Source organism: Fimbriimonadaceae bacterium (assembly GCA_023957775.1).
GTDB lineage: Bacteria > Armatimonadota > Fimbriimonadia > Fimbriimonadales > Fimbriimonadaceae > JAMLGR01.
Window position 1 is genome coordinate 57,672 of the sequence record JAMLGR010000014.1, and the last position, 56,511, is coordinate 114,182.

At 66.4% G+C, this 56,511-nt stretch carries 58 protein-coding genes (2 of these 58 running past the window's edge); 41 read left to right on the forward strand and 17 right to left on the reverse strand.

Features of this window, described 5'->3' with window-relative positions:
* The 3 genes in view from M9921_12105 to M9921_12115 are tightly spaced (each overlapping or abutting the next) and all read left to right on the forward strand, a layout consistent with a single transcriptional unit that may run on beyond the window.
* A protein-coding gene (locus M9921_12105) for a prepilin-type N-terminal cleavage/methylation domain-containing protein (GenBank protein ID MCO5297589.1) crosses the window boundary here: on the forward strand, positions 1-600 show its 3' portion. The gene continues 81 nt to the left of window position 1, outside the view; 600 of the gene's 681 nt are visible here — the last part of the coding sequence; its start codon lies beyond the left edge, outside the window; the stop codon is at positions 598-600.
* The gene (locus tag M9921_12110) at positions 597-1,748 is read left to right on the forward strand and encodes an amidohydrolase family protein (protein ID MCO5297590.1); all 1,152 of its coding nucleotides are present in this window, start codon (positions 597-599) and stop codon (positions 1,746-1,748) included. The genes M9921_12105 and M9921_12110 overlap by 4 nt, the downstream gene beginning before the upstream one ends.
* Positions 1,745-2,053, forward strand: a complete 309-nt coding sequence (locus tag M9921_12115) for an MGMT family protein (protein ID MCO5297591.1) — start codon at positions 1,745-1,747, stop codon at positions 2,051-2,053. Before M9921_12110 ends, M9921_12115 begins: the two co-directional genes overlap by 4 nt.
* A gap of 313 nt (positions 2,054-2,366) precedes the next feature.
* On the opposite strand, the gene M9921_12120 is transcribed toward M9921_12115, so the two are convergent.
* Positions 2,367-3,944: a gamma-glutamyltransferase family protein gene (locus M9921_12120; protein ID MCO5297592.1), complete on the reverse strand. Its 1,578-nt coding sequence runs from the start codon at positions 3,942-3,944 to the stop codon at positions 2,367-2,369.
* Positions 3,945-4,079: 135 nt separating this feature from the next.
* Between M9921_12120 and groES the strand changes: the two genes are divergently transcribed.
* The 21 genes from groES to M9921_12225 all read left to right on the forward strand — a co-directional run bounded on the left by groES (position 4,080) and on the right by M9921_12225 (position 25,833).
* Positions 4,080-4,415 carry a co-chaperone GroES gene (groES, locus tag M9921_12125; protein MCO5297593.1) on the forward strand — a complete coding sequence of 112 codons (336 nt, stop codon included), beginning with the start codon at positions 4,080-4,082 and terminating at the stop codon, positions 4,413-4,415.
* Between the two features lie 13 nt (positions 4,416-4,428).
* The gene (gene groL, locus M9921_12130) at positions 4,429-6,042 is read left to right on the forward strand and encodes a chaperonin GroEL (protein ID MCO5297594.1); all 1,614 of its coding nucleotides are present in this window, start codon (positions 4,429-4,431) and stop codon (positions 6,040-6,042) included.
* Between the two features lie 170 nt (positions 6,043-6,212).
* The gene (locus M9921_12135; GenBank protein ID MCO5297595.1) at positions 6,213-6,497 is read left to right on the forward strand and encodes a YtxH domain-containing protein; all 285 of its coding nucleotides are present in this window, start codon (positions 6,213-6,215) and stop codon (positions 6,495-6,497) included.
* A gap of 81 nt (positions 6,498-6,578) precedes the next feature.
* Positions 6,579-7,145 carry a hypothetical protein gene (locus M9921_12140; protein MCO5297596.1) on the forward strand — a complete coding sequence of 189 codons (567 nt, stop codon included), beginning with the start codon at positions 6,579-6,581 and terminating at the stop codon, positions 7,143-7,145.
* A 501-nt stretch (positions 7,146-7,646) separates the two neighbouring features.
* Entirely contained in the window at positions 7,647-8,138 is a 492-nt protein-coding gene (locus M9921_12145; GenBank protein ID MCO5297597.1) for a hypothetical protein, read from the forward strand.
* Positions 8,135-9,148, forward strand: a complete 1,014-nt coding sequence (gene rsmH / locus M9921_12150) for a 16S rRNA (cytosine(1402)-N(4))-methyltransferase RsmH (protein MCO5297598.1) — start codon at positions 8,135-8,137, stop codon at positions 9,146-9,148. The genes M9921_12145 and rsmH overlap by 4 nt, the downstream gene beginning before the upstream one ends.
* On the forward strand, positions 9,148-9,501 hold the full coding sequence (locus M9921_12155) for a hypothetical protein (protein MCO5297599.1): 354 nt from the start codon (positions 9,148-9,150) through the stop codon (positions 9,499-9,501). Before rsmH ends, M9921_12155 begins: the two co-directional genes overlap by 1 nt.
* A gap of 39 nt (positions 9,502-9,540) precedes the next feature.
* Positions 9,541-11,247, forward strand: coding sequence for a penicillin-binding protein 2 (locus M9921_12160; GenBank protein ID MCO5297600.1), 1,707 nt, complete (start codon positions 9,541-9,543; stop codon positions 11,245-11,247).
* On the forward strand, positions 11,244-12,725 hold the full coding sequence (locus M9921_12165; GenBank protein ID MCO5297601.1) for a UDP-N-acetylmuramoyl-L-alanyl-D-glutamate--2,6-diaminopimelate ligase: 1,482 nt from the start codon (positions 11,244-11,246) through the stop codon (positions 12,723-12,725). Before M9921_12160 ends, M9921_12165 begins: the two co-directional genes overlap by 4 nt.
* Positions 12,722-14,077 carry a UDP-N-acetylmuramoyl-tripeptide--D-alanyl-D-alanine ligase gene (gene murF / locus M9921_12170; protein MCO5297602.1) on the forward strand — a complete coding sequence of 452 codons (1,356 nt, stop codon included), beginning with the start codon at positions 12,722-12,724 and terminating at the stop codon, positions 14,075-14,077. The genes M9921_12165 and murF overlap by 4 nt, the downstream gene beginning before the upstream one ends.
* Entirely contained in the window at positions 14,074-15,033 is a 960-nt protein-coding gene (locus tag M9921_12175; protein ID MCO5297603.1) for a hypothetical protein, read from the forward strand. Before murF ends, M9921_12175 begins: the two co-directional genes overlap by 4 nt.
* On the forward strand, positions 15,030-16,367 hold the full coding sequence (gene murD / locus M9921_12180; protein ID MCO5297604.1) for a UDP-N-acetylmuramoyl-L-alanine--D-glutamate ligase: 1,338 nt from the start codon (positions 15,030-15,032) through the stop codon (positions 16,365-16,367). Before M9921_12175 ends, murD begins: the two co-directional genes overlap by 4 nt.
* Complete coding sequence (locus M9921_12185) at positions 16,364-17,584, forward strand: FtsW/RodA/SpoVE family cell cycle protein (GenBank protein MCO5297605.1); 1,221 nt, start codon at positions 16,364-16,366, stop codon at positions 17,582-17,584. Before murD ends, M9921_12185 begins: the two co-directional genes overlap by 4 nt.
* A complete protein-coding gene (gene murG, locus M9921_12190; GenBank protein ID MCO5297606.1) occupies positions 17,529-18,608 on the forward strand; it encodes an undecaprenyldiphospho-muramoylpentapeptide beta-N-acetylglucosaminyltransferase in 1,080 nt (359 codons plus the stop codon). The genes M9921_12185 and murG overlap by 56 nt, the downstream gene beginning before the upstream one ends.
* Positions 18,605-20,857, forward strand: coding sequence for a D-alanine--D-alanine ligase (locus M9921_12195; protein MCO5297607.1), 2,253 nt, complete (start codon positions 18,605-18,607; stop codon positions 20,855-20,857). The genes murG and M9921_12195 overlap by 4 nt, the downstream gene beginning before the upstream one ends.
* Positions 20,858-20,885: 28 nt before the next feature.
* Positions 20,886-21,578, forward strand: coding sequence for a hypothetical protein (locus tag M9921_12200; protein MCO5297608.1), 693 nt, complete (start codon positions 20,886-20,888; stop codon positions 21,576-21,578).
* On the forward strand, positions 21,575-22,330 hold the full coding sequence (locus M9921_12205) for a DUF881 domain-containing protein (protein ID MCO5297609.1): 756 nt from the start codon (positions 21,575-21,577) through the stop codon (positions 22,328-22,330). Before M9921_12200 ends, M9921_12205 begins: the two co-directional genes overlap by 4 nt.
* Complete coding sequence (locus M9921_12210; protein ID MCO5297610.1) at positions 22,327-22,713, forward strand: small basic family protein; 387 nt, start codon at positions 22,327-22,329, stop codon at positions 22,711-22,713. The genes M9921_12205 and M9921_12210 overlap by 4 nt, the downstream gene beginning before the upstream one ends.
* Positions 22,714-22,727: 14 nt before the next feature.
* Positions 22,728-23,960: a cell division protein FtsA gene (ftsA, locus tag M9921_12215; GenBank protein ID MCO5297611.1), complete on the forward strand. Its 1,233-nt coding sequence runs from the start codon at positions 22,728-22,730 to the stop codon at positions 23,958-23,960.
* 27 nt (positions 23,961-23,987) lie between these two features.
* Positions 23,988-25,235 (forward strand): cell division protein FtsZ, encoded by a 1,248-nt coding sequence (ftsZ, locus tag M9921_12220; protein ID MCO5297612.1) that lies wholly within the window; start codon positions 23,988-23,990, stop codon positions 25,233-25,235.
* A 79-nt stretch (positions 25,236-25,314) separates the two neighbouring features.
* Complete coding sequence (locus M9921_12225; protein ID MCO5297613.1) at positions 25,315-25,833, forward strand: phosphatase PAP2 family protein; 519 nt, start codon at positions 25,315-25,317, stop codon at positions 25,831-25,833.
* A 181-nt stretch (positions 25,834-26,014) separates the two neighbouring features.
* On the opposite strand, the gene M9921_12230 is transcribed toward M9921_12225, so the two are convergent.
* From M9921_12230 to M9921_12240, 3 genes are all read right to left on the reverse strand, one after another.
* Positions 26,015-27,019 (reverse strand): acetyl-CoA carboxylase carboxyltransferase subunit alpha, encoded by a 1,005-nt coding sequence (locus M9921_12230; GenBank protein ID MCO5297614.1) that lies wholly within the window; start codon positions 27,017-27,019, stop codon positions 26,015-26,017.
* Positions 27,009-27,791 carry an acetyl-CoA carboxylase, carboxyltransferase subunit beta gene (gene accD / locus M9921_12235; GenBank protein MCO5297615.1) on the reverse strand — a complete coding sequence of 261 codons (783 nt, stop codon included), beginning with the start codon at positions 27,789-27,791 and terminating at the stop codon, positions 27,009-27,011. Before accD ends, M9921_12230 begins: the two co-directional genes overlap by 11 nt.
* Positions 27,792-27,978: 187 nt before the next feature.
* Entirely contained in the window at positions 27,979-28,206 is a 228-nt protein-coding gene (locus M9921_12240) for a hypothetical protein (protein ID MCO5297616.1), read from the reverse strand.
* On the opposite strand from M9921_12240, the gene M9921_12245 reads away from it, so the two are divergent.
* A complete protein-coding gene (locus tag M9921_12245) occupies positions 28,205-28,531 on the forward strand; it encodes a DivIVA domain-containing protein (protein MCO5297617.1) in 327 nt (108 codons plus the stop codon). The two genes, M9921_12240 and M9921_12245, sit on opposite strands and share 2 nt — an antisense overlap.
* A 106-nt stretch (positions 28,532-28,637) precedes the next feature.
* Positions 28,638-28,784 (forward strand): hypothetical protein, encoded by a 147-nt coding sequence (locus M9921_12250; GenBank protein ID MCO5297618.1) that lies wholly within the window; start codon positions 28,638-28,640, stop codon positions 28,782-28,784.
* Between the two features lie 140 nt (positions 28,785-28,924).
* Here M9921_12250 and M9921_12255 read toward each other — a convergent pair whose 3' ends face one another.
* From M9921_12255 to M9921_12285, 7 genes are all read right to left on the reverse strand, one after another.
* Positions 28,925-29,734: a MinD/ParA family protein gene (locus tag M9921_12255; GenBank protein MCO5297619.1), complete on the reverse strand. Its 810-nt coding sequence runs from the start codon at positions 29,732-29,734 to the stop codon at positions 28,925-28,927.
* The gene (locus M9921_12260) at positions 29,735-31,057 is read right to left on the reverse strand and encodes a hypothetical protein (protein ID MCO5297620.1); all 1,323 of its coding nucleotides are present in this window, start codon (positions 31,055-31,057) and stop codon (positions 29,735-29,737) included. It abuts the gene before it with no gap.
* A gap of 83 nt (positions 31,058-31,140) precedes the next feature.
* Entirely contained in the window at positions 31,141-32,604 is a 1,464-nt protein-coding gene (locus tag M9921_12265; protein MCO5297621.1) for a proteasome accessory factor PafA2 family protein, read from the reverse strand.
* 9 nt (positions 32,605-32,613) lie between these two features.
* The gene (ispH, locus tag M9921_12270; protein MCO5297622.1) at positions 32,614-33,558 is read right to left on the reverse strand and encodes a 4-hydroxy-3-methylbut-2-enyl diphosphate reductase; all 945 of its coding nucleotides are present in this window, start codon (positions 33,556-33,558) and stop codon (positions 32,614-32,616) included.
* 5 nt (positions 33,559-33,563) lie between these two features.
* Positions 33,564-33,989 carry a hypothetical protein gene (locus M9921_12275; GenBank protein MCO5297623.1) on the reverse strand — a complete coding sequence of 142 codons (426 nt, stop codon included), beginning with the start codon at positions 33,987-33,989 and terminating at the stop codon, positions 33,564-33,566.
* A 30-nt stretch (positions 33,990-34,019) separates the two neighbouring features.
* Positions 34,020-34,967 (reverse strand): glycosyltransferase family 9 protein, encoded by a 948-nt coding sequence (locus tag M9921_12280; GenBank protein ID MCO5297624.1) that lies wholly within the window; start codon positions 34,965-34,967, stop codon positions 34,020-34,022.
* Positions 34,954-35,961, reverse strand: a complete 1,008-nt coding sequence (locus M9921_12285; GenBank protein MCO5297625.1) for a glycosyltransferase family 9 protein — start codon at positions 35,959-35,961, stop codon at positions 34,954-34,956. Before M9921_12285 ends, M9921_12280 begins: the two co-directional genes overlap by 14 nt.
* Before the next feature lie 34 nt (positions 35,962-35,995).
* Here M9921_12285 and M9921_12290 point away from each other — a divergent pair, with 34 nt between their 5' ends.
* Genes M9921_12290 through M9921_12300 form a run of 3 tightly spaced genes read left to right on the forward strand, consistent with a single transcriptional unit; the run spans position 35,996 to position 38,898 of the window.
* On the forward strand, positions 35,996-37,159 hold the full coding sequence (locus M9921_12290; GenBank protein MCO5297626.1) for an MFS transporter: 1,164 nt from the start codon (positions 35,996-35,998) through the stop codon (positions 37,157-37,159).
* 12 nt (positions 37,160-37,171) lie between these two features.
* Positions 37,172-38,065 (forward strand): hypothetical protein, encoded by an 894-nt coding sequence (locus tag M9921_12295; GenBank protein MCO5297627.1) that lies wholly within the window; start codon positions 37,172-37,174, stop codon positions 38,063-38,065.
* Complete coding sequence (locus M9921_12300) at positions 38,062-38,898, forward strand: N-acetylmuramic acid 6-phosphate etherase (protein ID MCO5297628.1); 837 nt, start codon at positions 38,062-38,064, stop codon at positions 38,896-38,898. The genes M9921_12295 and M9921_12300 overlap by 4 nt, the downstream gene beginning before the upstream one ends.
* Before the next feature lie 137 nt (positions 38,899-39,035).
* Here the strand turns inward: M9921_12300 and M9921_12305 are convergent, their stop codons facing one another.
* The gene (locus M9921_12305) at positions 39,036-39,923 is read right to left on the reverse strand and encodes a PEP-CTERM sorting domain-containing protein (GenBank protein ID MCO5297629.1); all 888 of its coding nucleotides are present in this window, start codon (positions 39,921-39,923) and stop codon (positions 39,036-39,038) included.
* Between the two features lie 559 nt (positions 39,924-40,482).
* Between M9921_12305 and M9921_12310 the strand changes: the two genes are divergently transcribed.
* The 3 genes from M9921_12310 to M9921_12320 are packed head-to-tail and all read left to right on the forward strand — an operon-like array spanning position 40,483 to position 43,530.
* Positions 40,483-41,772, forward strand: a complete 1,290-nt coding sequence (locus M9921_12310) for a homoserine dehydrogenase (GenBank protein MCO5297630.1) — start codon at positions 40,483-40,485, stop codon at positions 41,770-41,772.
* On the forward strand, positions 41,769-42,935 hold the full coding sequence (locus M9921_12315; GenBank protein MCO5297631.1) for a PLP-dependent aspartate aminotransferase family protein: 1,167 nt from the start codon (positions 41,769-41,771) through the stop codon (positions 42,933-42,935). The genes M9921_12310 and M9921_12315 overlap by 4 nt, the downstream gene beginning before the upstream one ends.
* Before the next feature lie 16 nt (positions 42,936-42,951).
* Entirely contained in the window at positions 42,952-43,530 is a 579-nt protein-coding gene (locus tag M9921_12320; protein MCO5297632.1) for an N-acetylmuramoyl-L-alanine amidase, read from the forward strand.
* Between the two features lie 7 nt (positions 43,531-43,537).
* Here M9921_12320 and M9921_12325 read toward each other — a convergent pair whose 3' ends face one another.
* The gene (locus tag M9921_12325) at positions 43,538-44,710 is read right to left on the reverse strand and encodes a PLP-dependent aspartate aminotransferase family protein (protein ID MCO5297633.1); all 1,173 of its coding nucleotides are present in this window, start codon (positions 44,708-44,710) and stop codon (positions 43,538-43,540) included.
* 94 nt (positions 44,711-44,804) lie between these two features.
* Between M9921_12325 and rpoZ the strand changes: the two genes are divergently transcribed.
* From rpoZ to M9921_12345, 4 genes are read left to right on the forward strand one after another with little or no spacing between them, the layout of a single operon-like run.
* Entirely contained in the window at positions 44,805-45,305 is a 501-nt protein-coding gene (gene rpoZ, locus M9921_12330) for a DNA-directed RNA polymerase subunit omega (GenBank protein MCO5297634.1), read from the forward strand.
* 6 nt (positions 45,306-45,311) lie between these two features.
* Positions 45,312-46,415, forward strand: coding sequence for a J domain-containing protein (locus tag M9921_12335; protein ID MCO5297635.1), 1,104 nt, complete (start codon positions 45,312-45,314; stop codon positions 46,413-46,415).
* On the forward strand, positions 46,415-47,275 hold the full coding sequence (gene prmA, locus M9921_12340; protein ID MCO5297636.1) for a 50S ribosomal protein L11 methyltransferase: 861 nt from the start codon (positions 46,415-46,417) through the stop codon (positions 47,273-47,275). Before M9921_12335 ends, prmA begins: the two co-directional genes overlap by 1 nt.
* A gap of 52 nt (positions 47,276-47,327) precedes the next feature.
* On the forward strand, positions 47,328-48,008 hold the full coding sequence (locus tag M9921_12345; GenBank protein MCO5297637.1) for a 16S rRNA (uracil(1498)-N(3))-methyltransferase: 681 nt from the start codon (positions 47,328-47,330) through the stop codon (positions 48,006-48,008).
* 99 nt (positions 48,009-48,107) lie between these two features.
* Here M9921_12345 and M9921_12350 read toward each other — a convergent pair whose 3' ends face one another.
* Positions 48,108-49,271, reverse strand: coding sequence for a Gfo/Idh/MocA family oxidoreductase (locus tag M9921_12350; GenBank protein ID MCO5297638.1), 1,164 nt, complete (start codon positions 49,269-49,271; stop codon positions 48,108-48,110).
* 83 nt (positions 49,272-49,354) lie between these two features.
* Entirely contained in the window at positions 49,355-50,107 is a 753-nt protein-coding gene (locus M9921_12355; protein ID MCO5297639.1) for a PEP-CTERM sorting domain-containing protein, read from the reverse strand.
* Between the two features lie 108 nt (positions 50,108-50,215).
* On the opposite strand from M9921_12355, the gene dusB reads away from it, so the two are divergent.
* A complete protein-coding gene (gene dusB, locus M9921_12360; protein MCO5297640.1) occupies positions 50,216-51,331 on the forward strand; it encodes a tRNA dihydrouridine synthase DusB in 1,116 nt (371 codons plus the stop codon).
* Here the strand turns inward: dusB and M9921_12365 are convergent.
* Positions 51,272-52,156, reverse strand: coding sequence for a glycosyltransferase (locus M9921_12365; protein ID MCO5297641.1), 885 nt, complete (start codon positions 52,154-52,156; stop codon positions 51,272-51,274). The genes dusB and M9921_12365 overlap by 60 nt on opposite strands.
* 40 nt (positions 52,157-52,196) lie before the next feature.
* Between M9921_12365 and M9921_12370 the strand changes: the two genes are divergently transcribed.
* The 4 genes from M9921_12370 to M9921_12385 all read left to right on the forward strand — a co-directional run bounded on the left by M9921_12370 (position 52,197) and on the right by M9921_12385 (position 56,404).
* The gene (locus M9921_12370; protein ID MCO5297642.1) at positions 52,197-53,120 is read left to right on the forward strand and encodes a proline dehydrogenase family protein; all 924 of its coding nucleotides are present in this window, start codon (positions 52,197-52,199) and stop codon (positions 53,118-53,120) included.
* Positions 53,121-53,143: 23 nt separating this feature from the next.
* Complete coding sequence (gene dapA, locus M9921_12375; GenBank protein ID MCO5297643.1) at positions 53,144-54,043, forward strand: 4-hydroxy-tetrahydrodipicolinate synthase; 900 nt, start codon at positions 53,144-53,146, stop codon at positions 54,041-54,043.
* Positions 54,044-54,103: 60 nt separating this feature from the next.
* On the forward strand, positions 54,104-55,528 hold the full coding sequence (locus M9921_12380) for a hypothetical protein (protein MCO5297644.1): 1,425 nt from the start codon (positions 54,104-54,106) through the stop codon (positions 55,526-55,528).
* A 174-nt stretch (positions 55,529-55,702) separates the two neighbouring features.
* Positions 55,703-56,404: a PEP-CTERM sorting domain-containing protein gene (locus M9921_12385; protein ID MCO5297645.1), complete on the forward strand. Its 702-nt coding sequence runs from the start codon at positions 55,703-55,705 to the stop codon at positions 56,402-56,404.
* Between the two features lie 79 nt (positions 56,405-56,483).
* Here M9921_12385 and M9921_12390 read toward each other — a convergent pair whose 3' ends face one another.
* Positions 56,484-56,511, reverse strand: the 3' portion of a protein-coding gene (locus M9921_12390; protein ID MCO5297646.1) for a hypothetical protein. It continues 998 nt past the right edge of the window; the window shows 28 of its 1,026 coding nt (coding positions 999-1,026); its start codon lies off the right edge, out of view; its stop codon occupies positions 56,484-56,486.

A 56,511-nucleotide genomic window follows, 5' to 3' on the forward strand; every position in this document is an offset into this window, starting at 1 on the left:
CTGTTTCCCGTCTTTGCCCGCGCCAAGGCCGCGGCCAAGCAGGCGACCTGCATCTCCAACCTCAAGCAGATCGGTTCGTCGATCCTGCTCTACATGGCCGACTACGACGACGTGTTTCCACACGCTCTCGACGCTTCGGACAAGTACGCGCCCGACATTTGGGCGCACGAGCCGGAGTTTTACGCGCGCATTCCGTACATGCCCTTGCTCAGCGAAGCCCTGCAGCCCTATCTGAAGAACCAAGGCGTGTTCCACTGCCCTTCCGATACGGGAACCCAGGTGCTGGACAACCACTTCGGCGAGCGTTTCGAATCCGCGCCTTCGATGTTCGCGACCTTCGGCTCCAGCTACTTCTTCCGCACGGAGATCGCTTTCCGCGCCTTCACCCAGACCCGGTTCCAGCTCCCCGCCGACGTGAACGTCCTGTTCGACGGGGCCGGCCACTGGCACGGTTCGGCTCGAGCGATCACGATGGAGGACGATTTCGGCACCATGTTCGAGCTGCTGGGCAAATACCGCTACAACACGCTCTTTGGGGATATGCACGCCAAGTCGCTGACACGCGACGGACTGGACCGCGCCTGGAACGTCGCCCTGTGATCGTTCGACCGTACGGCGTGGTGATCGACGGGGATCTCGAGCTGGGTTTGGAGCTCGAGGTCGAGGAGGGGCGGATCGTCGCGTTGCGCCCCCACACCGGGATTCCCGAACCCTACGTCGTCTCGCCGGCGTTCGTCAACGCCCACTCGCATTTCGAGTACCTCGGGCTGGAGGGCCGGGTGACCGGGGACGACTACTGGTCTTGGATCCGCGAACTCACCCGGATGAAGGCGGATCAGAACCCGGACGACGTGCGGGCGGATGCCCTCCGCGCCGGCGCGCTGAACCGGGCGACGGGCGTGGCCTGGGTGGCCGAGCATTCGGACCGGCCGGGCTCGGGCGAGGCGATGGCCGCGACGGGACTCGACGGGGTGATCTTCCAAGAGGTGATCACGCTTCGGGAGTACGCCGACCCCGGCCAGAAGCTCGAGCAGGTGTTGGAGCGGGCCGCGCGGAATCGCGAAGCGTTCGGGGGGCCCGTCTATGCGAACCCCCACGCGCACCACACCGTGGCGCCGGAGCCGCTGCGCGCCTTGGGCGGGAGTGGCCATCCCTTGAGTATCCACGTGGCCGAAACCGAGCACGAATCGCAGTTCACGCGCTACGGGGAAGGCCCGATCGCGGATTTCTACCGCCTCGCGAACCTGCCGGTCCGGCCGAGTGGGATGAGCGTGGTCGGGACGTTGGCGCTGCTGGGTTGCGTGCGGAAGGGCGTCCAGTTCGTCCACTGCTGCGCGATCGAGGACGGAGATCTGGAGCTGATGGCCGAGGGCGGCGTGACGGTGGCGCACTGTCCCCGGTCGAATCGGCGCCTCGAGTGTCCCGCGGCGCCGGTCCGGGAGATGCTCGACGCGGGCATTCCGGTGGGGTTGGGCTTGGACTCGGCGGCGAGCAGCGGCCCGATCGACATGTTCGCGGAGATGCGCGAGGCGTTGGCGACGTCGCACGCGCGGGGACGTCCGGTGAGCCCGCAGGAGGTTTGGCGCATGGCCACCGAGAGGGGGCGCGAGAGCGTTCCGGTACCGGGCGAGCCGTGGCGCATCGAACCCTGTTCGGCAGTGCCCCTGATCGCGATCCAGGTTCCGGGTGCGTCGAGCGTCGCCGACCTCATCGCCCACGGGGCGCCGGAGCAGGTGGCTTGGCTGTGACCCTCGACGCGCTCTGGGCGATCGTGCGCTCGATTCCAGAGGGGAAGTGCGCCTCGTACGGGGAGGTGGGTGCCGCCCTCTTCGAACCTGCGACGGGATTCCAGGTGGGAAGGTGGATGGCCCGCTGCCCGGACGACGTGCCGTGGTGGCGTGTCGTCTCGAAGCAGGGCCGGTTTCCCATCACCCGCCGACACCCTTCGCTTGGCTTCCAGCAGAGGGAACTGCTCGAACGGGAAGGGGTGACGTTTGCGGGAGACGCCGTCGACATGGCCGCGTCCGGCTGGATCCCCCCGCCGCAACGTTAGCTGGGGGGCTGCACGATGCCGATGGGAGTCCGGCGATTCAGAGACAGTCGCAAACTGCAGTGAAGGGCTCCGGGTGCCACGCCCGCTGGACGGGCGTGCGGGGGCTTTCAGCTACAACCTTGAACTCACGCCCGTCCAGCGGGCGTGGCACCCAGGGTTTTGCGACAGTCCCTTCATCGACGCTTTCGGTGCGTCCGGCCAGGCCGCCGTGCATGCGGGGCGCCAAACGGCCCGGTTCGCCGATGAATCCGCGCACTCCCAGAGCCTCGGCGTTCCAACTTGTGCTTGAACCGGGGGGGGGGCGTCACTCGCGTCAGAACCCTTGGGCGCAACCGTCCTTGCGGGAGTCGCTGGCCGCACAGTAGGCGTCGTCGAGCCGCATGATCGCCTGGGCGCCGCCGAAGAGACCGGGCGGCTGGTGGCGCACGACGCGGTGGCCGCGCGCCTCGAGCTCCCGGGCGGTTGATTCGGGAAATCCGGCTTCAAGCCATAGGTCGGAGCCCGCGACCTGCCACCGCGCCGCATCGGATGCCTCCTGCGGGTCTTGACCCGCCCCAAGGATCCGCTCGACCATCTGCACGTGGCCTTGCGCCTGCATCGGCCCGCCCATCACTCCGAAGGCGAGCAGCGGCTGTCCGTTCCGCGTGGCAAACCCCGGAATGATCGTGTGGAAGGGGCGCTTGGACGGTGCCGGCTCGTTCGGGTGTCCGGGTTCGAGGCGGAATCCACAGGCTCGGTTCTGCATCGCGATCCCCGTCCCCGGGACCACGACTCCCGATCCGAACCCCTGGTAGTTCGATTGGATGAACGAGACCATCATCCCCTCGTCGTCGGCCGCACAGAGAAGGACCGTTCCCGGGTCGGCCGGCAGCGTCGGCCGCGGGTCGGCCGCGTTCGTGGGGTCGATGGAGGCGGCCCAGGCGGCGAGCGCCCTCTCCTCGAGCATCGCGGCGGGGTCGATGCGCATCGATTGGGGATCGGCCAGGTGCTCGGCGATCAGGGCGAGGCCCACCTTGGTGGCTTCGATCTGCAGGTGGACCCAGTCGGCGGAGTCCCGTGCGGCGGCGCCGCCGAGACGATCGAGGATGCCCAGGGCGACCAGGGCGGCGAGACCCTGCCCGTTGGGCGGAATCTCGTGGACCTCGCAGCCACGGTACTCCACGGACAGGGGGGCGACCCACACCGAGCGATGGTTCGCGAGATCCTCGAGGGACCAGGCGGTCCCGTGCGATCGGGCGTCCTCGACGATCCGGTTCGCCATTTCGCCGCGGTAGAAGGCCTCGCCCTCCGTTTCCGCGATGAGCGCCAGGGTTTCCGCGTGGTCGGGCAATCGAACGATCTCCCCTGCTTGGGGAGGGCGCCCCTCGGGCAGGAACGTGTCCCGCCAGGGCCCGAACTCGCCAAACACGGCGGCGGACCGCGCCCAGCCCGCGGCGATGACCGGGGACACGGGAAATCCGTCTTCCGCGTAACGAATCGCCGCGTCGAAGAGTTCGGAGAACGGCATCCGCCCGAACCGTGCCGAGAGGTCGACCCATGTGGCCACCGCGCCCGGAACCGTCACCGAATCCCAACCGCGCGCGGGCATCTCCGTCAGGCCGTCGACGCGCGAGGGGTCCCACTGCGCCGGCAACCGTCCGCTGCCGTTGAGGCCCTGGAGTGTGCCGCCGCTCCAAACCAACGCAAACGCGTCGGAACCGATGCCATTTCCGGTCGGCTCCACGACCGTGAGCGCGATGGCCGTCGCCAACGCGGCATCGACCGCATTTCCGCCGCGTCGCAACGCCTCCACGCCCGCCGCCGCCGCCAGGGGCTGGCTCGTCGCGACGACGTTGCGTGCGTAAAGGGGCATCCGTCGAGCCGGGGCGGTCTCGGGGGCAGGGTGAACCATATCGGAACGCTACCCGCACGGAACGCTCCAAGGGTTGCGATTTAGCACTCTCGGCGGTAAACTGCCAATCGTGAGCGAAGGGCTCGACCGAGGCCCCGCTCAAACGAGTTCACACAAGGAGACAGCGAACACGAGATGAAGCTCAAGCCATTGCACGACCGCATCGTCGTCGAAGCCGCGGCCAAAGAGGAAGTGACGGCCGGCGGCATCATTCTTCCCGACGCCGCCCAGGAGAAGCCGCAGCGCGGCAAGGTGTTGGCGGTGGGTCCCGGCAAGCGTCTGGACAGCGGCCAACTGGCCCCCGTCGACGTGAAAGTCGGCGAGACCGTGTTGTACGGCAAGTACAGCGGCACCGAGGTGACCGTCGGCGGAGAGGAGTACGTGATCCTGCGCGCCGAGGACATCCTCGCCATCGTCGAAGGCGCCAAGAGCAGCAAGGGCGACAAGGTCGCCGTCAGCGCCAAGCGCTAAACCAGGAGTAACCATGCCAGCCAAAGATTTGAAATATTCGGACGAAGCGCGCAAGCTGCTCGAAGCCGGCGTCGACAAGCTCGCGAACGTCGTCAAGGTCACCCTCGGGCCTCGCGGCCGCAACGTGGTGCTCGAGAAGAAGTTCGGGAGCCCCACGGTGATCAACGACGGAGTGACCATCGCCAAGGAGATCGAGGTCGAGAACCGCTTCGAGAACATGGGCGCCCAGCTGATCCGAGAGGTCAGCAGCAAGACCAACGACACCGCCGGCGACGGGACGACCACCGCCACGGTGCTCGCGCAGGCGATCTTCAAAGAGGGGATCCGCAACGTGGCCGCCGGTTCGAACGCGACCCAGATCAAGCAGGGCATCGAGATGGCCGTCGAGGCCGTCGTCGGGGCGCTCGACAAGTCCAGCACGAAGGTCAAGGGCAAGGCCGCGATCCAGCAGGTCGCGACCGTCAGTGCCAATGACGAGGAGATCGGGGCGCTGGTCGCCGAGATCATCGACCTCGTGGGCAAGGACGGCGTCGTGACGGTCGAGGAGTCCAAGGGCACCGAGACCACGCACGAGATCGTCGAGGGTCTCCAGTTCGACAAGGGGTACATGAGCCCCTACTTCGTGACCGACCCCACCCGCATGGAGACGGTGTTCGAGGAGCCGCTGATCCTCTTCTACGAGAAGAAGATCTCGAACGTGCAGGACCTCATCCCGATGCTCGAGAAGGTGCTTCGCCTCGGCCGTCCGTTCGTGATCGTCGCCGAGGATGTGGAGAACGAGTGCCTGGCCACCCTGGTGCTGAACCGCATTCGGGGCAACCTCCCGATCGCCGCGGTGAAGGCCCCCGGCTTCGGAGATCGCCGCAAGGCGATGCTCGAGGACATGGCGATCCTGACCAAGGGCCAGTTCATCAGCGACGAGCTCGGCATCAAGCTGGAGACCGTCACCCCCGAGATGCTCGGCTCGTGCTCGCGCATGGTGATCACCAAAGAGAACACCACGCTCGTGGGCGGCAAGGGCGACAAGAAGGCCATCGCGGGACGCATCTCGCAGATCGAGCGCCAGATCGAGAACACCGACAGCTCCTACGACAAGGAGAAGCTGCAGGAGCGGCGCGCCAAGCTCACCGGCGGCGTGGCCGTGCTGAAGGTCGGCGCCGCGACCGAGACAGCGCTCAAGGAGAAGAAGGCGCGGATCGAGGACGCGTTGGCGGCCACCCGGGCTGCGCTCGAGGAGGGCATCGTCGCCGGAGGCGGCGTGGCGCTCATCCAGGCGGGGAAGGCCCTCGACGGGCTGAAGCTCGAGGGCGATCAGCAGATCGGCGTGCGGATTGTTCGCAAAGCGCTCGAGTCGCCCCTGCGCACGATCGCGGAGAACTGCGGCGTCGAGGGTTCGGTCGTCGTGGACAATGTCCTGAACGGGGCCAAAGGGTTCGGCTTCAACGCCGCGACGCTCAAGTACGAGGATCTGGCGAAGGCCGGCGTCGTCGACCCCACGAAGGTCGTCCGCACCGCGCTCCAGAACGCCGCCTCGATCTCGGGCCTGCTCATGACGACCGAAGCCATGGTCGCCGAGTTGCCGGAGAAGGAAGACGAGGGTCACGGACACGACCACCACCACCACTAAGGTGGACTCGGGGCGCGCCGCCGGCACTCGTCGGCGGCGCGCCCCTTTTGCTTGGGGGACGTTCGCTTGCGGCCCTTCCCGGCGTAGAAGAAGAGTAGGCGGCGCGCACAACGGGCTGGATTGCCTGTTCGATTGGCGCCCAGAACCGGAACCCAGTTGGAGGGACAACGATGAAAGAACCTAATGGAAAGAAACGCGGCGGTGGACTTGGATTCATCGCGGGCCTCGCGACCGGCGTCGCCGCAGTGTTGCTCTACGCCGCGGGCAAGGAACGCAAGCTGGGCGACAAGGTCGCCGACGGCATCGACAGCTTTGAGACCAAGGCGAAGGAAGCCAAGGACAAGGCCGCGCACAAGGCCGCGGAGTTGCGCGACGCGGCCAAAGAGAAGCTCCAGGCAGGCAAAGAGAAGCTCTCCGAGGCCGTGCACAAGGGAACGAACGGATCCGACGCGTAACCAGGATTTGGGGCCGGTCGCGGGCTCGCGCCGCCGGCCCCTCGGAATCGTCTCATCGAGTACGCTTCGAAGAGGTGTGAGATGAACGAGAACGAGAACGCGACGGGGGACCAGGCCCCGAAGGTCGAAGCGGGCCAGGCGAGCCCTCCCGGCACCGCTCCCCGAGATTGGGGAAGAATCGCGATCATCGTGGGCTTTGCCCTGTTGCTGGTCATGCTTCTGTGGCAGACCGTGGCCGTTTCGCGCGTCGAGTCGTCGAAGCAGGAGGCGCTGAAGAAGGCGGAGCAGGCGCGCCTGGTCGCCCTCGACGAGGCCCAGAAGGAATCCGGGTTGAGAGCTGCGCGCGCCTTGGCAGCCGGGCTCCACCAACTGTTTTTGCTGCGGTCCCAGTATCCCGACCTCACGGACCGGACGTTTCAAGCCGTGTGCGGGGAGCTTGCCGAGACCGGCGGCTACGATCTGGTGGTCATCACCGACAGCAATCGCCGGATTCTTGGCTCCAGCGACCTGACCCGCGTCGGGACCACCTACGCGGCTCCCCTCGGATCCCAGGCGGCCGCCGAGAAGGTGGACCAGCAATGGGAAGTACGCGCGCCCGTGCTGAGCGAAGACGCCACGCTCGGCGGGGTGGTGTTGCGGCTCCGCTGAGGCGTCGCGGGGGCCGGACAAGTCCGGCTGGACTCAGGGCGACGAGCGAGCTCGCGCACTCCCATGTAACGAACGGGCTTGCGCACTCCCATGTGTGCCGCGGGGGCCGGACAAGTCCGGCTGGACTCAGGGCGACGAGCGAGCTCGCGCACTCCCATGTAACGAGCGAGCTCGCGCACTCCCATGTAACGAGCGAGCTTGCGCACTCCCATGTTGGTGCGCTCCTTTGTGAACCCCGACAAAGGGGTGGATTCTTGCGTGGGAACCGGTAGACGAGGGTGTACTAGCTGGTAGAAATGCGGTGAAGAATTCCAAAAAAGCCCTCTGATTTCTTGGATTCCCATAGTTTTCCCATTAATATGGATGTCGGGTGGAGGGTTTGAGCCAGGAAGGCAGACGGCTCGCCATCCCAGGGTAGGGCGGGGGCCTTTCCCAAAATTCGGCGGACGACAGGAGCACGGAGCCCACGTCGTCCGCCACTTCACTTGCTGGTGCTCTCTCGTGGTCGAAATCGACGTCATGCCGCCCTCGGACTTCAAGCCGTTGCTCGGAACGGACGAAGCCACTGTGGATGACAAGGGGCGCCTCCTGGTCGGCAAGAAGAAGCGTGAGCGCTTGGGCGACGACTTCGCGATCGCGATCGGGCCCACGGGCTGTCTCTGCGCCTATCCGAGGTGGCACTGGGACCACATGGTCCGCGAGATGTTGCGGCAGGATCCCATGAACCTTGGGCGCGAGCGGTTCACACGCCTCTGGCTCTCCACGGCGGACGACGATCTCAAGTTCGACTCGCAAGGACGGTTCGTGATCCCGGCGGACCTCCGCAAACTCGGGGAGATCAAGGACAAGGTCGTTCTCTTAGGCGCGGGCGACCGGATGGAGATCTGGGCGCTCGCCGAGTACGAGAAGTTCATGCAGAACCAGGACGCTTACATGCGCGAGCGCCGAGAGGCCTTCGAGCGCGCTTACTTCGCGCTGACGGACCGGTTATGAAGAGGGTGCTCGAAGCGAAGACGATTTTGAGGGCCATGCGCATCCAGCGGATGGTGGCGGTGCGGTCGGCGATGGCGAGGACGATGATGCGGCACGAGTCGGTGATGGTCGGCGAGGTGATGGGGGCGTTGAATCTGCGGCCCGGTTCCGTGGCGGTCGACGGCACCCTCGGACTGGGCGGGCACGCCGCGCAGATGCTCAAGGCCGTCGCCCCCGGCGGCGCTGTGATCGGCCTCGATTGGGACGCCTCGATGCTGGCCGAGGCGCGCGCGCGCCTCGGCGAGCCCGCAGGCGTCCGGCTGCATCTCGTGCATGCGAGTTTCGAGCAGATCTCCTCGGTGCTCGGCGAGCTGGGGCTGAAGGCGGACGGCATCCTGTTGGATCTGGGCCTCAACAGCGCCCAGGTGGACGATGCGGCGCGCGGTCTCAGCTTCCATGGCTTGGGGCCGCTCGACATGCGGATGGACGTCACGCGCGGCGAACCTGCCTCCGCGCTTCTCAACCGGGCCGCACCCGGCGAGATCGAGCGCGTGCTGAGCGAATTTGGAGACGAGCGCTGGGCGCGGGCCATCGCAAAGGCCGTCGTGGAACGACGGCGCGGCGCCTCGCTCAAGACGACCCAAGACCTTGTGGATTGCGTGCTCGCCGCCATTCCGCCGCGTGCGCGCGAGAAGCGCATCCACCCGGCCACGCGGACGTTTCAAGCCGTGCGCATCTGGGTGAACGGCGAGCTCGACCTGTTGGAGGGCGCCCTGCGCGGCGCGGCGCGCTCGCTCGCGCCAAACGGGGTGCTCGTCGTGCTCTCGTACCACTCCGGCGAAGACCGGATCGTCAAGCAGACGTTCCGCTCGCTTGCGGCAGACGAGGGGTTCGAAGACCTCTCGCGCAAGCCCCTCGTTCCGACGCCCGAAGAGGTTCGGGCCAACCCTCGCGCGCGCAGCGCCAAGATGCGCGTGCTTCGACAACCGCGGCCTCTCGGGGCCGCCAAGACCCAAGGAAGGGAATCTTAATGAGTGCAGTACCAGCCATTCGCAGTCCGTGGAGGACACGGACCGAGCGTCGACCCGCGCTTCGGGTCGTCTCGGGAACACGGGCGCTTCCGCGCCTGTCCGACGCCGCGATCCTCTTTGTGATCGTGGGAGGGATGGCGTTCTTCTCGAGCAGCCTTCTGGGCCACGTGATGGTCGAGAAGGCGCGCCGCGAGGGCATCTCTGCACGGGCCCGCGCCTTGGACGCGCGCAAGGCGGAAACCCTGTTGCGTTCCCGGATCGACGGTCTAACCTCTCTGGCCGCTGTCGAGGGTTGGGCGCACGCGCACGGATTTGTGGCTCCGGACGGCATCGCCGGCACGTCTGAACCGTGAGGCACCATGGCAGACAAAGGTGGAAGGCGATTTCATTGGGTGAAGCTGTCGATGGGCGGCCTCTTCGTCCTGACCGCGCTGAGCCAAGCGCGGGTCCAGCTTTTTGAGCGCGGCGAGATTCTCGACCGGGCGGCGGCGACCAAGCGGTTCGTCCTCGAGCGGCCGGAACCGGCCAGGCGGGGAGCCCTGCTCACATCGGACGGAAAGCCCCTCGCGGTGGACGACGACCGGTACGAACTCAGCCTCTCCTTCTCAAGCGTGCCGCAGAGCGACGCGTTCTTTGTCGATTTGGCGGCCGCGAGCGGCATCCCCGCAAGCGAGTTCTCCCAAGTGGCCGCATCGGGTTTGAAACGTCGCGCGTGGAAGCAGCGGATGAGCGCGGCCCAGGCGAAAGCCGTGCAGGCCGTGAAGACGCGCTGGCGGGCCGACGGAGTCTCCCTCGATTACACGGGCGAGCGCGCGTACCCCCTTTCCGAAGCCGCTTCAGGCGTTGTGGGCCGGACCCGCGGACGGACAGCCGAAGGCGGGCTCGAGCGCGGCTTCGACGAGGCCCTTCGGGGAACCGACGGGCGGACGATCGGGATGGTCGATCGCACCGGCGCGTTCCTCCCGATGCGCATCGATCCGCGAAGCAAGGCCAAGGAAGACGGGCTGCCGGTGGTGACGACGCTGGACAGCGTGCTTCAACAGGAAGCCGCCGCCTCGATCAAGAGGGCGGTGGAGACCAACCACGCGGACCAAGGTGTGGCCATCGTCTACGACCCCCGGAATGGCGACCTGCTCGCCATGGCGAACTGGCCGACGTTCAACCCCGACGAACCCGAGGGAGCAACCCAGGTTCCGGAAGGGACCGATTACAACCCGAACTACATGGGCCGCCTGGAACCAGGTTCCACCTTCAAGGTGTTGACGCTGGCCAAAGCGCTCGACCTCGGCGTCGTCACTCCCAACAGCGTCATCAACTGCACCGGCGAGAAGGTTGTGTGGGGCAAGATGAGTGTCCACTGCGACATCCACCATGGGTCGCGCGCGCACGGCCCGCTGCGGCCGGTCGACGCGATCGCCAAGAGCTGCAACGTGTGCGCGGCGACTTGGGCCCAGGCGATCGGGCGGGACACGTTCATCGAATTCATGCGCCAGTGCGGGTTGCTCGACAAACCGGGTTTGGGCGTCCCGGGAGAGGTTCCCGGCGACTTCGTGCGCGACGAGTACGCGACCGGCTTGCAGTTGGCCCACTTTGGATTCGGCCAGTCCGTCACTGTGACACCCGTGGCGCTGGCCAGCGCCTTTGGAGCCTTGGCAAACGGGGGCGTTCGGATGAAGCCGCGCCTCGTGAGGAAGATCGGCAAAAACGAGGAGCCGCCGGTGGACGCTGGGCAGCTCTTCAAACCCGCCACCGCCGAGCGGATGCTGGAGTACATGGAGACCGTGATCCAGTCGGATCAGGGAACGGGCAAGGGCCTTCGGATTCCCGGCTATCGGCTCGGCGGGAAAACCGGCACCGCCGAGCGCCAGGGCCAGGGCCGCGGCGGCTACGTGTCCAACTTTGTGGGGTTCGTGCCCGCTCCCGCGCCGCGGGCCGTTATCTTGGTGATGGTGGACCACCCGAAGGGGGGAAGCTACTACGGCGCGACGGTTGCCGGGCCGGTCTTCGACGATTTGGCACGAGCGGTGATCCGCCGATACGCGATCCCGCCGAGCCCGCCCAAGCAAGATCCAACTCTGGAAGGCCCGCCGCTTCGATGATCGCGTTCGCCCAGTTGTTTCGCTGCGCCGGGGTCAAACCGGCGGCGATCTCGGGCGACGCGACGATCGAATCGCTGGTGGCCGATTCGCGGGTTGCAGGTTCAGGCGCATTGTTCGTCTGCATGCCCAGCGCCAACACGGACAGCCACCAGTTCCTGGCCCCGGCGCAGATGAAGGGCGCTGTTGCGGCCTTGGCCCACACCGAGGCGGGCTTTCAAGCCGCTGTCGCGGCCGGTATGGCAGCCGCGTGGGTGCCGGCAGGTTCGTTCCAAGACGCGTTGTGGAGGATCGTGCGCGCGTTCCACGGCTCGCCGACCCGCGGCCTCCGGCTGGTGGGGGTCACCGGCACCAACGGGAAGACGACCACCGCGTGGATCGTCCGAGACGCGCTCAACGCGCTCGGCCGCTCGTGCGCCTATCTGGGCACCTTGGGCTTGACCACGCCGGCGGGGGCCCGAACGCTCGAGAACACGACCCCCTTTTCGGTGGAGTTGAACGACCTGATCCTCGAGGTGGTCCGCGGGGGGGCAGACACCCTCGCCATGGAGGTCAGCAGCCACGCCCTGGAGGAGCGGCGCGCCGACGGTTTGGAGTTCGACGTTGCGACGTTCACGAACCTCACGCAGGACCACCTCGACTACCACGGCTCGATGGAGGCGTACGCGGCGTCCAAGCGCCGGCTCTTCTTCGACCTGCCGACGCAGACGACCAAGCCGTTTCGCGCGGCGATCAACACGGACGATCCGGTGGGAGCGCGGTGGGCTTCGTCCCTCGATTCGTGCGTCTCGTACGGCTTTGCCTCGGGAGATCTCCGAGGCGCGGGGCTCGAAGTCCGGGTCGACGGCCTGTCGCTGGGGCTGGATTACCGGGGCCAGACCGCGATGCTGCAAACGCGGCTCGCCGGCCACTTCAACCTCTCAAACTGCCTGGCCGCCGCCGCGACGCTGGCGGCCCTCGGCTACACCCTGGAGGAGTGCGTCCACGGCCTGGCGCAGGCGACTCCGGTTCCCGGCCGGTTCGAGTCGATTCCGAACGATCGAGGGGTCGGCGTGATCGTGGACTACGCGCACACGCCCGACGCCCTGGAGAAGCTCCTCGACTCCGCTCGCCGGTTGACGGAGGGGCGGCTCATCGCCGTGTTCGGGTGCGGGGGCGATCGCGACCGCAAAAAGCGACCGCTGATGGCGCGCGCGGTGAGCGAACGGGCCGACGTGAGCGTGCTCACGAGCGACAATCCGCGGACCGAGGACCCGCAACAGATCCTCGCCGACGTGCGCGCGGGCCTCGTCCCAGGTGCGGAATCGCTCGAGATCGTGGATCGCCCCGAGGCGATCGCGCGCGCCGTCGGGATGGCCCGTGCCGGCGATGTCGTGGTCATCGCTGGAAAGGGCCACGAGGACTACCAGATCTTGGGTCGGACCAAGCACCCGATGGACGATCGGAAGCTGGCGCGCGAGGCCCTGGGGGTCGGCTCGTGAATCCGATCGGGGCCGAGCGGTTTGCGACGATCGTCCATGGTCGGGCCGTGGGCTTCGAGCGCGGGGTGGCCTTTTACTCGTTCGCGCTGGACAGCCGGGAAGCCCGCCCCGGCTGCTTGTTCATCGCGGTTCGCGGCGAGCGTGTGGACGGACACGACTTCGCCGCCTCCGCTTTCGCGGCCGGAGCCGCGGGCGCGCTCGTGGAGCGGGCGGTGGAGGGCCCCCACATCTTGGTCGACGACGTGGAGGAAGCGCTTGCGGCCCTCGGCGCGCACTTCCGAAGCCAGTTCCACGGGCCGGTGGTGGGCGTGACGGGAAGCGCGGGCAAGACCACGACAAAGGAGTTTCTCGCCGCCGCGCTGGCTCCCCTTGGGCCCGTGCTGCGGACCGAGGGGAACCGGAACACCCAGCTCACGGCGCCGCTCGTGTGGGCCGAGCTGCTTCCAACCCACCGAGCCGCGGTCATCGAGATGGCCATGCGCGGTCCGGGGCAAATTCGCCACCTGTGCGCCTTCAGCCGGCCGACCATCGGTGTGATCACAAACATCGGCACGGCCCACCTGGAGCAGTTGGGATCGCGTGCGGCGATCGCGGACGCCAAAGGAGAGCTGGTGGAGTCCCTTTCCGAGCACGGCACCGCCGTGCTTTGGCACGAGGACGAGTTCCTTGAGGTCCTGCGCGGCAAGGCATCGGGAGACGTGGTCACCTTTGGTACGGGGGAGGGGGCCACGTGCCGGGTCACCGGCTACGAAGCGCTCGGCACCACTCGCTGCGCGATGCACGGCGTGTTGGACGGCACCCCCTTCGCGTGCGAACTTCCCACCGTGGGGCGGCACCAGGCCCTCAACGCCGCCGCCGCGCTTCTGGCTGCGAACGTGGCGGGAGTCAAGGTGTGGGAGGCCGCCGAATCGCTGGCTCAAGCCAAGTTGCCCGGCATGCGAATGGAACCCGTGATGCTGGGCGGCGCCACGTTGATGGTGGACGCGTACAACGCGAATCCCGCAGGGATGCGGGCGGCGATCTCGACCTTGGCCGACTTGCCGTGCGAAGGACGGCGTCTCGCCGTGATCGGGGAGATGAAGGAGTTGGGCGAGGGTTCGGAGGCGGCGCACCGCGAACTGGGTGTCTGGTTGGCCGATGGCGGCGTGGCTTCGGCGGTGTTCGTCGGCGAGGGAGCGCGATGGGCCATGGAGGCGTTCCTCGATGCCGGCGGGTCCGCGGTCTTCGCCGAGTCGCTGGACGACGTGGCCGAGTTCCTGCAGGCGCTGCTTCCCGGCGATCTGGTCTTGGTAAAGGGCAGCCGCGCGCTCGAGTTGGAGAAGGCGGTCGCGGCCGCAGGGGGCCACGCGTGAAGGAGTCGATCGCCACGTTTGGCAATGGGTTCCTTCTGGCCTGCGCCGCGGGAGCGGTGCTGGCGGTGCCGGTGCTCCGCATGCTGACGGCCCTCAAATCGAAGCAGACGGTGAGCGAGTTCGCGCCGGAGACGCACCAGGTCAAGCAGGGAACGCCGACGATGGGCGGCATCCTCTGCGTGTTGGCGCTCGTGTTGTCGTTGCTGGTCGTGGGAGAGGGACCCACTCCCTCTTGGGTCGGATTGTGGGTGCTCGGCTTCGCGCTCGTCGGTTTTGCCGACGATTTTGTCGTCCCGCGCCTCATGCCGGGCAAGCGGGGCCTTGGTTGGAAGCAGAAGTTTGGCGCCCAGGCCCTGCTGGCCCTGCTGGCGCTGCCGGTCTTGGGATGGGAGTGGAGCGCGGCCAACGCGGCGCTCGCGGTGCTGGTCGTCCTCTTCTTCTGCAACGCGTACAACTTCTCGGACGGCCTCGATGGACTATCCGGCTCGCTCGGGGTCGTCTTGGCGCTCGGGCTTGGTGCGATCGCGGCCTTGGCGGGCGCATCGGGATGGGTTGCGTTGTGCGGGGCTCTAGCCGGTTGTCTCGTGCCGTTCTTGTTCCTCAACGCACCCCCTGCGAAGGTGTTCATGGGCGATGTCGGCTCGCTGCCGATCGGGGCCGCCTTCGGGATCGCGGTCTGCGGCCTCTTGCTTCCCCACGGCGCCTTCGAATGGGAGGGGTGGGCCGTTCCCGGCGTGGCGCTCCTCTCGTTCGTGATGATCGCGGAGTTGGTGCCGGTTCCGTTACAGGTCCTTTCGGTCAAGCTCACAGGCCGACGCCTGTTCCTCATGACGCCGATCCACCACGCGTTCGAAAAGCGCGGGTGGCCCGAAACGCGCGTGGTGTTCGCGTTTGTTCTGGTGCAGCTCGTCGTGGCGGTGGCGGGAGTGGCGATTTCGGCGAGGTTGTGTCCATGAGCCGGGCTCTCGTGCTGGGATTGGGGCGCTCCGGGGTCGCATCGGCGCGCGCGCTCCTCGCGTTGGGTTTGGAACCGTTGGTCGTGGACCACGCGCCTGCGCTGACGGCGGCGAACCGAACGGCGGCGGACGCCCTCGATGCGCTGGGCGTCGAGTGGCGAATCGATTGGAAGGGCACGGCACCGGATCTCGGGGCGACGGTGTTGGTCACGTCGCCCGGTGTCGATCGCCGGAGTCCGACTCTCTTGGGGGCCGTCGCGGCGGGGATCGAGGTGATCGGCGAGATCGAGTTGGCCTTTCGCGTCGCCAAGGCGCCGATCGTGGCGATCACGGGCACGAACGGCAAGAGCACGACCACCGTCATGACGTGGCTCGGGCTGAAGGGCGCGGGATTCGACGCCGTGCTCTGTGGGAACATCTACGGGTCCGGGTATCCCGAGGTGCCGCTTGCGGAAGCGGCGCTCGACGCTTCCCCGGACGCGGTTTTGGTGGCCGAAGTCAGCAGTTTCCAGCTCGAGTGGGTGCGCGGTTTCCGGCCGCGTGCGGCGGCGATCACCAACATCACGCCCGACCACCTCAATCGTTACAACGGATTCGAGGAGTACGCCCAGACCAAGCTGCGCATCTTCGAGGCACAGGGCCCGGAGGATCACGCGGTCGTCCCGTACGGAGACCCGTTGGTTCCCCCGCCCAGCGGGCCGCCCGTGCACACGTTCGGCAATCCTGCAGCCGACGCGAAGGTCGAGGACGGCTGGCTGGTCGCGGAGTCGTGGCACGTGCCCCTGGAGTCACTGCCGTTCCGCGAACCGCACAACCTGGCCAACGCCCAGGTCGCCCTTCTATTGGGCCGGTCGATCGCCGGCGAGGGGGCGTGCGCGGGTTTTGCGAAGGGACTCAGCGCCTTTCAGGGCCTGGGGCATCGGCTTCAAGCGGTGGGCGAGCGCGAGGGCGTCCAGTTCGTCAACAACTCGATGTGCACCAATCCGGCGGCTGTGGTCGCGTCGAGCCGCGCCTTGGGAGACGTTCGGCAGCATCTCCTGGTCGGCGGAGAGACGAAGGGATTGGACTTCCGCCCGCTTGCCGCGCTCCTTGCGGGGGGCCGTGTTCGTCTCTATCTCTTTGGAAAGGGCGCGCCGGCCATCCGCGAGACGATCGGGGACGACGCGTTGGAGTTCCGGACGATGGCCGAGGCGTTTGGCGCGGCGGCCGGCGCGGCTCGGAGCGGAGAGGTGGTGATGTTGGCGCCCGGGTGCGCCAGTACGGACCAGTTCGCGGACTTCCGCGAGCGAGGCGAAGTGTTTGTTCGGTTGGCCAAGGAGTGGCTGGAGCGATGATCGGGAAAGTTCGAATCTACGACGGACCGTTGTTCGTGTTGGCGGCGATCGCCACGGGCGTCGGGCTCGTCTTCATCTTCGACGCGGGGTACGCGCGGTCGCTTCTGCTTGGAAACGGAGCGATCCCGCGCGAGTTCCGCACCCAGCTCATGTTCGTCCCCGTCGCCCTTCTTGCCGGAGCTTTGGCATCGCGCATCGGGTCGGACACGTGGCGCACGTTCTCGAAGCTGCTGTGGGTCGCGACGCTCGTCGCCCTGGTCGCGCCGATGATGCCGGGGATCGGGATCGAGCGCAATGGGGCCCACCGCTGGATCGGGATCGGGCCCTTCGAGGTGCAGCCGGCCGAGTTTGCGAAGCTCGCCGCCATCGTCTACCTGGCGGGCGTGTTCGCCGGACGGCCCCGATGGCCGGCCAAAACCCCGCGTTTCAAGACGCGCGCCCAGTACTTCGACAGCGTGGTGGTCCCCAAGACGATGCGCATGCTTCCTGCGATCTGGGTCCTCCTGGCCGTGGTGCTCATAGAAACCGAACCGGATCTCGGCACCGCAGCGGTCGTGGCGGCGACGGCTTTTGCGATGTTCGTCGCGGGAGGGGCGAGCCGAAAGACGCTGCTGGTCGGGGGCCTGCTCGCGGTGGTGGGTGTGGGTGTGCTGGTCGCGCAGCAGCCGTATCGGATCGACCGCATCCTGGTGCACCGGGACCGTTGGTCCGCCAAGAATCTCGACGACACGGCGTACCAGACCGTGCAGTCGGAGATGGCGATGGCGACCGGTGGGCTGGTGGGGGTCGGAATCGGGGCCGGGCGGGCGAAGCACGTGCTGCCAGCGGCGACGACCGACTTTGTGACCGCGACGGTCTTCGAGGAGTTTGGGTTGGCGGGGGCGCTGGCGGTGATCGCGCTGATCGGGGCGTTCGTGATGCGCCTCCTTGTGCTCGCGCCGCGAGCCGCCACTCCCTTTGGATCCCTGGTTTTGGTGGGTGTCGCCTCGTGGATCGGTATCCAGTCGTGCGTGAACATCATGATGGCGAACGGGATGTTGCCGGCCATCGGGATTCCGCTGCCCTTCGTGAGTTCGGGTGGATCGAGTCTCGTCGCCCTCTGGCTTGCCGTAGGAATCTGCCAATCGATGCTCGCGCCCCAGGTCGCGAAGGAGGGGAAGGTTGCGGCTGGTCGTCACCGGTGGCGGAACAGGCGGACACGTCTATCCCGCGCTTGAGGTCGCCCGCTCCGCGCGCGCCGAGGGTTGGGACGTCCGCTACTTCGGCTCTCTTCGCGGCCAGGAGGGTGCTGCCTGTTTGCGCGAGGACGTGCCCTTTCTCGGGTTCCCGGCCGAGCCGCTGGTGAGCCTGCGCACGTTCCGCGGCTGGCGCGCGTCCGCCCGGCTGCTGCGCGCGGTGGGCAAGGCGAAGGCCGCTTTGCGCGCGGGGGCGCCCGACGTCGTCTTCTCGACGGGCGGTTACTCGGCGGCGCCGATCGTGGCTGCGGCGCGCGCGCTGGGGCTGCCCCATGTCATCCACGAGCAGAACAGCGTTCCGGGGCGCACGAACCGACTGGCCGCGAAGCGCGCGTACGCTGTCGCCACGACGTTTCACGCCGCCGAGAGGGAGTTCCCGGGGTCCCGCGTCGTGAGGACCGGGCTGCCCGTTCGCGAGACGATCCGCCGGGCGGCGCTGCCAGCGAACGGCCGCGAAGAGGGGCCGATGCGCGTACTGGCCGTGGGCGGTTCGCAAGGGGCGGGCGCGATCAACGCCGCGGTGGCGGATTGCGCCCGGGGATGGATCGGCCCCGAGGTCGAGTGGACGCACGTCGCCGGCCGCACGATGATCGACGAGGTCGCCGAACGGACCCGGGACTTGGGCGAGGGGTATCGCGCCGTCGCATTTCTGGAGGCTGAGGAGATGGCGCTGGCCTACCGGCGCGCGGACGTCGTCCTGGCGCGGGCGGGGGCGGGCACGCTTGCGGAGTTGGCGGCGTTCGGCTTGCCCTCGGTGTTGATCCCCTTTCCGCTCGCTTTCGCGAACCACCAGCTTCATAATGCCAATGAGTTCGCAGGGATGGGTGCGGCGACCGTCGTGCCCCAAACGGAGGCGTCGGCCGTTCGATTGGGGCAGGCGATTGCGGCGTGGATCGAAGATCGGGCCTTGCGAGGCGTCGCTAAGACCGCCTTGCGCGAGTGGGACGTGCCGGAAGCGGCCGACCGCGTTCTGGAGTTGTTAAGAGAAGCGGTGCAAAGTCGATGAGGAAGCAGGCGGAGATCCGGGAAGCGTTCGCGGACAGAGAGGCGCTGGACCACGCTCGCTCCTTCTACCTGGTGGGGATTGGAGGGGCAGGCATGTCGGGCCTTGCGCGGCTGCTGCTCGAGCGCGGTTTTCCAGTCGCGGGCTCGGATTCGACGGCCTCGCCGGTCACCGCCGAACTGGAGGCGCGGGGGGTGCGCGTGCGCATCGGCCACGCGCGCGAGGGCGTGGAGCCTGGCATGGTCGTCGTTCTTTCGGATGCCATCGCGCTCGAGGACAGCCCGGAAGTGGCCGCGGCGCGTGCCGCAGGGTGTCCGCTCTTTCGCCGTTCGCAGTTGCTGGGCTGGCTGCTCCGGGGTCGGAAGGTGCTGGCCGTGACCGGCACCCATGGCAAGACCACGACGACGGGGCTCTTGGGAGCTGCGCTCAAGGCTGCGGATCTGGACCCCCTCGTCGTTGTCGGAGCTTCGGTGCCCGAGTTCGGAGGAGCGGTGGTTGCCGGGGCCGGCGAGTTTGCGGCCGTCGAGGCGTGCGAGGCGTACGACAGCCTGCACGATCTCGACCCGTTTGCCGTGATCCTCACCAACCTCGAGTTGGATCACGTGGATTTCCACGAAACGTACGAGCGCCTGCGCGAGAGCATCCTGCGGTTCTGCCGCCGCGTTCCGAAGGAGGGCGTGGTCGTCGTGTGCGAGGAGGACCCCGGAGCGGCGGAGGTCGGTCGCTTGCTGGAAGCCGAGGGCGTACCCGTCGTTCGGTACCGCGGGGAGGCATCGGAGCTGTCGCTGCCCGGCAGGCACAACGCGCTGAACGCCAGCGGCGTTCGCGCGTTGCTGGGCGCGCTTGGCCTGAAGGGCGAAGAGGCTGAGAAGGGGCTGAGGGCGTTTCGAGGCGCCGAGCGGCGGCTGCAGGTCGTACGCGAAGGTCCGATCGTCGTGGTGGACGACTACGCGCACCATCCGGCGGAGATCCAAGCCAGCCTTGCCGCCTTGCGGGACCGCTATCCGGGACGTCGACTCGTGGTCGTTTACCAACCCCACCTTTACAGCCGTACCGCGGAGCTGATTCCCGAGTTTGCCGCCGCGCTCTCGGCCGCCGACCACGTGGTGTTGACGGACATCTACCCGGCCCGCGAGCCGCCGATGGCCGGGGTGAGTTCCGCGCGGATCGCCGAACTCGTCGAGGCGCCCGTGGATTACGTTCCGGTGCGCCAACTGCTGCCGCGCCACGTCGCGCGCCTGGCGACGCCGGGCGACGTGATCGTCGGCATGGGTGCGGGGAACATCGCCGAGTTTCCGCCGACGCTGCTCGCCGAGCTCGACCGCAAGGCTCCCCTTCGGGTGGCCGTGGTGAGCGGCGGTGACAGTTGCGAGCGGGAAGTGTCGCTCCATTCGGGTCGAGCCGTCGTCGAAGCGCTCCGGGCCAAGGGGTACGCGACCACCGCGTGGGACGTGACGGAGCTCCTGCTCGGCAAGGGAACGGTGGCTCCGTTCATCGGACCGGACCGCCCGGACGTGGTCTTCCTCGCGGTGCACGGCACGCACGCCGAGGACGGCGCCATCCAGGGCTTCTTCGAACTGCTCCACCTTCCGTACACGGGCTCGGGCATCCAGGCGAGCGCGCTGGCGATGGACAAGCAGCGAACCAAGGAGATCTTGAGCGCGGCGGGGATTCGCGTTCCCAAGGGGGTGCTGCTGCGGGCGCCCGGGGAACCCTGTCCGATCGGGACGCCGGCGATCGTGAAGCCCAACGCCCAAGGGTCGACGGTCGGGCTGAGCTTCGTGGACGAACCCGAGGGACTTCCCCCAGCCATCGCCCGCGCCTTCCGGTACGACGAGGCGGTGATCGTGGAGGAGTGGGTTCGCGGCATGGAGATTTCGGTGCCGGTCCTGGGCGATCGGGCGCTCCCACCCGTGGAGATCGCCCCGGTCGGCGGCCGGTACGACTTCGCCGCCAAGTACGTTCCGGGGCAAACCGAGGAGATCGTGCCGGCGCGCTTGCCCGAGGATGTTCTGCGGGAAGCCGAGGCGCTGGCTCTCCAGGCTCACCGCGTGATGGGGTGCGAGGGGGCGACGCGGACGGACATGATGGTCGGGAAGGATGGGTTGGTCGTCCTCGAGGTGAACACGCTGCCGGGCTTGACGGGAACGTCTCTGTTGCCCAACAGCGCGCGGGCCGTGGGCATGTCCTTCGAAGAGCTGGTCGAGTGGATCGTTGAGGACGCGGTGGCGAGACATGGCGCGAAGACGTAGGCGGAGGTCGCGATTCCGTCTGGTCCCCGTGCTGTGGCTACTCCTGCTCGTCAACACGGGTTTCGGGGTGGTGTTCAGCTCGGTGACCGCGGTGCGCAAGGTGCGGGTCGTGGGAGCGCGGGAGTACGACCGCCAGCGGCTCGAGACGATCCTGGACGCCCTTCGCGAGGTGCCCTGCGCGCGCGTCGACCGGCCCGCAATCGAGACGGCCGTGCTCGCCGAAGGGGACGTGGCCAAGGCGTCTCTCGAGCGCAATCCCTTTGGCCGGGCGACGCTTCGCGTGACGTACCGGCGCGCGGTGGCCGAACTGGAGGGGCATCCCGGCATGTTGCTGTCGACCGATGGTGTGCTGTTCGCCGGACGCTACGTTTCGGCCGGGTTGCCCAAGGTTCGCCTGCCGGAGGTCGCCCTGGAGCCCAACGCCGCGCTGGCCGGGCTGTGGGAGCCGCGCAGGGTCGCGGAACTCTGTCGGCGGGCCGCAGAGTTCGGACCTGTACAAAAGGCGGTTTTGGACGTTGATTCCACAGGGCGCCTGTGCTTAAATATGGGTTCGGGAGCGCAGATCGTTTTTGGCTCGTCGGAACAGTTGGACGAGAAGTTCGACGAGGTGCACCGCATTCTTCAAACGCACCCCAACCTGCTTGAGGATGGGTTTGGAGTGAACGTAACCGCGCCCGGAAAATCTGTGCTCACGCCGCCTTCAAACCAGAAAAAACCATGAACCCCTTCGCCACGAGAATGACCGGTAACGCCTGGATGCTCCCCGTGGGTTTGTTCTCGCTGATCCTCCTGCTGATGATCAAGATGGCGTGGCTCACGCCGGGCAATCTGGGCACCCGGATCGGCCTGCTGCCATCGGACCAGCAGAGCCGGGTTCGCGCGACGTACGCGGATGCCGAAGAAGAGGGCAAGAAGCTGGAGGAGGAGATCGCCAAGCTTCGGGACGAGAAGACCAAGCTCGAGAACGCGATCGGGAGCCAGACCAAGCAGGCGGAAGTGCTCAACGAGAGTTTGCAGGAAGCCAAGATCTTTGCGGGTCTCACGGAGGTCGAGGGACCTGGAATCGTGGTGACGCTGAAGGATAGCGAGAAGGCCGTTCAGCAGGGGCTCGGGGGCGGGGACCAGATCATCCACGATGTCGACGTGCTTCGCGTCGTGAACGAGCTCTGGGCTTCGGGAGCCGAGGCGATCAGCGTCAACAACCGGCGTGTCGCGTACTCTTCGAGCTTCCGTTGCGTCGGTCCGGTGATCCACGTGGACGGCGTTCCGATCTCCTCGCCGGTCACGATTCGGGCCATCGGGGATGGTCCGACCCTCATGGGCGGGCTGAACCTTCCGCTCGGCGTTTTGGCAGAAATCCGATCTGCCGACCCGGCGATGGTGCAGCTCGAGGCCATCAAGAACATGCGCCTGCCGGCGTACCAGGGCGCGACGACCCGCAAGTACTCGACCGTTCCGAAGGACACGCAGTGACGCTCATTCTCATTGTGGTGTTGCTGGTCGCGGCCGCCGTGGCGTCGCAGTTCGTCCAACCGATCGGCGGTGTGGGCGCCCAGTACATCGCTGTCGCGTGCCTGGCCGGTTTGGACACGGTGTGCGGCGGGATCCGCAGCGGGTTGGAGGGCAAGTTCCACAACGACGTGTTCATCACGGGATTCATCTCGAATGTGCTGATCGCGTTCTTTATCTCTTGGCTTGGCGACCAGATTGGAATAAACTTGTTCCTCGCCGCGGCGCTCGTCTTGGGGAGTCGCATCTACACCAACCTCAGCCTGATTCGCCGATACGCGCTGACGAAGTGGCAGGATTCCCGAGAAAGGGCCCGAATCCAGAAACAGAGTCAGAGCCAAGGGTAGGGCTTGAACCATCCATGAATAGCACGCGCGTGACCGTCGTCGATTTGGGATCTGCCAAGACCGTTTGTCTTGTCGCCGAGATGTCCGAGCGTGGCAAGGTGCGCGTCGTCGGGTCGGGCGTCGAGCCTTCGAAGGGGCTCCGCCGCGGAGCGGTGGTGGATCTCGACGAGGCGACGCGAAGTGTCCGCGAAGCCCTCAAACAGGCGCACGACGGCGGGTCTGGCGAAGGCGAGCACGCGTTCGTGGGCGTCGGGAGTCCGCTTGTCCATGGGGCGACGGCCAGGGGTTACGTGCCGCTCTACCCCAAGTCCCGTCAGATCACGCGAGAAGACGTGCTGCAGGTGATCAAGCACAGCCGCCAAGTCTCGCTTCCGCCGGACGAGGAGCAGATCCAGGCGATGCCCCAGACGTTTTCCGTGGATGGCCAGAACGGGATCCAGAAGCCGATCGGGATGAGCGGCGGCCGCCTCGAGGTCACCACGTTCTTGGTGACGGGCCAGACCAGCCACATCCAGAACATCGAGCGCGCCGTGACGCAGTGCGGGCTGAAGGTTGAACAGATGGTCCTCCAGTCGCTGGCCTCGGGGCTGGGGGTGCTCAGTCCGGAGGCGCTCGACCATGGGTGCGCCGTGATCGACCTGGGAGCGGGAACCACCGACATCGCCGTGTTCGACAAGGGTGCCCTCACGGCCAGCGTCTCGTTGCCCGTCGGCTCCCAACTGGTGACCTCCGACCTCAGCAAGCTGCTCAAGACCTCGCCGGACGAGGCGGAGCGCCTCAAGACGGAGTTCGGCAGCGTGCAGCTCGAAGGGATTCCGGAAACGGAAACCGTGCCGGTTCTGCAGCTTGGCCAAGCGCACACTCGCCCGCTCGCCCGGAGGGTACTCTGCGAGATCATTCAAAGTCGGGTTCGGGAGATCGCCACGATGGTGCGCCAGCAGATCGAGAAGAGCGGAACGCTGGGTGTCCTGCCGGGCGGCGTGGTCCTGACCGGTGGCGGAAGTCTCCTTCCTGGAATCGATCGCCTCTTCGAGGAGACGCTGAACCAGGGACCCGTGCGGATCGGCCGGCCGAAAGACGCGGGATTTGATTTTGCGGGGAGCGACGAGCCTGGAATGGCCTCTGCGGCCGGACTGGTCCGTTTCGCTCTCCAGAACTTCGACGACGAGTTTTCTCCCGTCGGGGGGACGGACGATTGGAAAGATCGTATTCGGACGTTTTGGTCGCTGCTAAGCGGCCGCGCATAAACCATAACAAGGACTAGTGAACAGATCGTGAGCCAACAAAACGCAGTTATCAAAGTGATCGGAGTCGGCGGTGGCGGCTCGAACGCCGTCAACCGGATGATCGAGAGCGGGATCCAGGGAATCGAGTTCGTGGCGATGAACACGGACGTGCAGGTTCTCGATCGGTCGGGCGCCGACAAGAAGGTGCAGATCGGGCAGAACCTGACCCGCGGGCTGGGTGCCGGAGGCAACCCGGAGATCGGGAAGAGCGCCGCCGAAGAGAGCAAGAACGAGATCCGCAAGGTGGTCGAGGGCGCCGACATGGTCTTCATCACCGCCGGCATGGGTGGCGGCACCGGCACGGGCGCCGCTCCGGTGATCGCCGATATGGCTCGCGAAATCGGCGCACTGGCCGTCGCGGTCGTCACGCGTCCGTTCTCGTTCGAGGGACCCCGACGCGCCCGCCTTGCAGAGCAGGGCGTGACGTCCTTGATGGGCCGCGTCGACACGATCATCACGATTCCCAACGACAAGCTCCTTTCGGTGGTCGAGCGCAAGACCACGCTGATGGAGGCGTTCCGAGTCGCCGACGACATCCTGCGCCAGGGCGTGCAGGGCATCAGCGACATCATCACGATCCCCGGCCAGATCAACGTGGACTTCGCGGACGTGCGCGCCGTGATGTCGAACGCGGGTCCCGCGCTGATGGGAATCGGCTACGGCGTGGGCGACCAGCGCGCGCTGCAGGCCGCGCAATCGGCCACGAGCAGCCCGCTCCTCGAGCAGACGATCCACGGGGCCAAGGGCTTGCTGGTCAACATCACCAGCGGCGACGACCTGACGCTCGCGGAAGCGACCGAGGCGATGAGCTACATCCACGACCTGTGCGACGACGAGGAGGCGAACATCTTCTTCGGCACCGTCATCGACAAGGAGATGGAAGGGGCGGTCCGCATCAGCGTGCTCGCCACGGGATTCAACCCCTACACCCCCGAGGGCCGCAAGGTCGCCGAGGCCACGTTCAGCGCGCCCGACGCCGAACCCGCGGCGCCGAAACCGGTCGTCGCCGCCGCCGACACGCGCGCGCCGTGGCAGCGCATCACCAGCCGCGGCGTGGAAGCGCCCGGGACGGAGAAGCCTGCCGAGTCAGACGCGCCGAAGGCCGACGCCGAGCGGGTCGTCGTGGACCGTGCCGCCGTCCGATCTCGCGAAGGCTCCGGCGATGTGTCGGATCTCTACGACGAGAGCGAGATCGACATTCCCACCTTCATTCGCGAGCACCGGGCTCGGCAGTAGTTGATCGCCGGTCTCGTCGTCGAGTAGGGTGCCGGGGATCGTTCCTCGGCACCCATTCTGATTTTTGCGGTTCCGAGTCATGACGCTGTGGCAACTGGATCAGTCCTGGTTTCGCGCGATCCACGAAGGGTGGCGCCAGGACTGGTTGGACCCGGTGATGCGCCTGGTGACCGACTCGGGCCTTGGATCGGTGCAGATCCCAGTGTTGCTCGCGCTCCTGTTTTGGCGCCGCGCCCGGCCGTATGCGGGGGCTTGCTTGGGCGCGTTCCTGCTGTCCGGTGCCGTGCGCCTGGCCATCATGCGCTGGGCCGACCGCATGCGCCCGAGCAACTTCGACTTCGCGCACCCGCTCGAGTCGGTGTTCGGCAACACCAGTTTCCCAAGCGGGCACACGACCACCTCGTTCGCGATCGCGTTTACGCTCCTATTCATGACCCGAGGCTCCCGGCCCTGGGTCGGGTGGGTGGCGCTGGGATGGGCGTGTCTGGTGGGATTGAGCCGCATCTACGTGGGAGTCCACTATCCCACGGATGTGTTGGGAGGCGCCGGCCTGGGATTGGCTTCGGCCGCCGCGCTCCACCTCTGGCGCAACCGCTGACCGTGGGCGTGCGTCCGATCCCCAGGGTGCCAAGCCCACTCTGAGTGCCACGCCCGCTGGACGGGCGTGCTGAGCCGTTCGGCCTGGAGATTGAACTCACGCCCGTCGGGCGGGCGTGGCACCCGCTTTGTTCGCGTCAAGGCCTTCACACCCGTTTTGGGAATCCGCGACCCCCGAACAACTACCGGAAGAGGGTGGGGGTGACCCCGTCCTCGGCGCGGTAGATGCCCATCGCGCGGAACTTGTCGTAGCGGTGGTTGCGAAGGGCGTCGGCGTCCAGGGTCTCCAGTTCCGCGAGGTGCCGCACGATGCCCTCCTTGACGATCGTCGAGGACTCGGGCAGGTCACGATGCGCCCCGCCGCGCGGTTCGGGGAGGATCTCGTCGATCAGACCCATCTCCAGGGCAGACTGGGCGGTGAGCTTGAGCGCGGCCGCGGCTTGCGGACCCTTCTCCGGTAGCCGCCAGAGGATGGCGGCGCACCCCTCGGGCGGGATGACGCTGTAGATCGCGTGCTCCTGCATCAGGACCCTGTTGGAGGTAGCGATGCCGATCGCTCCGCCGCTGCCCCCTTCGCCGATGACCACCGAAACCGTGGGAACCCCCACCTGGAACATGGCGACCATCGAGGCGGCGATCGCCTCGGAGATGCCGCGGGACTCGCTCTCCACGCCGGGGTCCGCCGCGGGCGTGTCCACAAACGTGACGATGGGAAGGCGGAACCGATCCGCCATCTGGAAGAGCCGGATCGCCTTGCGGTACCCCTCGGGCTTGGCCATGCCGAAGTTCCGGAACTGCCGCTCCTGGATGTTGCGCCCCTTCTGGTGTCCAACGACCATACAGGGACGCCCGTCCAGCATCGCTGGACCGCCCACGATCGCGTGGTCGGCGCCGAAGCACCGGTCGCCGTCCAGTTCGATGAAGTTCGTGAAGATCGTGTGGATGTAGTCGAGGGTGTACGGGCGCTTCTCGGCCCGGGCGACCAGCACCTTTTCCCAAGGGCCGAGGCGGCTGTACATCACCGCGATGTAGTTGTCGCGGCGCGCTTCGAATTCCTTGATGCGGTCGGCGAGGTCTTTGCGCTTGGACTCTTCGCGCTCCGTGCCCGCCAGCTCTTTGAGCTTGGCGATGCCCTCCTCAAGGTCGATCAGAGGCTTCTCCCACTCCTTCCAGCTCTTAGCGGCCACGGACACCTCCCAACATCTGGACCAGCGAGGCGAGGGTGCCCCGCATCTCCTTGCGCGGCACAATCCGGTCGATCATTCCGTGGGCGAGCAGATACTCGGCCGTCTGGAAATCGTCGGGAACCTTGGAGACCTGGGCCTGTTTGCTCACCCGGGCTCCGGCAAAACCGATCAGGGCCTTGGGTTCGGCGAGGATCACGTCGGCCACGCTCGCGTAGCTGGCGAGCACGCCCGCCATGGTCGGGTCGGTGAAGACGGCGATGTACGGGGCCCCGCTCGAGGAGCACCGCTGAGCGGCGGCGGTGGTTTTGGCCATCTGCATCAGCGAGAGAAGCCCCTCCTGCATGCGGGCGCCGCCCGAGGCGCAGAAGATGATGGCGGGCATGGATCCCTCGGTGGCGCGCTCCAGCGTCCGCGTGATCTTCTCGCCGGCCACCGATCCCATCGAGCCGCCCATGAACGCGAAATCCGCCACGGCCGTGCTCACGCGGACGCCCTCGAGAAGGGCCGTGCCGCTCACGACGCTGTCGAACGCCCCGGTCTTGGACTCGGTGGCATCCAGCTTGTCCTGGTACTCCGGGAACTGCAGGGTGTTGATCGACCGCAGATCCCGATCCGCCTCTTCGAACGACCCCTCGTCGAAGGTGCACGCGATGCGTTGGGCGGCGCTGAGCCGGTGGTGGTGCGAGCAGTGGGGGCAGACGCGGAGGTTCTGATCGAACTCCGCCGAAAAGAGCACCTTCTTGCACCGGGCACACTGGAGAAAGGCATCCATAGTTGACCGTGCCCTTGGGAGTCGGGCTCGGACGCTCAGGATACCCGTCCCTTGGGCCCGGGCCGACACGGCCAAATGGTGGAAAATGGTGCGGATGGCACAACCCTTGCAGTCCCACACTTCGAGGCGGCAGGCAGTTCCAATGGCCGAAGAGAGCACCGAAAAGAGACCGACCGGGAAGATGTTTTCAACCTCGTTCCGCGGCTACGACCGCGACGAGGTCGAGACGCATTTCGCGCAGGTGAAGACCGAGACCCAGCACCTTCTGGGCCAACTCGCGGCGCTGCGTCAATCTTTGGAAGAAGCGAAGCTGGAAGCCCAAACGGCGACCGCGCGCCGAGGAGGCCGAATCCAAACGATCCGCCGCCGAAACGGCTCTCGGGCAGATGGTCGCCGAGGTGGAGCGCTTGCGCATGGAGCTCGACGGCTCGGTCAAGGAGCGCGACGAGCTGAAGGAGCGCGTCGAAGGGCTTCAACAGGAGGAGTCCGCCTCCCGCGAGATCCTCAGGGCGGCCCAGAAGACGGCCGAAGAGATGCGCGCCAACGCGAGGCAAGAAGCCGAATCGATGGTCCGGACCGCCGAAGAGCGGGTCAGCAAGATCGAAGCGGACGGTCGAGAGCGCCAGAAGGAGCTCGACGAGCAGTTCGAGCGGATGCGCGCCGAATTCGACAAGTTCCTTTCCAAGGCCCGATCGTTGGCCAGCGGCTTCGTGCGCGAGATCGACGAAGTCCGCGAATGACCATGCGAGGTGCATGGAGTGCATGGGAGGTGCCACGCCCGCTGGACGGGCGTGACCCCCACGTCCGAACCCGCGATGGATTTCAAGGTGTCCATCCGTAGGCTTCTTGCCAAGACAAGAGGCCGAGCGGTGGGTCCCGTACACCGGTTTCCCCCTGATGGGCAATGCCGCGCGCTGCTACCGGAGCGCCGGTTTGGAGGCCGACGCCCGGCGTGCGGAGAAGGAAGCCGCGCGGCTGAAAGCGCTTCGCTAGCGGCCGGAAGCCCCTCACCCCCTGCCCCCTCTCCCCCAGAGGGGCGAGGGGGTCCAGACTCCCCACCCAAAGCCCAAGGCCCAAAGCCCAAAGCCCAAGGCCCAAGGCCCAAGGACGAAGGACGAAGGACGAAGGACCAACTACGCCGGACGCTTGACGCCGATCGAGAACACCTGGCGGAGCCGGTCCACGAGCGACTCGGTGGCGGGAGTGTGCTGCTGTCCCAAGAGGCTCGCGGCGAGCCGGGCCACATCTTGCGATGCGGGCAGGTTCGGCTGCGCGAGCAGGAAGGGCTGGCGCTTGCGGATGCACGCGACGGCGTGCGGATCGTGGCGCACCATGCCCGCGTAGATCAGCGACTTCTCAAGAAACTGCTGGGTGATCGAGAACAGCTTCGCGTACACCGCGCGCGCCTGTGGTTCGCCGGAGACCATGTTCATCACGACGTGGACCTTGGCGTTGGGCTTGCGCGCGTACAGCGTCTTGGCCGTGGCGTACGCGTCGGTGATGCTGGCCGGATCGGGCGTGCTGATGAGGAGCACGTCGTCCGCGGCTTGCAGGAACGTCATCGTGTTGTTGTCGATGCCGGCGCCCGTGTCGAAGATCAGGACGTCCATGCACTCTTCCAACTCGCTGAGCTGTCCGAGGAACGCATCGAGCCGACCGGCCTCGAGGTTGACCAGCGCCTGCACGCCGGAGCCTCCAGCGACGAACTGGATGCCTCCGGGGCCAGGCGTCGCGATCTCGAGGAGACGCTTCTCCCCGGCGATCACGTGCTGAAGCGTGTGGGGTGCCTTCGTCCCGAGCACCACGTCGAGGTTCGCCAGACCCAGGTCCGCGTCGAAGACCAGCGTGCGAAGCCCACGCTGAGCCAAGGCGATGGCGAGGTTTGCGGAGAGATTGGTTTTGCCGACTCCGCCTTTGCCACTGGTGACCGCGAAGGTCCGCATCTACGCGGCCCTCTTGCGGCTGAACAGCCGTCGCCAGAGGCTCGGCCGGTCCGCTTCGCCACCCTCGAGAAGCTCCAAGAGGTGGTCGCGGTCGCCGGGCTTGTCGAACCGCTTGGCCTCGTCCGCGTGGGAGAGAGCGGCCCAGTTGTAGGATCGCAGCGTGTTGGCCAGGTGGAACGGCGAAGAGAAGCGCTTCGTGGGATCGCTCTCCAAACACCCGGCGACGACCTTGCGGAACGCATCCGGCATGTTCGCCACGGCCTTGTTCGCGTCGCCCCACCACACGCCGTTCTCGCCGGTCGCGTGCGGGTTCTCGCCGGTTGCGCACTCCCAGAGAAGCGTGCCGAGGGCGAACACATCCGCGCTGGCGGGGCTGTTGCTTTCCGAAAAGACCTCGGGACAACCGTAGTTGGCGGGCGGGTTCGCGATAGGTGCCAGCATCGGGCCGTTCCAGCGGATGAAGATGTTCGACGGGCAGACCAATCCGCACCGCCCGCCGTTCTGGTTCAACGCTTCGACGCCGTCGGCGATCTGGGCCACGATCTCTGCGGCTTGGGCAATGGTGCGGGCGCCGCGCGTACGGAGCACCTGCTCGAGGGTCTCACCCTCCATCGGCTCGAGGACCGACCAGCGGTGGTCGTTGGCCTCCAACCAATCGTAAACCGTGCAAATACTCTTGTTTTGGGTTCGGGCGCACGCTCGAACGAGCTGGAACTGCTCCCACTCTTCGACGCTTCCCGCCGAGACGCACTGCAGCGTCACTTTGCGGTCGAGTTCTCGATCGTAGGCGTCCATGAGCGTGGCGATCCCCAGGCGACGCCGGGGCTTGGGGTTGATGAAACGCTCGGGAACAAAGGCCGCCTCGCCCATCGGTTCCACCACCGGACCTTCCTCGAGGCGGTAGGCGGAGCGGATGGCCTTGGTGAGGCGTCCCTGGGGCGCGATGTACAGGATCAGCCTTCTGCGCACGAGCTGCGAGAGAAGATCGGTCGTGATGACGTCGATCGGGTCGGCCAGGGCGCACTCGAACGCGTCGTCGACGATTCTCAAGGGCAACACGCAGTAGGAGAGCGCGATGTTGGAGCTGATCTGGTCGAGCGCCGCGGGCTCGGGGCGCTGAACCTCGGGTTGCCAATGCGGGTAGCCGTACTGTTCGGCGAGGCACGCCGAGATCTGCTCCTCGGTGGCATAACCGCGTTCGATCAGGATCTCTCCCAACCTGCGGTTCGTGCTTTGCTGCGCGGAGAGCGCAACGGAAAGCTGTAGGTTGGTGATGAGCCCCTGCTCCACCAAGAGGTCGCCCAGCTTGCGGTATTGATTCATGGAAGTTGACGCTCCGATAGGAACCCTTGTCAACGATTGTCGGCACGACCCGACCGTAACTTTACGGGGAATCCCGTCCTTCGCTAATCCGTGGCCGCGTAGGTCTTGAGGGGATCGGTCATTTCGACGAACTCGTCCCGACCCAGCGCCACCCCGTTCCAATCGAACATGTAGAACGTGGGGCCCTTGCGGTCCAAAACCTCGCGAACGCGCTGGGCGCGCCCCTTCGCCCTCGTGTCTTGCGGCGGTTCGGTCATCGCGACCGCGACATCGGCCTCGGACACGAGCCGCTTGGACTGGCCCATCTCCTGCAGCGCGTGAAAGAGACTTCGCTCCGGGTCGATGTTGTGGTACTCGAGATCGACGGAGTGCAGGGCGTCGTCTCCGGGCTCGAGGTCGTACTCCTTGCGGTACTGCTCGACCATCTGCCATTTCGCCACCCAATCGAGCCGATCGGCAAGCTGGAACGGATCGTTCTCGAGGCCGTCGAGGGTGCCGCGCCAAGCATCAAGCACCCAGTCGGTCTGCTCGTCATCCCCCCGGTAGCGTTCGGCGAGATCCAGATACCGCCGCTGAAGCTGCGTCGCGCGTTCGCTCGAGCCGTCCGCCAGCGTCACCTTCCACGTGAAGGAGGGGTCCCGACTCACCTCGCGCAACGCGCCGAGGGGGTTGGCGAGCAACACGTCGTCCGGGACCTGGTTGTCCTCCAGCAGGCGGATGACCAGCGCAGTGGCGCCGACCTTCAGCGCGTACGCGAACTCGTGCTGGTTGGATTCGCCGAAGAGGAGATGGAGGCGCGTGAGCCCGTCGTGCGAGTAGAAGTGCTCCCACTTGGGGTTGATGAGGGCCCGGTTGAACCGCACGCGACTGGCGATGGCTTTGACGATGTGGTCCGCACGCTGGCTGAGCTGGAACGCCACCGAGTCGTCCTCCTCGACGTTGTAGACGTGGCTCACCCAGATGTAGTCCACCGGGTGCTCCATCATCTCGCTGTAGCTCGGGCCCGAACCTCCGGCGGTCAGGAGGTGACCGCCCACCCGGCCTACCCCGGCGTAGATTTGGCGCGTGACCAGGAACGGAACCAACAAGGATACGGCGGCGCTGAGGAAGTCGTCGTCGGATCGGACGAGGTAGTTCTCGTGACAGCCGAACGTGTGGCCACCGAAGTGGTCCACGCTGTTGTTGTAGAACTGCACGTCGTCCCGGAGGCCCATCTCCCGCACCGCGCGGACGATGAGGCGCTGTCCGGCGCGGTCGTTTGCGATCAGGTCTTTGAGCGAGCGGCACTCGGCGGTCGCGTATTCGAGGTGCGAACCGACGGCATCGACGTACAGCCTCCCTCCATTGAGCAGGAATCCCCCGTTCCGTGCGGGTTCGAACACGTCGTCGCGCGCGTGGAGGTCGATCGCGCCCAAGCGCAGCTCGTGGAAGAGGAAGTCCTTGACCACGTCCACGATCGCATCGGCGCCGCCCAAGGACTCATCCGCCACCAGACAGCCGAACTCGGTTTCGACGCCGAAGACGCGCGGCTGGGTCTTGAGGGCCATACGGCTATTCTACTGGGCCATCGCGAGCTGGATCAGATCCCTCGGCGGCTTGAAGTTCACGTCCTCCTTGATCGTTTCGAGGACCTCGACGGGAACGTCCGGCCGCCCCTGCAGCAGGCTCCCGATGACGTCCTGCACGAGGTGCTCCGGCGTCGAGGCGCCGCTGGAGACCCCGACGGTCGCGAACTGGGTCCGCCACGGCGCTTGGACCTCGTCGGGGTACATGAGCAGGTGGGCTTCCACTCCGAGGGACTCTGCGACTTCGCGCAGACGGTTGCTGTTCGAGGAGGTGGTGGAACCCACGATCAGCACGAGATCGCACTGCTCGGCGAGGTTGCGAATGGCGGACTGGCGGTTCGTGGTCGCGTAGCAGATGTCTTCCTTCTGGGGCGTTTGAAGGTGCGGAAACCGTCGTTTGAGCACCGAGAGCGTCTTCTCCACCTCGTCCACGCTGAGCGTTGTCTGGGTGAGGACCGCGAGCTTCTCGTAGTGGGGAAGGCGAAGGCGCTCCGCGTCCTCGGGCGTCTCGACAAGCACCATGCGTTCCGGCGCCTCGCCCATCGTGCCCTCGGCCTCGACGTGGCCCGAGTGCCCGATGTAGATGAGGAAGTAGCCCTTGCGCGCGAAGTGGCGCGCCTCGTTGTGCACCTTGGTGACGAGGGGGCACGTCGCGTCGATGATCTTGAGCTCGCGTTCCGCCGCCACGTGCCGCACCTCGGGCGAGACTCCGTGCGCCGAGAAGACGACCGGGCAACCGGGGGGAATCTCCTCGATCGATTCGACGAAGATGACGCCGCGCTTTTCGAAACTGCGCACGACCCACTCGTTGTGCACGATGGCGTGCCTCACGTAGAGGGGGGCGCCGTGGATCTTGAGGGCGAGATCGACCACCTCGATCGCGTATGCGACGCCTGCACAGAACCCGCGCGGCGCGGCAAGGAGGATTCGCTGCACGAGGTTCAGTCTACCGGAGGGCCCGAGGTCCTCTTGAAGACCCTCAGCGGCAACGGATCCACGCCCTGGGGAGGAGGCACGGGCTTCATGCGGAGGGTGTCGCCCCCGTCGATCGTGAACTCCCGGGGTTCGAACCGGTAGCTGACGCTCACCAGATCGGTCTGTTTGCCCAACTTGATCGCCTCGTCCATCGCCTTGAGGTTGACGGCGTCCAGCGACTGGCCGTCGTACGATTCCGGCTGGACGTAGACCGTGTTGCCCACCTTCGCATACGTTCCGGCCAGGGTGTGGCCCTCCTCTTCCAGGGAGAACGTCTTGTCCTTGGTCAGCGATAGCCGCACGTTGCCGTCCGCCCATTCTCCCGCGAGGTCGATGGGGGGTGCTTGGCAACCGACGAGGAGCAGCAGGAGGGGGCACAATCGGCGCAACATGCCCCTATAGTAACAGGATCGGACCGATCGTTAGAGCGCGGCGATCGCCGGGGACGTCAGGCATGCGGCGACCAGGGATTCGACCGAGATCTTCGCCATGTCCCCGCCCGGCGCCACCAGGACGCGGTGGGGCGGGTGCCGGTGGGCCCACTTCTCGGGGGGATTGGGTCCGAAAACGGTCGCCGTGGGGCACCCCAGGGCCGCCGCGATGTGCATCAGGCCGGTGTCGGCACCCGCCATGACGTTGAGATTCGCCAGCACGCCCATCGCTTCGCGCAACGTGATCGCGCCGACCAGGTTGACGACCGGCACGCCGGCGAGCGTGGCGACCTCGTCCGCGGTGGCGCGCTCCTCCCGCCCTCCGAGCAGCACGACTTTGACACCCTGCGCGTGCAGCTTCCTCAACGAGTCGGCCGAAGTCTCCACGGGCAGACGTTTCGACTCGTAACGGGCGCCGGGCTGGACGCCAACCGTCGCGCCGCGGCAAAGCTCCAACCCGGCGGCTCGTTCGGCTTCGGTCACCCGAAGGCTTGGGCGGCAGTCCGGCACGGGGCCGACGATCGATCGCAAAAGCTCCAGCCCGCACTCCGCTTCCGGCGACAGGTCGCCGTAGGGAACGGAGTGGGTCAGGAGCCATGAGCGGGCATCGGTCCGGTGCCCCGCCCGGATGGGTACGCCGCCCGCCCAGGCACCCAGCGCGGACCGGAAGCTGCGGTTGAGCACAATCACGGCATCGGGACGCAGGGTTCGCAGCAGGCGCCCGGCCCGAACGGGTCCCCAGAAGCCCTGCTCGGGCCCCGACGGGAGGAATGCAAGCGAGTCGCTCCGGTCTTGGAGAAGCTCCTGTACCGAGGGGCCCGCCAGTACCGTCACGCGCTCGGATCGTGCGGCCAGGGCGTCGAGCAGCGGGGTCGCCATGACGGCGTCCCCGAGATAGCCGGGCTTCATCCAAACCAGCACGTGTCTAAAGCGCGTCATTCACTGCCCCCACGACTCGAGACGGTTCGATGGACGCGACTGCGTCTCCGCTCTCCGGAACGAGCGCGCGAACGTTGGGCGCCGGGGGACACCAGAGTCGGTGGATTCCCTCGCGGAACAGCCCGATGGTCGGAGTCGCCGTGGCCGCGGCGAGGTGCAGGATTCCGTTGTCGAGCGTCAGCACCGCGCGGGCCTTCCCGAGGGCGCCGACGACTTGCGGAAGGGTGAATGCTCCCCTCAAGTCGCTTGCCAGACCGCGATCGATCACCACGTCCTCCACGGTGCCACCCTTCCAGTATCGCCCCTGAGAGGCCTTCGGCGCACCAAGGACGCCGATGCTCACTCCCCGCTGCTTCAGTTGGGCAAGCGCCTCCAGCCATCGAGCCTCGGGCCAGAGCTTCTCGGGCAGACTCGCCGAGCAGGCAACGAGCACGTCGGGCACGGGGCGGGTTGGGGAGGCGGAGGGAACACGGTAAGGCGGTATGGGGCCGTCGAAGTACGCCAATCGGCAGAAGATCTCGCCGATGAAGCCGGTTTGCAGCATGGGGAAGCGCGCGGGGAGGTTTTCGGCGACCCACTGGGTGTCTCGCCAAAGGTCGCCGCGGGATCCGGCTTCGAACGGGAGCTCGCCGCGGCCGTCCGGCGCAAGGCAAGGGCCGACGATCCGGGCACCCTCGCCGATGAGCGAGGCAAACGCCGCGGAGTGGGGTGTTTGTTCGAGGTTGACCACCACGTCGAAAGGGAGGTCGTCCCGCACGCTTTCGTAGGCGCTTTGGAGGGAGGAGCCGTGAAGGGGAAAGGTGCGATCGGGCAGATCGCTTGCGTCCTCGAGTTCGCGGGTGCGGACCCCGCCGAAGTAGTGGAGCGACGCAGGCTTCGTTTCGCGAATGCGTTGGAGGAGGGGGGTGGCCACCACGAAGTTGCCGATCGCGTCGTTGGCGAGCACGGCGACCCGCCAACCGTTCTGCCAGGCATCGTCCGTGAACCGGCGCACGTTAGCGAGTGTATCCCATGCAACAATGCCATCCATGCACCGGCGCGTGTGGCACTTGGGCTGGATCAGCTTCTTTGCAGACATCTCCTCCGAGATGGCTTACCCGGCGATTCCGTTGTTCCTCAAGAACGTGTTGAAGGCGCCGGTGGCCGCGATCGGGTTGGTCGAGGGCGTCGCCGAGGCCCTGGTAAGCATCATGAAGGGCTTGTCGGGAATTCACTCCGACCGTTCGGGCCGCCGCACCCCGTACCTGCAGTGGGGATACGGTCTGAGCGCGCTGGGCAAACCGATGATCGCTTTGGCGACCGTATGGCCGATGGTGCTGCTTGCACGGGTCACGGACCGTTTGGGAAAGGGCATCCGGACGCCAGCGCGCGATGCCCTGCTTGCCGACACGGTGGACGCTTCGCGACGGGGGGAGGCCTTCGGCATTCACCGGGCGATGGACACCGCCGGTGCCCTCGTCGGGGTCCTGCTGGCGCTGGCCCTGCTGTACTGGATGCCCGACGGCTACCGGACGCTCTTCCTCTTGGCGGCGATCCCGGGAGCCATCTCGGTGGTGCTGACCCTTCGGCTCACCGAGGCAACGCCGGTCGAAGACCCCGAAACCGGAGAACCGGCACCTCGGCCCGCCCCGATCTCCGTGCGGGACCTTCCACGAGGTTATTGGCGGGCCCTGGCACTGGCCATCGTGTTCGCACTGGGCAACAGCAGCGACACTTTCCTGCTGCTTCGCGCGCAAAATCTTGGCTACTCGGCCGCCGCCGCGATCGGCGCGTACGCCCTCTACAACGTCACGTACGCGTTGTTGAGTCGGCCGATGGGGCTGCTGAGCGATCGATTGGGGCGCTGGAGGGTTCTCGGCGCCGGTTGGCTGGTCTACGCCGGCGTCTACGTCGGGTTCGCCACGCTGGGCGCCCATGCGGTGTGGCCGTTGTTCGCGGTGTACGGCATCTACATGGGCTTTACCGACGGGGTCGGGAAAGCGCTTGTGGCGGATCACGCGCCCGCGGGATCGAGGGGTACGGCGCTTGGTTTCTTCTACTTTGCGAGCGGCTTCGCGACGCTCGCGTCAAGCTTGATTGCGGGTCTGTTGTGGGATCGGATCGGGGCGGCCGCTCCGTTCTGGTTCGGCGCCGCGTGCGCGGTCGTGGCCGCCGCCCTGATCCCAGTGACCCGTCCGCGGGCGATGGTATAACCGACGCGACTCGTGGCTGTCTTTTTGGGTTTGGATTGCGGAGGGTCCTCATGCCGCGCCGTCGCGGTGGATGGGGAGGGTTCCGTGCTGTTCCAAGGCCAATCGGGTCCGGCCAACATCCTCTCGACGCCGCGCGGCCGCCTACGAACCAACCTGCGCAGCGCGGTCGACGGGTGCCCGCCGGCGGACGTCGTCTGCGGCTGCTTCGCGGGTTTGCTCACCGACACCGACCGATCCCTCGCCCGGTCTTTGCTTTTGGAGCTCTTTCCCGACGCCACGATTCGATGCGAGCCGGACTATGTCGCCGCCCTGCTCGCGTGTCCGGAGGGCACCGACGTTTGCGTGATCTCGGGAACGGGGTCGGTGATCTGTTCGCTGGAGGGCGGGGCGATCCGGAAATCGGGCGGGCGCGGGTTCCTCTTGGGCAACCCGGGTTCGGCCTACGCTTTCGGCCGCGATGCGATCCGCTGCTACCTCCAGAAGGGCGAAGGGGCCGTGGGCGGCCACCTGCTCAGGGAACTCGACCGCCGATTCGACAGTCGGAGCGAGAACGACGTCGTTGCGGCCGTCCACCGCAGCGGCACGCCGGCCGCCGTCTTGGCGCGCTTTGCATCCCCCTGGGGCCGCGACGCGGCCGAGGGGAATCTTTGCGCGATCGAGAGCGTTAGGAAGGGGACTGGCCGCCTTGCCCGCCAAACGGCCGAACACATCGCGCGGTTCGTTCCGGGCGCCGGAACGGTTCGGATTTGTCTGGCCGGCGGTCTTTGGAGCGGGCCTTCGATCTACCGAGAATGTTTCGAGGAGGCGCTCGCCGCGGCGATCGCGCCCCGGGAAGCCGTGGTCGCCAAGATCGAACAACCGCCCGTGCGCGGCGCCGTGCGGCTTGCAATGGAAACCAAACAATGAGCACAGAGTCTCGCAACCCCCGTTCCTTCGGCCTCGACAAGATGAGCGCCCCTGAGATCGTCCGCCTGATGAACGAGGAGGAGTATTCGGTGCTCAACGCGCTTCAGCGTGCCGAGGCCCAGCTTGCAGAGGCGGCCGAGAAGGTCGCCGAGGCGTTTATGAACGGCAACCGCACGATCTATGTGGGAGCCGGAACGAGCGGACGGATCGCTGCGATGGATGCGGCCGAGATGCCCCCCACCTTCGGCATCGAGCCCGACCGGTTCATCGCGTTGATCGCGGGCGGATCTAGCGCGGGCGGCGTCGCGATCGAGGATGCGGAGGACGACGAGCACGCCGCGATCGTCGCCCTGAACGCCTTGAACGTGGACCGGGGAGACGTGGTGATCGGACTGGCAGCCAGCGGTCGGACTCCCTACGTGCTTTCGGCCGTGCGCCACGCCAACCAGAAGGGAATCTGGACCTGCGGCATCGTAAACAACTCCGACACGCCGCTTGCTCAGACCGCAGACCTCGGCATCTTGTTGCGCACCGGTCCCGAAGTGCTCACCGGCTCGACGCGGCTCAAGGCGGGAACCGCGCAGAAACTCGCGCTGAACCGGATCAGCACCGCGGCGATGGTGCTCGCCGGGAAGGTGGTCGAGAACCTGATGGTCGATGTGAAGGCCAAGAACGCCAAGCTCAAGGAGCGGTGCGTCCGCATCGTGCGCGATCTGACGACCTGCACGATCGACGAGGCGTGGGCGCTGTTGGAGCAGAACGAGTGGAGCATCCGCGCAGTGCTCGAGCACCTCAAGCAGGCCGCCCCCACCTCGCACGCCTTCGAGAGCTAGCACGGTGTTTCGCCGCGCGCGACCCAGGGCAACCGTCGGCGGCCTCTTCGAAGTCGTTCTTCAGCACCCTGCCAGGCCGATCAACCGGCGTGCGGACGCCCGGCCCGCTGGAGACTCTGCGGGCCAGGCGAGAATCATCAGACCCGTTTCCGCCTCTTGGCTGCGAGGCTCCCCACGCCCAGAATCAGGGCCGCGAATGTCGCAGGCTCGGGGACCGGGGTCACGACCACGGTGTGGGCATCCCGGGTCATGAAGTCTGTGTCGCCGATGTTCCGGCCGCCCATCGCGCGCAGGTAGAACTCGGCTTGGCCGGGCAGCGCCGCCGAGTCCGCCGTGTACTGAACCGAGTCCCCTTCCCACACTTCGCCGGGATTAAGGATACGGTTGAAGTCGGAAGAGGTCGGCCAGGTCCCGAAGGAGGAGAGCGACACGTTGGTGGTCGCAGGGCCATAGGTGATGGCCGCCCAAGACCAGATCGGTTCACTGCCGTTGGTGAGCCTCCAGCGGTAGGGGAGCGTCGTGCCGCCAGGTACCACGCTTTGGGTGGGATTCAGAACTTCGCCGACGAGGCCGCCATAGCCGTCGTGCACGTCGAAGGCGAGGTCGCTCGAAGCCAGAACCTCGTTGGCGCTGACGTCGGCTCCTCCACGGAGAGTGACGGTTCCCGTGCGCAGGCCCGTGGTCAGATCGGGTTCATTCTCGAGCCCGATCACGAACAAGCCATCTAAGAAGAAGGGGTTCACGGCCTCGTTGTCGCCAAACTCGGTTCCGAAGAGGTTGTTGAGCGGCCCTGAGGGATCGATGCGGATGTCGGTCCAGTCGCCTCCCGTGGGCGTAAAGTCGAACGAGTTGATGAAGAGCGAACCACCGGAGTGGTTCTCGATGGTGCCACCGTAGGGCACCGTGTTGCCCTGCCACCGGTCCGCGCCAGGAGTGGTCCCGTGTCGGGGATCGAGGTTGAAGGTCAGTTGGGCACCCGCCACGGCCGAGGCCGAACAGACGAGCATTAGGGTCCAGATTCGCATGAGGAAATCGCCTCCTGCGTGAATCGTAGCCAAAGCCGACTCGCACTGCAATGACAAGCGATCACGACCGGCAAAAAAACCTGAACGAAAGTGGCAGCCTCGTGCGGCGAGTGCGCACAAGTGGCCCGCAAATGTCGCCCGGAAGTATGGAACTACTCATCGATGCGTTATGCGGGGCGGGCTTTGCGACAATGCCTTCAGAGGGTGTCGCATGACTGTTGTGCCGGGCGACCGGCGCCACGCCTTCTAGACGGGCGTCACCCTCGGTGCCTGGCCTGGTTTCGGAAGGTGCCGCCTGCGAATCGCACGGGACTCGCCCTTGGGTTGTGATTTACGCCCCGCGTCGGACATAATGGCCCTTCGAGGAGCATGGTGTTCATCCACTTTCTAGACATGATGATGCCTGGCGCCACGCGAGACGTGGCGTAACCGTTCATGCTCCCCACCGTGAGATTTGGGCCACCCTGAGCCGATGCCGTCTTAGCAACCCTTCCTGAAACAACAGGTCGTCACCCGCGCGTGTGGGAGGCGGCTTTTTTTGTGGGTTCGGAAGGTGAATGTGAAGGAAGTTCGAGTCGGATTGATGGGATGTGGGGTTGTGGGCTCGGCCCTGGCGGAGATTCTGTGCGAGGAGCACGCGGTGATCGCGGCCTCTTCCGGCGTTCGCCTGCGGCTGGGCAAGACGTTGGTGCGGGACGTGGCCAAGGTGCGGCACGGGGCTGCGGAGCGGCTGGTGCTCACGGATTGCCTCGACGTCGCGCTGGAAGATCGCCAGGAGATCGTGGTGGAGCTGATCGGCGGCGACGACGTCGCGTTGCGCGCCGTTCGGAGAAGCCTCCGAGCGGGGAAGAACGTGGTGACCGCGAACAAGGTGATCCTTGCGCGCTATGGGGAACAGTTGGCGGAGCTGGCGCACCGCAAGGGGTGCTCGCTGGCATACGAGGCCAGCGTCGGCTCCTGCATTCCCGTGCTCCAATCGCTGGACCACACACTGGCTTCGGAGCGCTTCTCGGCACTCGCCGGGATCCTCAACGGCACGTGCAACTACATCCTCACCCGCATGGAGAGGGACGGGCTCGGGTACGAGGACGCGGTTCGGGAGGCCCAGAAGAAGGGGCTTGCCGAGGCCGATCCGGCGGCCGACGTCTCGGGCTCCGACGCGGCTTGCAAGCTGGTGATTCTCGCGCGGAAGGCGTTCAACGCCTCGCTCAGACCCGCCGACGTGCCGACGGAGGGAATCGAGAGCGTCTCCGCCCGGGACCTGGCGTTCGCCAAGACGTTCGGCTGCGCGATCCGGCTCCTGGCCACCGCGCGCCGCTCCGCCGCAGGCCTGGAGCTTCGCGTCGGCCCCCACCTCGTGCCGTTCGACCACCCGTTCGCCACGGTGCGCAACGAGTCCAACGCGATGCAGCTCGACGGCGACTCCGTGGGACGCCTGTTCTTCGCGGGACCGGGTGCGGGCGCCAAACCCACCGCACGTGCCGTGCTGGGCGACATCCTCAGCATCGCGACGGGCGAGCGGGACTGTGTCCCCGGCCGAAGGTCTCTGGACCTGGAGCGGCCCCTCTTTCGCCCAGCCGCGGACGCGGAGAACCGCTATTACCTGCGCCTCTCGTTCGACGACCAGCCGCACGTGCTGGCCGGGGCCACGCGCATCTTGGACGCCTGTGGCGTGGAGGTGCACCGAGTCGAGGCCCTGGGCGCGGGGCACGGCGACATCGTCTTTCTGACCCACTCGACCACCCGGGGACGGATCCAGTCCGCCCTCGCCCGACTCAAGAGACTGCGGTTCCTCAGCGAAGCGGCCCGCGCATTCCCCGTCTACGACGATCAAGGAGATCCATCATGAGACCCGAAACCATCGCCATTCACGCCGGAAGCCAGGCCGAGGGCCTTACCGGCGCCATCGTTCCGCCCATCTACCAGACGTCCACGTACCAGCAGCAAGGTATCGGTGACCACAAGGGCTTCATCTACACGCGCACGGGCAACCCATCGCGCTCGTTGCTCGAGGAGAGCCTGGCCGCCATCGAAGGCGCGCAGCACGCCCTGTGCTTCGCGTCCGGCATGGCGGCGATCAACACCGTGGTCCAGTCGCTGAAGAGCGGGGACCACGTGCTGTGCCCGGCCAGCGTTTACGGCGGGACGTTCCGGCTGCTGTCGAATGTCTACGACCGCTTTGGCATCGAGGTCTCGTTCGTCGAGATGGCCGACCTGGAAGCCGTGCGGGCGGCCCTGAGGCCCAACACGGCCGTGCTCTGGCTGGAAACGCCGACGAATCCGCTTCTCGGAGTTTGCGACATTGCGGAGCTGGCCGCGCTGGCACGCTCCAAAGGGATCCTGACCGTCGTGGACAATACGTTCGCCACGCCGATCTTCCAGCGCCCGCTGGAACTGGGTGTGGACCTGGTGGTGCACTCGACCACGAAGTATCTGGGCGGACACCTCGACGTTCTCGGCGGGGCGCTGCTCTGCAACGACGACGCCCTCTTCGCCAAGTTGAAGTTCCTGCAGAACGCGGTCGGGGCGGTCCAGGCACCGTTCGACGCGTGGCTGATCCAGCGGGGCCTCAAGACGGTGGGCTTGCGCGTTCGTCAGCAGGCGTCGAGCGCCCATGCCATCGCCGAATGGTTGGAGTCGCATCCGCGCGTGAGGCGCGTGCACTACCCTGGGCTCGCGTCCCACCCGCAGCACGCCATTGCCGCCAAGCAGATGAGCGGATTCGGAGGCGTGCTCTCGTTCGAGCTCGAGGGCGTCGCGGAAGATGCGGAACGGTTGGTGGCGTCGACCCAGCTCTTCGCGTTGGGCGAGAGTCTGGGGGGCGTGCGATCGCTGGCGTGCATTCCGGCCAAGCAGACGCACGCGAGCATGACCCAGGAGGCAAGGGACCGTGCCGGGATTTCGGACACCCTGGTCCGCCTCGCGGTGGGACTCGAGCACCCGCAGGACCTCATCGAGGACCTGGAGCAGGCGCTCGCATCGGTGCCGAGCGTCGCCGCGGTGATGCGTTGACCTGTAGAATAGGCGTGTGAACGCGTTCAGTTTGCTTCCGGTCATCGCGGCCCTTGCTGGGATTCAGCAAGGGCCGGCCGTCATGCCCGATCCGTGGGTGGCGCCCGGCTTTGCGAAGATCATTTGGGTCCAATCGCCGAACTGGGGAATGCGCCCACCCAACACCGTGGTGGACACGGTCGTGGTGCACCACACCGCCAATGACTCGTTGGAGGGGACGACCAAGTGGTTCTTCACGCCGGACAGCCAGGTGAGCGCGCACTACACGATCGGCAAGGACGGGTCCATCGTTCAGCACGTGTCCACGTTCTTGCGCGCGTGGCACGCGGGCGCGAGCATCGATTCGCAGGGGCGGGCGAACGTCAACGACTTCTCGATCGGGATCGAGCTGGTGAACGTGGGCGACGGGAACCACCCGTACCCGCAGCCGCAGCTCGACGCGCTCCGCTACCTCATCGGCAGCCTGCGCCACCGCTTTCCACTGAAGTACATCACGAGCCACAAGTTCATCGCCCAACCGCCAGGCCGTAAGCCCGACCCGATCAACTTTCCGTGGGCCACTCTCGAAGGCCTAGGACTCAAAATCGACCCCTAAGAGCCCCTCAACGCTCAACGCTCGCTTCGAAGGCCCGCTCCAAATCCTCGATGAGGTCCTCCACGTCTTCGAGGCCGCAGTGGAGGCGGACGAGGTGCCGGGCCTCGGGCCAGTGTTTGGGCTGATGGTTCAGGGGGACCACCAGGCTCTCGAATCCGCCCCAGCTCACGCCGATCTTGAACATCTCCAGGGCGTCGACGAACCGCTTGACGGCCTCGGGATCCTGGTTCTTCGGTTCGAACGAGAGCAGGCCGGTCGAGCCCCGCATCTGCTTGAGGAACAGGTCGCGCTGCGGGTTGTCGGGAAGCGAGGTGTGGAACACACGGGCGACTTCAGGACGACCTTGAAGCCACTTCGCAACCTCGTTGCCGCTGCGCTCGTGCGCCTGGACCCTCACCTTCAGGGTGCGGAGCCCGCGCAGCAGGAGCCAAGCGGGGAAGGGGGCGAGCGCGGCTCCGAAGATCGTCATTTCCCGCCGGATCAGCCCCTCGACAAATTCGGCGGATCCGCACAGCACGCCCGCTGTGATGTCGCTGTGGCCGCCCAGGTACTTGGTCGCGGAGTGCACGACGATGTCGATTCCCATCGCCGCCGGGCTTTGGAAGATGGGGGTCGAGTAGGTGTTGTCGATGAGGGTCTTGATCCCCCTCTCCTTGGCGAACCGACACACGGCTTCGATGTCCTGCAGCTCGAAGATGATGCTTCCCGGCGACTCGAGGTAGATCAGCGCCGTGTCGGGCCGCACGGCGTCGAGAATCGCCTCGGTGCTTCGCCCGTCCACGTACGTGACCGAAACGCCGAACCGCTCGAGGTACTCCGTGAACGTGGGAATGACCCCGTAGCACGTGTCCACCACCACCATGTGCGCGCCCGTTTGGACCAGGCTGAGCATGCCGAGGGTGATCGCTCCGATGCCCCCGGAGAAGACCTTGGCCCCGTCGGTGCCCTCCAGCGCGGCGATCTTGCGCTCGACGATGTCGAGGGTGGGATTGCCCAGCCGGCTGTAGTGGTAGGGAGGCCCTCCCGGGTGGTTCGCCCACGCGTCCACGAACGCATCGACGGTCTCGAACGTGAACAGGGAGTTCTGGAACAGCGGCGGCGTGACCGCGCCGAAGGGGATCTCCTCCTCGGCGAAATGCTGCAACAACGTCGATTGACGCCGAGGGGGTGGTTCCTTCACGCGTTCCAGTATTGCGCGAATCGGAGGTGATCCTGGCGCGTACCTTGGGTATAATTTGCGTTCTGGGGCGGCACATGAGCCCCCAGGAACCGTTATGCTGCCTTCCGCCGATATTCTCAACGAGTTCGAATTCGGGAAGTTCGTGCTTTCCAACCTGGCCGCCAAGCGTGCGAAGCAACTTCGCGAAGGCGCGCCGCCACTGGTGCAGATCGATTCCAACCACCCCCTGACGATCGCGCTCGCCGAAATCGCCGCGGGGCGGATCAAGCCCGCGGTTCCCGCCGCGGCCGAGTTGATCGACGACGGCGTGGAAGTCGCCGTGCTCTCCGAGGACAGCGTGCCCGCCGAACTGGGTCTGCTGCTTCCGTCGCTCGACGAGGTCGAGCTGGTGCCCGACGCCGACGAGGAGGATGCCGACGACGAATCGGACGACGAGGTCGAAGATCGCCCCGTCAGCCTGAGCGACCTCGCCGACGACGACGACGACACGGAAGAGGAGACGGTGGCCGCGGACGGAGACGACGAGACGCTCTCGCTTTCGGACATCGCCGAGCAGGAGTCCGGCGACGACGACGAGAACGAATCGGACGACTAGATTTTCATGGCGACCCGGGATCCCTATGAGGTGCTTGGGGTAGCCCGAGACGCCTCGGGCGACGAGATCAAGTCCGCGTACCGCCGTTTGGCCCGCGCGTTCCACCCCGACGTCAACCCCAACGACCCCTCCGCCGAGGAGAAGTTCAAGGAGATCGGCGAGGCGTATGGCGTGCTGTCCGATCCGCAGCGGAGAGCCCGCTTCGACCAGTTCGGAACGACCGAAGAGGAGCAGGGAGTCCAGTTCCAGGGCGGCGTCGGGGATCTCTTCGAGATGTTCTTCGGCGGCTTTGGAGACGCGGCGCGGGCCCGCGGCGGCGGCCGGGACGGCGACGATCTCCGCGTCGATGTGGTGCTCACGCTGAAAGAGGTCCTCACCGGGGTCGAGAAGTCGGTCGAAGTGCGGCGGCTGGCCCAATGCGGGTCTTGCCGGGGGACCGGGGTCGAGGGGGGCGGGACACCCGAGCGATGTCCGACCTGCGCGGGGCAAGGGTCCGTCACGCAAACGCGCAACACGTTCCTCGGCACCGTGCGGACCGCCACGACGTGCCCCACCTGTCGCGGCTCGGGGACGCGGATCACCAACCCGTGCAGGGAGTGTCGCGGCGAAGGCGTCCGACCCGAGGAGGCGCGGGTGGCAGCGCGCATCCCGCCGGGCGTGACGGACGGTGCGACGATGCATCTCCCGGGTCAGGGCAACGAGGGGACGGGCGCCGGGCGGCCCGGCGATCTCTACGTGGTGCTCCACGTCCAAGACGACGCCCGCTTCGAGCGCGAAGGGGTCCACCTGTTCACGGCCTTGGAAGTCACCTTTGTGCAAGCCACGCTGGGGCACCGGGTGACGATCGAAGGGCTCGACGACTCGTACGAGTTGGAAGTTCCCGCCGGGACGCAGCCGGGGACCCGCATACCGATTCGGGGCGCCGGACTGCCGCCGCTGCATGGAGGGAGCCGCGGCGAAATCGTCGTGGAGATCGAGGTCGAAGTCCCGAAGAAGGTCTCCGACGCCGAGCTCAAGTTATTGCGCGAGTTTGCGGAACTGCGTGGAGAAGACCCCGCATCTGGCGATTCCGGCGGGCTGCTCGGCTCGTTGTTCCGGCGGAAAAAGTGATGCGCTGGATCCGCGTTCGCGCGCTCTTCGACAGCACGCCTCCCGACTGGTCTTCGATCGCCTTCGTGTTCGCCCAAAGCGGCTGCGACGGGACCGAGGTTCTCGATCGGCCGCCCTCGATGGTCGGCTACGTGCCGGTCGTGCCGGGCTGGGAAACCAGGGTCAGCAACCTGGCAGTTTCGCTCAAGAGTGCGGGAACGTCCGAAATCCGGATCGCGACTGTCGAGGAGGAGGATTGGGCCGAATCGTGGAAGGCACACTTTCCGCCGATGCGCATCGGACGCCATTGGGTGGTGCGCCCATCGTGGGAGACCGAGGTGCTCGAACCCGGCGATCGCGAACTGGTGTTGGACCCCGGTCAGGCGTTTGGAACCGGCGATCACCCGACCACGCGCATGTGCCTGCGCCTGCTGGAAGGCCTCCCGTTGGAGGGTCGCACCGTGCTCGACGTCGGGTGCGGGAGCGGCATTCTCTCGATCGCCGCCGCGAAGGCGGGGGCCGCCTCGGTGCTTGGGGTGGATATTGAACCGGGCGCGGTGGAGGTCGCCCGGCGAAACGCCGCGGTCAACGGAGTGACTCTCGAGCTCCGCGAGCAGGACGCGCTGGGCGAGGCCGAGGATGGAGTGCGTTGGGACGTGATCCTCAGCAACATCATCAGCGCCACCTTGATCCGCATGGCGCCGCTGGTGGGTTCGCGGTTGTCCCCTGGGGGAGTCTGGATCGTCTCGGGAATCATCCGGTCGAATTGGGCGGATGTGCACGAGACCGCGCTGCGGAGCGGCATGCGGTTGGAGGAGCGCGTCGAGGAGGGCGAGTGGGTCGGCGCCCAGTTCCGCGGCTCTGGGACAGGCGTAGGGTAAACCCGCTCGAGCCATGCCTTTCGGCGACTCACCGATTCGATCCTTGCCGCGCGTGTTCGTTCCGGGCGCCGACGGCGCCCGCCCCATTCCGTTGCCCAAAGCCGAAGTGGACAAGCTTCGCCGGGTCCTTCGACTCGAGCAGGGGGCGCATCTCGCCGTCCTGCCGGGCGACGGCACGCTCATCCGTTGCGAGTTGAGGGGCCCTGAGGCCATTCCTCTGGAGGTCGCATCGCCCGAGACGGAGAGCCCTCGGCACGTCACGATCGCGCAGGCGCTTCCCAAGGGCGACCGCCTCGATTCGATCGTGCGTTGCTGCACGGAGATCGGCGTCGCGGCGTTCGTGCTGTTTCCCTCCGATCGCAGCGTGGTGAAGTGGGACGAGGCCAAGCTCGCCGGGAGGTTGGAGCGCTTTCGAACGGTGGCGCGCGAGGCGGCCGAGCAGAGCTTCCGCACGCGTGTCCCGACCATCGAGTACGCCTCGAGTCTCAGCGAGGTGCTGGCGCGGCACCCGGATGCGACGGTGTTGTCGGAGGTGGAGGGCACGGTGTCGCCGCTGCGCGCCGAAGGGGAGGATGCGCGCGTCGTCGTGGTGGGTCCCGAAGGGGGGTGGGCACCCCGCGAACTCGAACAGATCGGCGGCCGCGGGGTGACCCTCGGGCCACGCGTCCTTCGGGTGGACACCGCGGCGATCGCCGCCGCCGCCCTGCTGCTACTGGCGCCCGAAACGGACTAGCGTGTACGATTCACCAAGATCCAAGCGGCGCTTGTCGGGTGCCACGCCCGCTGGACGGGCGTGCGCGCACGCGTTTGAAGGCGGCCAATTCCCCAAACCCTAACCGGCCGGAAGGCTCACCCAGCTCTTCGTCCCGGCGCTTCGTTCGACCGCATCCAGTACGCATTGGTTCAGGACGCCATCCTCGAAACTCGGGCTGATCGCCCGACCCGCGTGCATCGCCTCAAGGGCGTCCGCAACGAGGTTGACGAAGGTGTGCTCGTAGCCGATGATGTGTCCCGGAGGCCAGTAGTGGCCGGCGTAAGGGTGCACGCCCTCGGTGACCTGGATCGTGCGGAACCCGTGAAGCCCTTCGGGGTCGGTGTTGTCGTAGAACTCCAGTTCGTTCATCCGCTCGAGGTTGAATACGACCGAGCCCTTGGAGCCGTTGATTTCGAATCGGTTGTGGTTCTTCCGCCCCACGGCGAACCGCGTGGCCTCGAACGTGCCGATCGCCCCGTTCTCGAAGCGCGCGAGGAAGGCCGCGGCATCGTCCACCGTGACGTCCCCCATCTCGGTCGACGCGGCCGCGCCAAGGCGGTCGTCGATCTTGCCCGGCAAGGGCCGCCGCTTCACGAAAGTGTGCATCAGGCCGCTCACCTCGCTGAACTCGCCGACGAGATGGCGGCCGAGATCGATGATGTGGGCGTTGATGTCGCCGTGGGCCCCGCTGCCTGCGCGCTCCTTCTGGAGGCGCCACACGAGGGGGAAGTTGGGATCGGCGATCCAGTCCTGCAGGTAGACCGCCCGCATATGGTGAAGGGTGCCGAGGCGTCCGTCCTGAATCATCTGCTTGGCGAGGGCCACGGCCGGCGCCTTGCGGTAGTTGTGGAAGATCGCGTGCGGCACTTTCGCCTCCCGCACCGCCGCCAGCATCGCCTCGGCTTCGGGCAAGGTGTTCGCCAAGGGCTTCTCACAGAACACGGCCTTGCCCGCCTGCGCGGCCGCGATCGAGATCTCGGCGTGGCTGTCGCCCGGGGTCGCCACGTCCACGATGTCGATCTCGGGATCTTCAAGGACGCGCCGCCAGTCGGTGGCGATTTCCTCCCAACCCAGACGGGACGCTGCGTCGCGCACCGCGGGCTCGGTGCGCCCGCAAAGGGTCTTCATGCGGACCTCCACCGGGAGGTCGAAGTAGCGGCCGACTTGGCGATAGGCGTTGCTGTGCGCCTTGCCCATGAACTGGTAGCCGATCAGGGCCACGGAAAGCGTCTGCTTGCTCATCGAGCCCATTGTGGCAGGTGCCGGGGAACGGGAATCGGGGAACGGGAATCGGGAATCGGGAATCGGGAATCGGGTCGGTTGCTTTAGCGGCGCCTTCTTCGGGCCAGGGCGGCAAGACCCAGTCCCAGACCGAGCATCGTCGCGGGTTCGGGTACGGCCGAGTTCACCCAGGCGCGGACGCCCGGGTCGGTCAAATCGATTCCGCCGCTTCCGTAGTACGGCGTGCCGCCGTTTTGCGACGCGAAGCCGTACGCGGGCAGGTTTTCATTGGTGGTGAAGACGAACGAGTTCACGCCGACCAACTGGTTTCCGATGAAGAATCCGCCGCCGGAATCCCCGGCGACCAGCACGCCATCCCCGTTCTCAACCAGGAAGCTCAACAGGCTGGGGCCGAAGTCGTTTACGAACTGCTTGCCGTCGAGGGAGCTCGTCCCCATACGCCGCACCCCGCCGCCGCCGGTGATGGTGTAGCCGTCGCCCGTCGCGTTCAGCACGCCCGTCTGGCCGTACCCCACCAGAGTGAGTGTGGACCCCAACGGGGATGCGTTTCCGATCGCATAGAAGCCGGGGAGGTCGGTGTCGAAATTGAGGATCGACAGATCCAAGGTCGGGTGGTTGATGCGGGATACGGCCGTGTAGCTGTTGCCGCCCACGCTGAAGCCCATCCCGCCGACGTGTTTGGCCGTGATGACGCTGCGAAGGCCGATCGCGACGCCTGAGGCCCCACCGATCTGGCCCACGAATTCGAACGAGGTCGTGGCTCCGTTGTCCGGGGCGATCGCGAAAGCGGAGACGGACGTGGCAAGGAGTGCTAGCAAGAAGACCGGGCGTGCCATGAATCCATCGTAGCGCACTTTTTCGCGGGAGTCCAAAACGTGCGGCCCACACCCGGTGAATCTGCCGGGTACCGAAGAGCGAGCGGTCGGCCTGCCAAAATGGAAGCAGTGGCTACCCCCGTGCAAGCCCCATGGAGTGGATTCGCCGTCGGCCCCGTCCGGGTCGACCCGCCCGTGCTGCTCGCCCCCATGGAAGACGTCAGCAACCTCGCTTTTCGGCTGATCGCGAAGCGCATCGCGGGGCCGGGGCTCATGTTCACCGAGTTCGTCTCGGCCATGGCCGTGCACTACAACGCGCGCAAGTCGCTCAAGAAGATGCGGATCGAGGACTCCGAGCGCCCCCTGGGCATCCAGATCTTCGGGGGCGAGCCGGACGTCATGGCCGAAACCGCGCGCATCGCCGAGTCGATGGGAGCGGACCTGATCGACATCAACATGGGGTGTTGGGTGCCGAAGGTGTGCCGCACCGGATCCGGCGCGGCGCTCCTCAAGGACCCGCAAGCGGCCGAACGCATCGTCTCCGCGGTGGTCGGGGCCGTTCGGGTTCCGGTGACGGTCAAGGTGCGGGCGGGCTGGGACTACGAGCTGTTCGCGGCGCCCGAGCTGGCGCGCCGATTCGAGGGGGCGGGTGCCAGGATGCTCACGCTCCATGCCCGATTCGCCAAACAGGGTTTCGAGGGCGAAGCGGATTGGAAGCTGATCGAGGAGTTGCGGGAAGCGATCCAGATTCCCTTGATCGGAAACGGGGACGTGAAGGCCCCCGAAGACGCCCTGAAGATGCTGCGGGAGACCGGTTGCAACGGCGTGATGGTGGGCCGCGCGGCCATCAGCAACCCGTGGGCGCTTGCCCGCATCGTGGCGGGTGTCGAGGGCCGTGCCCTTCCTCCCGCGCCCACCTTGGACCAGCGGATCGAAGTGGCGCTCGAACACGTGCGGCTGATGATCCGCAACGAGGCGGAGTGCGACGGCTGGGAGGAGACGCTGCGGTGTCCCCACTACGAGGAGTCGGAATTGCGGGCGGTGCGCGCCCTTCGGGGGCAGTTGCCGATGTACATCAAAGGCGAACATGGGGCCGCCCAGGCCCGCGCACGCATCACCGCCTGCAGCACCTACGCGGAGGTGTGCGACGAGTTGGAGCGGTTCGCGGCCTCCGTGCGCGAGCACTCAGAAGAGGCTTCGGAGGAAACGGGTCCAGACGCGGGGAACGTCGGGCGCCAACCGTAGCGCCTCTCGGTGGTGACGCCTGGCCGCCGCTCGATCCCCCTGCTTGGCAAGGTGCTTGGCCATCGAAGAGTGGGCGATCCCGACGTTCCGTTCAAGCGCCCTCCGATAAGAACGCCGCTTCGCCTCTGGGACCCCGGCGAACAACGTTTCGAACCGCGGGAGGATGTGGGCCTCGAGCAGGTGCCTTTGCGCGTCGTGGAATCGGTAACCCGCGTTGGCGAGCGAGCTGGAAAGCACTTGGTAGCGGACGTGCTTTTCGGGGATGTGCGCGAACGAACCCCGGCTCGCCAGCAGAAACCACCCGTACCAATCGGAGCAGCGCACCGTGTCCGCCACGAAGTTGCCGGCGTCGAGCATCGCCGCGCGGTCGAAGACGGCCGAGCTGGCGATCACGAGGTTGCTCGGCACGATGTGGTCGAAGGAGAACGCGTCTTGGGGAAGTCGAAGATCGCGGGCGACCTCGCGGCCGTCCTCGTACAAATACCAGCAATCGGAATGGACCATCACGGTCCCCGTACGCCGTTGCTCGGCCACCTGGCGATCCAGCTTGTCGGGCGTCCAGAAGTCGTCGTGGTCGATGAACGCCACGAGATCGCCCTTCGCCTCCTCGACGAGCCTTCTTCGGGCCTCTCCGAGTCCGCGGTTGGACTGCCGAAGGACCCTCGCTCCGGCCGCTTCGGCGATCGACGCGCTGGCATCGGTCGAGCCGTCGTCGAGGACGACCAGCTCGAAGTCCTGGTACGTCTGGGCGCGCACGGAGGCCAGTGCCTGTTCGAGCGTTTCGGCACCGTTGAACACCGCCGCGCACACGCTGACCCGGGCCATGGACGGAGGTTACCCACGGGGAGTACAATCCAGCGGCTCCATGTTGTCCCGCACTCTCGTTCTCAAGGTCGCGAGCTGGTCGCTCGTCGAGCACATTGTTCGCAAGACCTTCCTCTTTCGAAGTCTGGTCAAGCGGTTTGTCGCGGGCGACACCCTCGACGAGGTGATTCCGGTCTGCGAAGACCTCGTCGCGCGGGGGTTCTTCACCACACTGGACCTGCTCGGCGAGAACGTCAAGTCCGTGGAGGCCGCAGTCGCGGCGAAGAACGCGTACATCGAGATGTTGCGGCGAATCGGGCAGAGCCCATGCCGCCCCCGGACCAATATCTCGATCAAGCTCACCCAGTGCGGCTTCGACCAAGGGGACGAGCTTACGGAGGCGCACTACCGCGAGGTGCTGGACTTCGCTCAGGCGATGGACGAGTGCTTCGTGCGCGTCGACATGGAGTCCTCCGCGTATACCGAACGCACCTTGCGTCTCGTCGAGAAGGTGTGGTCCGACTACAAGAACACCGGAACGGTGCTCCAGTCGGCGCTGTACCGCACGCCCCAGGATGCGCAACAGTTGATCGACCTCGGAATCCGCGTGCGTTTGGTGAAGGGCGCCTACCTGGAACCGGAGCGGGTGGCCTACCAGGACAAGTCCAAGGTGGACGAGGCGTTCGTAGACGTGGCGAAGAAGCTGATGCTCGAGGGGAACTACCCGGCCATCGCCACGCACGACGAAGCGATCATCGACCAACTGCTCGCGTTCGCCAAGGAGAGGAAGATCGAGTCGGAGCGATTCGAGTTTCAGATGCTCCTCGGTATTCGGCGCGACCTCCAAGAGAAGCTGCGGGAGGCGGGCTACCACGTGCGGATCTACGTGCCTTTCGGGGAGAGCTGGTACCCGTATTTCTCGCGCCGCCTGGCGGAGCGCCCGGCGAATATGTTCTTCATTCTGAAGTCGCTGCTCAAGGGCTGAGGCTCGCCTAGTACACTCCGGGCATGGGAGCCTTTTCGGGTCCGCGCGAATGGGGCCGTTTGCTGACGGCGATGTTGACACCGTTTGGCAAGGACGGGAAAGTCGATTTCAAGGAGGCAGCGCGCCTCGCGGTCTACTTGGTGGACGAACAGCGGAACGACGGCCTGGTCGTGAACGGCACCACGGGAGAATCTCCCACCCTCCGCGAAGACGAGAAGTTTCGGCTGCTTGAGACGGTCCTCGGCGCGGTGGGCGATCGTGCCGCGGTGCTCTTCGGTTCGGGAACCTACAACACCGAGGAGTCGATCCATCTGACGCGCGAAGCCGAGCGGCGCGGGGCGCACGGGATCATGCTGGTGAACCCGTACTACAACCGGCCCGGCCAGAACGGCCTTTACGCCCACTTTTCGACGATCGCGGCGGAGACCGGGCTTCCGGTCATGCTCTACAACATCCAGCCACGCTCCGCGATCAATCTCGAGACGCCGACGCTGATGCGCTTGGCCCGCATTCCGAACATCGTGGCGGTAAAGGAAGCCAGCGGGAATCTGGGCCAGATCTCAGAGGTGTGCGCCCAGAAGCCCGAGGGCTTTCGCGTCTACAGCGGCGACGACGGGCTGACGCTTCCCATGCTGAGTTTGGGTGCGCACGGGGTCGTCAGCGTGGCGGGCCACGTCGTTGGCGACTCGATCGCGGAGATGATCGACGCGTTCGCGGACGATCCGGGGCGGTCGCAAGCGCTCCACCATCGGTTGAGCCCCGTGTTCAAGGCGCTCTTCAGCGCGCCGAGCCCCGTGCCGGTGAAGTACGCGACGAGCCTGCGGGGATTCCAGTGCGACCGGGTACGCCTTCCCCTGGTTCCGCTCGACGAGTCCGAACGGCGTTTGGTCGAAGCTGCCTTGAGCGCCTTCCAGAGCAGCTAGGCGAGCCTCGGCGTTCCCTTCGCCCATCTGGCTCGTCGTAACTACAAGACAGGAGGCAACATGTTTCTCAGCGCATTTGTAGGGCTCGCGTTCGCCCAGGTGGCGGGTTCGACCGCCAACGAAGTGACCGTGTACAACCAGGGGTTCGCCCTGGTCAAAGAGGTTCGCAACGTCGAATTGGTGCGGGGCCGGCAGCAGGTGTCCATCGTCGACGTGGCGTCCCAGATCGAAACGAACAGCGTCGGCATTCGGAGTCTGACCGACCCGAACGCGTTCGAGGTGTGGGAGCAGAACTACCAGTACGACCTCATCAGCCCCATCGCCATTCTCAACAAGGCCGTCGGACAGCCCATCCGATTCCGCAGGGTGTTGCCCGACGGTCAGATCGAGGTGCTCTCCGGCACGCTCATCAGTTCGCCGACCGCGGTGGTGGGGAACCAGCAAGGCGGGTCGTCCTCGACGTACAACGGCATGGTCATCCGCGCCGACGACGGGCGGATCGTCCTCAATCCGTCGGGCGAGATCGAGGTCTCGTCGCTTCCCGAAGGCCTGATCAGCAAACCGACGCTGGTGTGGGACCTCTTCGCCCAAAAGGCGGGTCCGCAGGCCGTGGAGTTGAGTTACCTCACCCGCGGCACGTCGTGGAACGCGGATTATGTGCTGACCCTGAGCGGGACGGGCACGGCGGACTTGCGCGGCTGGGTCACGATGACGAACAACAGCGGCGCGACGTGGAAGGACGCGAAGCTGAAACTGCTCGCCGGCGACGTGCAGCGGATCCAGGAGATGGCTCGCGGCGGCATGGGCGGAGGGCGCCAGGCGATGGATGCGGCGGCCAAGGCAGGCTTTCAAGAAGAGTCCCTGTTCGAGTACCACCTCTACACCCTGCAACGCCCTGCGACGATCCGCGACCGGGAGATCAAGCAGCTCTCGTTGCTCGAGGGGAAGGGAGTGAAGGTCGAGAAGAAGCTGATCGTGGATTCGATGCAGAACTTCGGGACCTACTATCCGAGCGAGGGCGAGGTGGGGACCGGCAACATCAAGCCGCAGGTCCGCATCGAGTTCGTGAACTCCGAGCAGAACCAACTGGGCATGCCCCTTCCGATGGGCAACGTCAAGGTGTACCAACGGGATGCAAGCGGATCGATCCAGATGCTCGGCGAAGATCGCATCGACCATACGCCGAAGAACGAGCGCATCTCGCTCGTGGTGGGGCGATCGTTCGACGTCGTGGCGGAGCGCAAGCGGCTGAATTTTTCGCGGACCAGCCCCCGTTCGTTCGTCGAGACGTTCGAAATCGAGATCCGAAACCGCAAAGAGACGCCGGAACAGGTCATCGTGCTGGAGCGCCATTTTGGGGACTGGCGGGTGACGAACAAGAGCATGGAGTTCGAGAAGCTCGATTCGACGACCATGCGCTTCCTCGTGGACCTGAAGCCGAACGAGAGCAAGAAGGTCACGTACACCGTCGAGACGCGATGGTAGGGAGTGGTGCTTGGTCCTTGGTCCTTGGTCCTTGGTCCTTGGGGGGTGAGCCGGCATTTTTGCCCGATCACATCCCTTCATTGATTGTTGCGCGCGCGTCGGCATGGGAATCGAGTACTATAATGATTCGCGCGCCGCGTTTTTCTTCGGCGCGTTCGATGAGGAGAGATTGCGTTGAAACGACTGCTGATTCTTGCAAGCCTTGCGACCCTCGCAGCGAGCGCGGGTGCCGTGAACCTGATTTCCGATGGAGGCTTCGAGCTGGGCGACGTCGCTTCGCCGCAGTTCACGGGCACTCCCTGGACGACTCAATACAGCTATGCGACGTCCAACACCAACGGCGGCGTCGACTCCATTTGGAGCGAAGGCTACATGCGGGTGATGGACGGTGGCAAGACGGCCAACAATGGAACGACCGGACATGGACTGTGGGACTCGGTGACTCGATCCGAGGGTGAGTCCTTCCTGGCGGTCAACGGTTCCACCAACACGAGCAACATCCCCTTCGTTCTCGAACAGGTGTTCTCGTACTCGGGCACGGGGCTCCTCGAGGTCTCGTTCGACTCGGTCAACCTGTACCGGCAGGACGTCAACGGCGCTTCCTCCCTCAGCGTTTACCTCGACGGCACCTACCTCGGTTCGACGAGCACGCAACTCGACAACACGTGGCGGACGGCGACGTTCAGCGGCAGCGTGGCCAACACCGGAAGCCACACGTTGAGAATCCAGGCCGACACCACTCAGGCAAGTGGCAACGACTTTGGACTGGACGATATCCAGGTCACGGCGTCCCCCGTGCCGGAGCCCTTCACGATGGGCTTGGCGGGCGTGGCGTTGTTGGCCGCGGCTCGCCGCAGACTCCGCAAGTCTGCTTAGTGTCTTCCCAACTCGCACTCAAACGGCCCCAGCATCGTCGATGTTGGGGCCGCTTTCCTGGGTCCGACTCCTCGGCGGTTCAAACCTCCCGCCGAAGCAGCGGGTGC

Coding starts and splice junctions, on each gene's coding strand:
- ftsA (MCO5297611.1), top strand. CDS start 22,728: ATGAATAGCACGCGCGTGACCGTCGTCGATTTGGGATCTGCCAAGACC.
- M9921_12315 (MCO5297631.1), top strand. CDS start 41,769: ATGAGACCCGAAACCATCGCCATTCACGCCGGAAGCCAGGCCGAGGGC.
- M9921_12255 (MCO5297619.1), bottom strand. CDS start 29,734: ATGCGGACCTTCGCGGTCACCAGTGGCAAAGGCGGAGTCGGCAAAACC.
- M9921_12140 (MCO5297596.1), top strand. CDS start 6,579: ATGAACGAGAACGAGAACGCGACGGGGGACCAGGCCCCGAAGGTCGAA.
- M9921_12120 (MCO5297592.1), bottom strand. CDS start 3,944: ATGGTTCACCCTGCCCCCGAGACCGCCCCGGCTCGACGGATGCCCCTT.
- M9921_12370 (MCO5297642.1), top strand. CDS start 52,197: ATGTTGTCCCGCACTCTCGTTCTCAAGGTCGCGAGCTGGTCGCTCGTC.
- M9921_12305 (MCO5297629.1), bottom strand. CDS start 39,923: ATGCGAATCTGGACCCTAATGCTCGTCTGTTCGGCCTCGGCCGTGGCG.
- murD (MCO5297604.1), top strand. CDS start 15,030: ATGAGCCGGGCTCTCGTGCTGGGATTGGGGCGCTCCGGGGTCGCATCG.
- groES (MCO5297593.1), top strand. CDS start 4,080: ATGAAGCTCAAGCCATTGCACGACCGCATCGTCGTCGAAGCCGCGGCC.
- M9921_12265 (MCO5297621.1), bottom strand. CDS start 32,604: ATGGCCCTCAAGACCCAGCCGCGCGTCTTCGGCGTCGAAACCGAGTTC.
- M9921_12205 (MCO5297609.1), top strand. CDS start 21,575: ATGAACCCCTTCGCCACGAGAATGACCGGTAACGCCTGGATGCTCCCC.
- M9921_12155 (MCO5297599.1), top strand. CDS start 9,148: ATGAGTGCAGTACCAGCCATTCGCAGTCCGTGGAGGACACGGACCGAG.
- groL (MCO5297594.1), top strand. CDS start 4,429: ATGCCAGCCAAAGATTTGAAATATTCGGACGAAGCGCGCAAGCTGCTC.
- M9921_12135 (MCO5297595.1), top strand. CDS start 6,213: ATGAAAGAACCTAATGGAAAGAAACGCGGCGGTGGACTTGGATTCATC.
- dapA (MCO5297643.1), top strand. CDS start 53,144: ATGGGAGCCTTTTCGGGTCCGCGCGAATGGGGCCGTTTGCTGACGGCG.
- M9921_12380 (MCO5297644.1), top strand. CDS start 54,104: ATGTTTCTCAGCGCATTTGTAGGGCTCGCGTTCGCCCAGGTGGCGGGT.
- M9921_12335 (MCO5297635.1), top strand. CDS start 45,312: ATGGCGACCCGGGATCCCTATGAGGTGCTTGGGGTAGCCCGAGACGCC.
- rpoZ (MCO5297634.1), top strand. CDS start 44,805: ATGCTGCCTTCCGCCGATATTCTCAACGAGTTCGAATTCGGGAAGTTC.
- M9921_12165 (MCO5297601.1), top strand. CDS start 11,244: ATGATCGCGTTCGCCCAGTTGTTTCGCTGCGCCGGGGTCAAACCGGCG.
- M9921_12240 (MCO5297616.1), bottom strand. CDS start 28,206: ATGCGCAAGCGCTCCACCTCGGCGACCATCTGCCCGAGAGCCGTTTCG.
- M9921_12290 (MCO5297626.1), top strand. CDS start 35,996: ATGCACCGGCGCGTGTGGCACTTGGGCTGGATCAGCTTCTTTGCAGAC.
- M9921_12280 (MCO5297624.1), bottom strand. CDS start 34,967: ATGACGCGCTTTAGACACGTGCTGGTTTGGATGAAGCCCGGCTATCTC.
- M9921_12245 (MCO5297617.1), top strand. CDS start 28,205: ATGGAGCTCGACGGCTCGGTCAAGGAGCGCGACGAGCTGAAGGAGCGC.
- M9921_12275 (MCO5297623.1), bottom strand. CDS start 33,989: ATGTTGCGCCGATTGTGCCCCCTCCTGCTGCTCCTCGTCGGTTGCCAA.
- M9921_12300 (MCO5297628.1), top strand. CDS start 38,062: ATGAGCACAGAGTCTCGCAACCCCCGTTCCTTCGGCCTCGACAAGATG.
- M9921_12355 (MCO5297639.1), bottom strand. CDS start 50,107: ATGGCACGCCCGGTCTTCTTGCTAGCACTCCTTGCCACGTCCGTCTCC.
- rsmH (MCO5297598.1), top strand. CDS start 8,135: ATGAAGAGGGTGCTCGAAGCGAAGACGATTTTGAGGGCCATGCGCATC.
- M9921_12350 (MCO5297638.1), bottom strand. CDS start 49,271: ATGAGCAAGCAGACGCTTTCCGTGGCCCTGATCGGCTACCAGTTCATG.
- M9921_12365 (MCO5297641.1), bottom strand. CDS start 52,156: ATGGCCCGGGTCAGCGTGTGCGCGGCGGTGTTCAACGGTGCCGAAACG.
- M9921_12195 (MCO5297607.1), top strand. CDS start 18,605: ATGAGGAAGCAGGCGGAGATCCGGGAAGCGTTCGCGGACAGAGAGGCG.
- M9921_12185 (MCO5297605.1), top strand. CDS start 16,364: ATGATCGGGAAAGTTCGAATCTACGACGGACCGTTGTTCGTGTTGGCG.
- M9921_12225 (MCO5297613.1), top strand. CDS start 25,315: ATGACGCTGTGGCAACTGGATCAGTCCTGGTTTCGCGCGATCCACGAA.
- prmA (MCO5297636.1), top strand. CDS start 46,415: ATGCGCTGGATCCGCGTTCGCGCGCTCTTCGACAGCACGCCTCCCGAC.
- accD (MCO5297615.1), bottom strand. CDS start 27,791: ATGGATGCCTTTCTCCAGTGTGCCCGGTGCAAGAAGGTGCTCTTTTCG.
- M9921_12260 (MCO5297620.1), bottom strand. CDS start 31,057: ATGAATCAATACCGCAAGCTGGGCGACCTCTTGGTGGAGCAGGGGCTC.